This is a genomic window from Desulfovibrio sp. GTC20076 (assembly GCF_055385905.1).
Genome location: NZ_AP039366.1, coordinates 2,113,214 through 2,170,478, shown reverse-complemented (window position 1 = coordinate 2,170,478; position 57,265 = coordinate 2,113,214). Strand labels below are relative to the sequence as shown.

General features: G+C 52.6%; 54 protein-coding genes, 2 tRNA genes and 1 pseudogene (2 of these 57 cut by a window edge). 9 read left to right on the top strand and 48 right to left on the bottom strand.

Going from position 1 to position 57,265, the window contains the following annotated elements; genetic code table 11:
- The 4 genes from flgG to ACZ495_RS09650 all read left to right on the top strand — a co-directional run.
- On the top strand, window positions 1–525 hold the 3' portion of the coding sequence (flgG, locus tag ACZ495_RS09665) for a flagellar basal-body rod protein FlgG (RefSeq protein ID WP_012624035.1). Its footprint begins 261 nt before the window's first position; only the last 525 of its 786 coding nucleotides appear in the window; its start codon lies off the left edge, out of view; it ends in the stop codon at window positions 523–525.
- An 18-nt stretch (window positions 526–543) separates the two neighbouring features.
- Complete coding sequence (flgA, locus tag ACZ495_RS09660; RefSeq protein ID WP_072312377.1) at window positions 544–1,794, top strand: flagellar basal body P-ring formation chaperone FlgA; 1,251 nt, start codon at window positions 544–546, stop codon at window positions 1,792–1,794.
- 48 nt (window positions 1,795–1,842) lie between these two features.
- Window positions 1,843–2,562, top strand: a complete 720-nt coding sequence (locus tag ACZ495_RS09655) for a flagellar basal body L-ring protein FlgH (RefSeq protein WP_012624037.1) — start codon at window positions 1,843–1,845, stop codon at window positions 2,560–2,562.
- A 766-nt stretch (window positions 2,563–3,328) separates the two neighbouring features.
- Window positions 3,329–3,415, top strand: a tRNA-Leu gene (locus tag ACZ495_RS09650).
- Window positions 3,416–3,525: 110 nt separating this feature from the next.
- On the opposite strand, the gene ACZ495_RS09645 is transcribed toward ACZ495_RS09650, so the two are convergent.
- Window positions 3,526–4,637 (bottom strand): IS3 family transposase gene (locus tag ACZ495_RS09645; RefSeq protein WP_464262161.1). Its coding sequence is split into 2 segments (ribosomal slippage): window positions 3,526–4,385 and window positions 4,385–4,637, totalling 1,113 coding nucleotides; the frame shifts between segments, so codons are not numbered across the junction.
- A 73-nt stretch (window positions 4,638–4,710) separates the two neighbouring features.
- Here ACZ495_RS09645 and ACZ495_RS09640 point away from each other — a divergent pair.
- Window positions 4,711–5,112, top strand: a pseudogene (locus ACZ495_RS09640) (integrase core domain-containing protein); the annotation flags it as partial.
- A 28-nt stretch (window positions 5,113–5,140) separates the two neighbouring features.
- Here the strand turns inward: ACZ495_RS09640 and ACZ495_RS09635 are convergent.
- From ACZ495_RS09635 to ACZ495_RS09485, 31 genes are all read right to left on the bottom strand, one after another.
- On the bottom strand, window positions 5,141–6,844 hold the full coding sequence (locus tag ACZ495_RS09635) for a glycosyltransferase family 2 protein (RefSeq protein ID WP_464262160.1): 1,704 nt from the start codon (window positions 6,842–6,844) through the stop codon (window positions 5,141–5,143).
- Window positions 6,845–6,885: 41 nt separating this feature from the next.
- Window positions 6,886–7,695, bottom strand: a complete 810-nt coding sequence (locus ACZ495_RS09630; RefSeq protein ID WP_464262159.1) for a DUF5672 family protein — start codon at window positions 7,693–7,695, stop codon at window positions 6,886–6,888.
- Between the two features lie 2 nt (window positions 7,696–7,697).
- On the bottom strand, window positions 7,698–8,531 hold the full coding sequence (locus ACZ495_RS09625) for a glycosyltransferase family 2 protein (protein WP_464262158.1): 834 nt from the start codon (window positions 8,529–8,531) through the stop codon (window positions 7,698–7,700).
- A complete protein-coding gene (locus ACZ495_RS09620; protein WP_464262157.1) occupies window positions 8,528–9,517 on the bottom strand; it encodes a glycosyl transferase in 990 nt (329 codons plus the stop codon). Before ACZ495_RS09620 ends, ACZ495_RS09625 begins: the two co-directional genes overlap by 4 nt.
- A complete protein-coding gene (locus ACZ495_RS09615; RefSeq protein WP_464262156.1) occupies window positions 9,514–10,491 on the bottom strand; it encodes an NAD-dependent epimerase/dehydratase family protein in 978 nt (325 codons plus the stop codon). Before ACZ495_RS09615 ends, ACZ495_RS09620 begins: the two co-directional genes overlap by 4 nt.
- A gap of 20 nt (window positions 10,492–10,511) precedes the next feature.
- Window positions 10,512–11,657, bottom strand: a complete 1,146-nt coding sequence (locus ACZ495_RS09610; protein WP_464262155.1) for a DegT/DnrJ/EryC1/StrS family aminotransferase — start codon at window positions 11,655–11,657, stop codon at window positions 10,512–10,514.
- A gap of 29 nt (window positions 11,658–11,686) precedes the next feature.
- Window positions 11,687–12,484: a TIGR04325 family methyltransferase gene (locus ACZ495_RS09605; protein WP_464262154.1), complete on the bottom strand. Its 798-nt coding sequence runs from the start codon at window positions 12,482–12,484 to the stop codon at window positions 11,687–11,689.
- Window positions 12,475–13,416: a glycosyltransferase family protein gene (locus ACZ495_RS09600; RefSeq protein WP_464262153.1), complete on the bottom strand. Its 942-nt coding sequence runs from the start codon at window positions 13,414–13,416 to the stop codon at window positions 12,475–12,477. Before ACZ495_RS09600 ends, ACZ495_RS09605 begins: the two co-directional genes overlap by 10 nt.
- Before the next feature lie 44 nt (window positions 13,417–13,460).
- Window positions 13,461–15,509 (bottom strand): hypothetical protein, encoded by a 2,049-nt coding sequence (locus tag ACZ495_RS09595; RefSeq protein ID WP_464262152.1) that lies wholly within the window; start codon window positions 15,507–15,509, stop codon window positions 13,461–13,463.
- Between the two features lie 15 nt (window positions 15,510–15,524).
- Window positions 15,525–16,673, bottom strand: a complete 1,149-nt coding sequence (locus ACZ495_RS09590) for a radical SAM protein (protein ID WP_464262151.1) — start codon at window positions 16,671–16,673, stop codon at window positions 15,525–15,527.
- Between the two features lie 25 nt (window positions 16,674–16,698).
- Window positions 16,699–17,769 (bottom strand): N-acetylneuraminate synthase family protein, encoded by a 1,071-nt coding sequence (locus ACZ495_RS09585; RefSeq protein WP_464262150.1) that lies wholly within the window; start codon window positions 17,767–17,769, stop codon window positions 16,699–16,701.
- Window positions 17,757–18,488, bottom strand: coding sequence for a WbqC family protein (locus tag ACZ495_RS09580; RefSeq protein ID WP_464262149.1), 732 nt, complete (start codon window positions 18,486–18,488; stop codon window positions 17,757–17,759). The genes ACZ495_RS09585 and ACZ495_RS09580 overlap by 13 nt, the downstream gene beginning before the upstream one ends.
- Window positions 18,485–19,336, bottom strand: coding sequence for an amidohydrolase family protein (locus tag ACZ495_RS09575; RefSeq protein ID WP_464262148.1), 852 nt, complete (start codon window positions 19,334–19,336; stop codon window positions 18,485–18,487). Before ACZ495_RS09575 ends, ACZ495_RS09580 begins: the two co-directional genes overlap by 4 nt.
- A gap of 34 nt (window positions 19,337–19,370) precedes the next feature.
- Window positions 19,371–20,039: a class I SAM-dependent methyltransferase gene (locus tag ACZ495_RS09570; RefSeq protein ID WP_464262147.1), complete on the bottom strand. Its 669-nt coding sequence runs from the start codon at window positions 20,037–20,039 to the stop codon at window positions 19,371–19,373.
- 9 nt (window positions 20,040–20,048) lie between these two features.
- Window positions 20,049–20,735 carry a PIG-L deacetylase family protein gene (locus tag ACZ495_RS09565; protein WP_464262146.1) on the bottom strand — a complete coding sequence of 229 codons (687 nt, stop codon included), beginning with the start codon at window positions 20,733–20,735 and terminating at the stop codon, window positions 20,049–20,051.
- A gap of 27 nt (window positions 20,736–20,762) precedes the next feature.
- Window positions 20,763–22,235: a UDP-2,4-diacetamido-2,4,6-trideoxy-beta-L-altropyranose hydrolase gene (pseG, locus tag ACZ495_RS09560; protein WP_464262145.1), complete on the bottom strand. Its 1,473-nt coding sequence runs from the start codon at window positions 22,233–22,235 to the stop codon at window positions 20,763–20,765.
- Between the two features lie 2 nt (window positions 22,236–22,237).
- Window positions 22,238–22,954 (bottom strand): pseudaminic acid cytidylyltransferase, encoded by a 717-nt coding sequence (pseF, locus tag ACZ495_RS09555; RefSeq protein WP_464262144.1) that lies wholly within the window; start codon window positions 22,952–22,954, stop codon window positions 22,238–22,240.
- Window positions 22,955–22,973: 19 nt separating this feature from the next.
- Window positions 22,974–24,098, bottom strand: a complete 1,125-nt coding sequence (gene pseC, locus ACZ495_RS09550; protein ID WP_464262143.1) for a UDP-4-amino-4,6-dideoxy-N-acetyl-beta-L-altrosamine transaminase — start codon at window positions 24,096–24,098, stop codon at window positions 22,974–22,976.
- Window positions 24,099–24,333: 235 nt separating this feature from the next.
- A complete protein-coding gene (locus ACZ495_RS09545) occupies window positions 24,334–25,611 on the bottom strand; it encodes a hypothetical protein (protein WP_464262142.1) in 1,278 nt (425 codons plus the stop codon).
- Between the two features lie 29 nt (window positions 25,612–25,640).
- Complete coding sequence (locus tag ACZ495_RS09540) at window positions 25,641–26,240, bottom strand: acyltransferase (protein WP_464262141.1); 600 nt, start codon at window positions 26,238–26,240, stop codon at window positions 25,641–25,643.
- Window positions 26,225–27,019: an FkbM family methyltransferase gene (locus ACZ495_RS09535; RefSeq protein WP_464262140.1), complete on the bottom strand. Its 795-nt coding sequence runs from the start codon at window positions 27,017–27,019 to the stop codon at window positions 26,225–26,227. Before ACZ495_RS09535 ends, ACZ495_RS09540 begins: the two co-directional genes overlap by 16 nt.
- A gap of 171 nt (window positions 27,020–27,190) precedes the next feature.
- Complete coding sequence (locus tag ACZ495_RS09530; RefSeq protein WP_464262139.1) at window positions 27,191–28,060, bottom strand: GDP-mannose 4,6-dehydratase; 870 nt, start codon at window positions 28,058–28,060, stop codon at window positions 27,191–27,193.
- A 52-nt stretch (window positions 28,061–28,112) separates the two neighbouring features.
- Window positions 28,113–29,108, bottom strand: a complete 996-nt coding sequence (locus tag ACZ495_RS09525) for a class I SAM-dependent methyltransferase (RefSeq protein ID WP_464262138.1) — start codon at window positions 29,106–29,108, stop codon at window positions 28,113–28,115.
- A gap of 2 nt (window positions 29,109–29,110) precedes the next feature.
- Window positions 29,111–29,338 carry a class I SAM-dependent methyltransferase gene (locus ACZ495_RS09520; RefSeq protein ID WP_464262137.1) on the bottom strand — a complete coding sequence of 76 codons (228 nt, stop codon included), beginning with the start codon at window positions 29,336–29,338 and terminating at the stop codon, window positions 29,111–29,113.
- Between the two features lie 182 nt (window positions 29,339–29,520).
- Window positions 29,521–30,504 (bottom strand): UDP-N-acetylglucosamine 4,6-dehydratase (inverting), encoded by a 984-nt coding sequence (pseB, locus tag ACZ495_RS09515; RefSeq protein ID WP_464262136.1) that lies wholly within the window; start codon window positions 30,502–30,504, stop codon window positions 29,521–29,523.
- Between the two features lies 1 nt (window position 30,505).
- Window positions 30,506–32,365, bottom strand: coding sequence for an ABC transporter ATP-binding protein (locus tag ACZ495_RS09510; protein WP_464262135.1), 1,860 nt, complete (start codon window positions 32,363–32,365; stop codon window positions 30,506–30,508).
- A complete protein-coding gene (locus ACZ495_RS09505; protein WP_464262134.1) occupies window positions 32,362–33,300 on the bottom strand; it encodes a GDP-L-fucose synthase family protein in 939 nt (312 codons plus the stop codon). Before ACZ495_RS09505 ends, ACZ495_RS09510 begins: the two co-directional genes overlap by 4 nt.
- 3 nt (window positions 33,301–33,303) lie before the next feature.
- Window positions 33,304–34,452: a GDP-mannose 4,6-dehydratase gene (gmd, locus tag ACZ495_RS09500; RefSeq protein WP_464262133.1), complete on the bottom strand. Its 1,149-nt coding sequence runs from the start codon at window positions 34,450–34,452 to the stop codon at window positions 33,304–33,306.
- Window positions 34,453–34,562: 110 nt separating this feature from the next.
- Window positions 34,563–36,005: a mannose-1-phosphate guanylyltransferase/mannose-6-phosphate isomerase gene (locus tag ACZ495_RS09495; protein ID WP_464262132.1), complete on the bottom strand. Its 1,443-nt coding sequence runs from the start codon at window positions 36,003–36,005 to the stop codon at window positions 34,563–34,565.
- A gap of 137 nt (window positions 36,006–36,142) precedes the next feature.
- The gene (locus ACZ495_RS09490; RefSeq protein WP_464262131.1) at window positions 36,143–37,564 is read right to left on the bottom strand and encodes a phosphohexomutase domain-containing protein; all 1,422 of its coding nucleotides are present in this window, start codon (window positions 37,562–37,564) and stop codon (window positions 36,143–36,145) included.
- A gap of 214 nt (window positions 37,565–37,778) precedes the next feature.
- Window positions 37,779–38,588 (bottom strand): AraC family transcriptional regulator, encoded by an 810-nt coding sequence (locus ACZ495_RS09485; protein WP_012624057.1) that lies wholly within the window; start codon window positions 38,586–38,588, stop codon window positions 37,779–37,781.
- Between the two features lie 123 nt (window positions 38,589–38,711).
- Here ACZ495_RS09485 and ACZ495_RS09480 point away from each other — a divergent pair, with 123 nt between their 5' ends.
- Window positions 38,712–39,908 (top strand): MFS transporter, encoded by a 1,197-nt coding sequence (locus tag ACZ495_RS09480; RefSeq protein ID WP_464262130.1) that lies wholly within the window; start codon window positions 38,712–38,714, stop codon window positions 39,906–39,908.
- A 103-nt stretch (window positions 39,909–40,011) separates the two neighbouring features.
- On the opposite strand, the gene ACZ495_RS09475 is transcribed toward ACZ495_RS09480, so the two are convergent.
- The gene (locus tag ACZ495_RS09475; RefSeq protein ID WP_464262129.1) at window positions 40,012–40,893 is read right to left on the bottom strand and encodes a hypothetical protein; all 882 of its coding nucleotides are present in this window, start codon (window positions 40,891–40,893) and stop codon (window positions 40,012–40,014) included.
- 64 nt (window positions 40,894–40,957) lie between these two features.
- Window positions 40,958–41,503, bottom strand: a complete 546-nt coding sequence (locus ACZ495_RS09470) for a V4R domain-containing protein (protein ID WP_012624061.1) — start codon at window positions 41,501–41,503, stop codon at window positions 40,958–40,960.
- A gap of 943 nt (window positions 41,504–42,446) precedes the next feature.
- On the opposite strand from ACZ495_RS09470, the gene ACZ495_RS09465 reads away from it, so the two are divergent.
- On the top strand, window positions 42,447–42,800 hold the full coding sequence (locus ACZ495_RS09465; RefSeq protein ID WP_081428268.1) for a helix-turn-helix domain-containing protein: 354 nt from the start codon (window positions 42,447–42,449) through the stop codon (window positions 42,798–42,800).
- Between the two features lie 140 nt (window positions 42,801–42,940).
- Here the strand turns inward: ACZ495_RS09465 and ACZ495_RS09460 are convergent, their stop codons facing one another.
- Entirely contained in the window at window positions 42,941–44,668 is a 1,728-nt protein-coding gene (locus ACZ495_RS09460) for a putative bifunctional diguanylate cyclase/phosphodiesterase (protein ID WP_464262128.1), read from the bottom strand.
- Window positions 44,669–45,187: 519 nt separating this feature from the next.
- Between ACZ495_RS09460 and ACZ495_RS09455 the strand changes: the two genes are divergently transcribed.
- A complete protein-coding gene (locus ACZ495_RS09455) occupies window positions 45,188–46,141 on the top strand; it encodes a GGDEF domain-containing protein (RefSeq protein ID WP_012624064.1) in 954 nt (317 codons plus the stop codon).
- A 72-nt stretch (window positions 46,142–46,213) separates the two neighbouring features.
- Here ACZ495_RS09455 and bioF read toward each other — a convergent pair whose 3' ends face one another.
- The 9 genes from bioF to ACZ495_RS09410 form a co-directional block, all read right to left on the bottom strand.
- Window positions 46,214–47,368: an 8-amino-7-oxononanoate synthase gene (gene bioF, locus ACZ495_RS09450; protein WP_464262127.1), complete on the bottom strand. Its 1,155-nt coding sequence runs from the start codon at window positions 47,366–47,368 to the stop codon at window positions 46,214–46,216.
- Entirely contained in the window at window positions 47,365–48,072 is a 708-nt protein-coding gene (locus tag ACZ495_RS09445; protein ID WP_394026397.1) for a 6-carboxyhexanoate--CoA ligase, read from the bottom strand. Before ACZ495_RS09445 ends, bioF begins: the two co-directional genes overlap by 4 nt.
- 133 nt (window positions 48,073–48,205) lie before the next feature.
- Window positions 48,206–48,844: an ABC transporter ATP-binding protein gene (locus ACZ495_RS09440; protein ID WP_464262126.1), complete on the bottom strand. Its 639-nt coding sequence runs from the start codon at window positions 48,842–48,844 to the stop codon at window positions 48,206–48,208.
- Window positions 48,841–49,194, bottom strand: a complete 354-nt coding sequence (locus tag ACZ495_RS09435; protein ID WP_464262125.1) for an ABC transporter permease — start codon at window positions 49,192–49,194, stop codon at window positions 48,841–48,843. The genes ACZ495_RS09440 and ACZ495_RS09435 overlap by 4 nt, the downstream gene beginning before the upstream one ends.
- A complete protein-coding gene (locus ACZ495_RS09430; RefSeq protein ID WP_464262124.1) occupies window positions 49,163–49,618 on the bottom strand; it encodes a hypothetical protein in 456 nt (151 codons plus the stop codon). The genes ACZ495_RS09435 and ACZ495_RS09430 overlap by 32 nt, the downstream gene beginning before the upstream one ends.
- Window positions 49,611–50,153: a hypothetical protein gene (locus ACZ495_RS09425; RefSeq protein WP_464262123.1), complete on the bottom strand. Its 543-nt coding sequence runs from the start codon at window positions 50,151–50,153 to the stop codon at window positions 49,611–49,613. The genes ACZ495_RS09430 and ACZ495_RS09425 overlap by 8 nt, the downstream gene beginning before the upstream one ends.
- A 63-nt stretch (window positions 50,154–50,216) precedes the next feature.
- Complete coding sequence (locus ACZ495_RS09420) at window positions 50,217–50,624, bottom strand: hypothetical protein (RefSeq protein WP_464262122.1); 408 nt, start codon at window positions 50,622–50,624, stop codon at window positions 50,217–50,219.
- Window positions 50,621–51,706, bottom strand: coding sequence for a class I SAM-dependent methyltransferase (locus tag ACZ495_RS09415; protein ID WP_464262121.1), 1,086 nt, complete (start codon window positions 51,704–51,706; stop codon window positions 50,621–50,623). Before ACZ495_RS09415 ends, ACZ495_RS09420 begins: the two co-directional genes overlap by 4 nt.
- A gap of 2 nt (window positions 51,707–51,708) precedes the next feature.
- On the bottom strand, window positions 51,709–53,772 hold the full coding sequence (locus ACZ495_RS09410) for a TonB-dependent receptor (RefSeq protein WP_464262120.1): 2,064 nt from the start codon (window positions 53,770–53,772) through the stop codon (window positions 51,709–51,711).
- Window positions 53,773–53,987: 215 nt separating this feature from the next.
- On the opposite strand from ACZ495_RS09410, the gene ACZ495_RS09405 reads away from it, so the two are divergent.
- A complete protein-coding gene (locus ACZ495_RS09405; RefSeq protein ID WP_394026387.1) occupies window positions 53,988–54,917 on the top strand; it encodes a helix-turn-helix transcriptional regulator in 930 nt (309 codons plus the stop codon).
- A gap of 306 nt (window positions 54,918–55,223) precedes the next feature.
- Here the strand turns inward: ACZ495_RS09405 and ACZ495_RS09400 are convergent.
- From ACZ495_RS09400 to ACZ495_RS09385, 4 genes are all read right to left on the bottom strand, one after another.
- Window positions 55,224–55,317 (bottom strand) — tRNA-Ser (locus tag ACZ495_RS09400).
- Between the two features lie 208 nt (window positions 55,318–55,525).
- Complete coding sequence (locus ACZ495_RS09395) at window positions 55,526–56,344, bottom strand: tetratricopeptide repeat protein (RefSeq protein ID WP_072311558.1); 819 nt, start codon at window positions 56,342–56,344, stop codon at window positions 55,526–55,528.
- Entirely contained in the window at window positions 56,338–57,078 is a 741-nt protein-coding gene (locus ACZ495_RS09390; protein ID WP_012624080.1) for a nicotinate-nicotinamide nucleotide adenylyltransferase, read from the bottom strand. The genes ACZ495_RS09395 and ACZ495_RS09390 overlap by 7 nt, the downstream gene beginning before the upstream one ends.
- Window positions 57,078–57,265, bottom strand: the 3' portion of a protein-coding gene (locus tag ACZ495_RS09385) for a glutamate-5-semialdehyde dehydrogenase (RefSeq protein WP_012624081.1). It continues 1,084 nt past the right edge of the window; the window shows 188 of its 1,272 coding nt (coding positions 1,085–1,272); the start codon falls outside the window, past its right edge; the stop codon is at window positions 57,078–57,080. Before ACZ495_RS09385 ends, ACZ495_RS09390 begins: the two co-directional genes overlap by 1 nt.

Sequence of the window (57,265 nt, the reverse complement as noted above, 5' to 3'; positions counted from 1 at the left end):
AATACCGGCAATACGCTGGACGTGGCTATTGAAGGCGACGGCTTTTTTCAGGTCGATGTGAACGGCGAACTTATGTACACCCGCGCCGGTTCATTCAAGCTGAATCAGGACGGTGTGGTCGTCACGGCCAACGGCTATATCCTGCAGCCGGAATTTGCCGTACCGCCGGAAACGAAGAATATTTCCATATCGTCTTCCGGCCACATTGCCGCGCTTGACGCCCAGGGGCAGGAAATCGCCGGGGCGGAAATTCCCCTGTATACCTTCATCAACTACGCCGGTCTGGATGCGCGCGGCCGCAACCTGTTCACGCCTACCGAAGCTTCGGGCGAAGCTGTGGAGGGCATCCCCGGAACCGATAACGTCGGTACCCTGGCGCAGGGTTTTCTGGAAATGTCCAACGTGGAAGTGGTGGACGAAATGGTCAACATGATCGTCGGCCAGCGTGCGTATGAGGTGAACTCCAAGTCCATCCAGACGTCGGACTCCATGCTGGGTATTGCTGTACAGCTCAAGCGCAGCTAGCGGCGAGGGAGGCACGGCATGATTTCGCAGGCGGCATATATCTCTTTGGCGGCAATCGGTGCGGGGCGCAAGGCGCCTTCGGCCCTGGTCGCCTTGTGGGGCATATTGCTTGCTCTGGCTCTTGCCTGCCTGTGGCCGGCCGGAACCGCGCAGGCCGCGGGTGGGGTGCCGCAGGCCGTGTGGCAGGACAATGATCGAAATCACCGGCGTTCACCGCCGCAGGTAAAAAATCAGCTCCGTCCGCCGCAGGTGCGCGCGGGGCAGTTGCCGCTGGCTCCGGAGGCGCACGACGCCCGCACCGCCCGTACCGGAACGCAACTGGCAGCTGGTGATGCGCCCGTGGCGCAGGAAGGGCAGTTGAGCCTGCTGGGACAGGGCGACTGGCGCCTCAAGATCGTTCCCGCTGCCGTCAGCAACGGCAGCATGGTGCTTTTGGGGGACATTGCGGTTCTTCTCGGCCAGATGGACCCGGCCCAGTGGGAAGGCCTGCGCGCTACGCCGTTATGGGAAGCGCCGCCGGAAGAAGGCAAACCTTTACAGATCAACCGCTCGCGCCTGTCACAGGCCTTGCGGCAGGCTCTGGGACCGGACATGGCCGGGCGCTGTATCCTGCCAACATCGCTCGTCATTCAGCGCGGCGGTCTGGTTTTTCGTGAGGATGACCTGCGCAATTACGTTGTCAAAAGCCTGACTCCACAACTGGCGGCCATGCCGGGTGAGGCGGAACTTACCGATTTCAGGCTGCCGGAATACATTTTTCTTGCCCACAGCCAGCAGCAGGTTCAGCTTGAGCCGGGCAAGCTTGCTCCCGGGCGCGTACCCCTGCGCTTTGCCGTACAGGAGGCTGACGGTACGGTGCTGCGCCGGGTGGCGGGCACGGCCACGCTGTCATTATGGCTCACGGTACCTACGGCGGCCCAGTCAATGAACAAGGGCGACGCCCTCTCAGCGCAAAGCGTGACCTTTATGCGCGTCAACGCGGGCCAGTTGCGCGATCTGCCCTGGGACGGGCGCGGAGGCCCGTGGCAGCTTGTGCGCGCCATCAATGCGGGCGATCCCATATTGCAGAGCGATCTTGCAAGTCAGCTTATGGTCAAGCGCGGCGATGTGGTGTCCCTCATATTTTCCAGAGGCAATCTGCGTATAACCACGCAGGCGCAGGCGCTGGCTGACGGCGAACCAGGGGCCACCATTCCGGTGCGGAACTTGCAAACTAAAAAACAGGTCTTCGGCATTGTCAAAAACGGCAATACCGTTGAGATAAACTAGACGTTACGCCGAACGCGGCCGGACGCGGTTATTGAAGGAGAGGAGCATATGCAGGCACGTCACATCATCCCCGTCATGGCGCTGGCTTTTGCGCTGTGTGCCGCTTGCGGCGGCGGACCGCGCAAACATCCGGCCCTGCAGCAACCGGTTGTCGATCCGCAGGAATACAGGCAGGAGGCCAACGGGCCTGACAATCCCGGCTCTCTTTTTGCGGCCAGTGAGCAGGATACGCTTTTCTCCGACAGCCGCGCCCGCAGGGTAGGCGATATTGTCGTGGTTAAACTGGTGGAAAACACCAAGGCGCAGAACAAGGCCGAAACCACCGCCAATAAAAAGGGCGCCAACGATTACCAGGTGGGCGCGCTTATGGGGCAGGGATCGCACGGATTTATTCCCTTCCTGGGGTTAGGCCCGACCAACAGGGTGGGAACACCGGCCCTGACTACGTCTTCTACCAGTGATCTGTCCGGCACAGGCAAGACCAAGCGTGAAAATTACGTGACAACCTCTCTGGCGGCGCGTGTCATCCGTGTGCTGCCCGGCGGCCTGTTACAGATCGAGGGTGCGAGGGAAATTCGCGTCAACGAGGAAACAGAGTATATGGTGGTACGCGGCATGGTGCGCGCCAAGGATGTAAGCGCCGACAACAGCGTGCTTTCCACACAGATCGCGGATGCGAGTATCGAATATTACGGCCGCGGTGTGCTGGCGGACAAGCAGAAGCCCGGCTGGTTCACGCGGCTTATGGACAATATCTGGCCTTTCTAGGCGTGTGCGGCTGAGTGTCGTATATTAGGGCAGTGCCGTCGGAGAGCTGTTTTCCGGCGGCACTGGCATTGTTGTACCGACTGTACGTCTGCTCGCGTTCGTTCTGTAACGGGGGGGCAGAATTGCGGCGAACATCACAGGTTTGTCCGTGCGGATGTGTTGCCGCTGCTGCGTTGTGGGGCACACGCCGAGAGCGCGGGGTGCAACTCCAAAAATTTCTCTCCTTATCAGCCGAAAGCCCCAAGGAGCGCTCACGTTCAGTTTTCAAGGCTGTAGGTTGGCGTTTTACCACTTTTTCCGGCGGATCTGGCATAGGTTACTTTCTTGTGCCGAACCTTGCAGTAGCAAATGAAAATCAGCGTGCTTCAGTTGAAGATAGGTTGCTGCCCAAGGGGAAAATGACAGTTTTTTGCGCGAAAGCGGAAGCTGTGGGGCGCGACAGTTTTTGCGTGGAGACGCCGCTGGTTGTAGGACCGCGTGAGGGTGGGAGGTCCGGGCATCAAGCTTTTGCGGGTTTACTCGCTCAAGGTTGCCCGGCCTGCGCTGTTGACTGCGTAGATTGTCCTGTGCATGCCATCAAGACAGAGGCGGAGAGGGCGTACGCAGGCATGCCGGGCAGACCTCCCGAAGAAAACAGATAAAATAACGCTGACCAAGGGAAAATCACGACTTGTTTTTTATAGAAAACCGCAAAAACATACTTTTTTTATGCCATAGCGAAAAAAAGCTTGCCAAGCATGCCCTGTTCGGGTAAATCAATCTTCGCGCCGAAGTGGTGGAATTGGTAGACACGCTAGGTTCAGGGTCTAGTGTTCGCAAGGACATGGGAGTTCGAGTCTCCCCTTCGGCACCATTTTTCAAGAGTCGTTACAGGCAACAGCTTGTAACGACTTATTTTTTTGTCTTGTGTCCAGTATAGGCACCAGACGAAAACCCGCACTTGGGAGTGTAAACCTCCCCAAGTTAGTGCCACCCGAAGGTAGAGACTTTCTGGGGTGAATTGATTTCCAAATACTCAGCCGGAGGAATGTTGCCCAAGGACTCATGGGGCCGTTCTTCGTTGTACTGCTTCAGCCAGTTCGCTGTGATTTCCTTAACTTCCGCGAGGCTGCTGAACAGGTAGAAGTCAAGAACCTCCGTCCGATACGTCCTGTTAAATCGTTCCACATACGAGTTTTGGGTAGGCTTGCCCGGTTGGATGAACTCCAGCTCCACTCCATGCGCCTCAGCCCACTCAGCCATCTGGATCAAGATCAGTTCCGGCCCGTTGTCCATTCTCAGCTTTTCCGGATACCCTCGCCATGCCGCCACCCTGTCCAGAACCCGTAATATCCGGGCTGCGGGGAGGCTGGTGTCTACCTCAATGGCGAGGCATTCTCGGCTGTAATCATCCACCACGTTGAACGTACGGAACCGCTGTCCGCTGGAGAGCGAGTCATGCATGAAGTCCACTGACCAGCAGCAGTTGGCCTGTGGTGGAACGGCCAAGGGCTGTGGGTTACGTGTTGGCAGTCGCTTCTTCCCTTTACGCCGTAGATGCAGCTTCAGTTGACGGTAGATGCGATGAACCCGCTTGTGGTTCCACCGGTATCCCTGTCGCCGCAGCAGGCTGAACAGCTTGCCAAATCCGTATCTGGGATAGCTGTCGGCCAACCGGATAAGCGTCTCGATAACGTCGGTGTCGTCGCGCGGTGTCAGTGCATAGGCATACAGCGTCCGACTGATGAGCACTATGGCGCATGCCTTACGCACGCTCAGCCCGAACTCATCGCGAGCGTAGTCGACGATCTCCCGCTTCTCGGTTGGCCTCAGAGCTTTTTTGCTATGATGTCCTTCAAGACCTCGTGCTCAAGGCTGAGGTTGGCAAACATGCGCTTGAGCTTGCGGTTCTCCTCCTCAAGCTCCTTGAGGCGTTTGATGTCCGCAGCCTCCATGCCCCCATACTTGGATTTCCATTTGTAGTACGTGGCCTGGCTTACACCGTATTCTCGGCAGACATCGGCTACCGTGCGCCCACCTTCAGCTTCCTTCAGAATCCGAATGATCTGACTTTCCGTGAATCGAGATTTCTGCATTGCCGTCTCCTTGAGGGCAGTTTGCCAGAAATCTCTACCATGCGCTGGTCCTATTTTAGGGGAAGGTTACACCACCACGGGCGGGTATAGTGCTGACATGGCGCAAAGCGTCATGCTGGCATGCGTTGAAAAACGGTTTGGAGATGTCAAAACATTGCGACCAGTTGAATGGCTCTCTGACAACGGATCCTGCTACACGGCAAGAGAAACAATAATTGTTGCCGCCGCGCTGGGAATCGTCAGTAAAGTTACTTCGGTTCGCAGCCCCCAAAGCAACGGTATGGCTGAAGCTCTCGTCAAAACCTTCAAACGAGATTACGTCTTCTGCAATGATCGACCAAATGCCGAAACCGTGGTGGCGCTGCTTCCTGGCTGTTTTGAAGGCTATAATGAAAATGCCCCGCACAAGGCTCTACGGATGCTCTCGCCTCGTGAGTTTCTCCGTTCATTGCAAAACTTGGAGTGTCCGGTTTAGCGGGGGCAACTCCAAGGAGATCCAAAAATTACAAATACCAGTTACGAAGCCTCTCCCTAAACATGCGCCACCGATACAGCGCGTGTGCCTTTCCGTATCGCAGGGCATCAACAGGAACAAGACAAAGTGGATACAGCACGTTGAAAAGAACAAACAACTTGGAAAAGTTGTGTTTTTTCAGAAGATACATGCGGCCGGCAGCATAGTTTGCCACCTTTTGCGCCAAGGGCAACGCATCTTTGGGCGAAGGATGAAAAACACGTATTTTCCTGTATCTGCGCACTATCGTCCGGGCATGCACATAGAGCAGAAAGTCGGTATCTTCGCCGCAGCCGTAGGGCAGGTCGGTTCCTGGCCCAAGCAGGGGATCAAAGCGAATGCCATCTATAGTTTCTCTGCGGAAGAACTGTACGCAGGTTCCTGCGAGCAAAAACAGCCCAGCCCGACCAACAATGCCGTCGGGCACACCATGAACATGTATGTCAGGCGGCGAGCTCCAGACCCCAAGCAAGGCCCCGCATGAGGTATGCCTACCAAAAGATTCACGCACGCGATCAAGAGTATCTGGTGCATACCAGCAGTCATCGTCGGGAAAAACAATAATGTCTCCGTCCGCTTTTTCCAGCAAGATATTGCGGGCGATGGACACGCCTCTGGAGGGTAACATTATGCGATTTATGGATAAACCTGGATGGCGCGCCAGCATTTCGTCCAGAAAACCTGGGGGATTCTGATCGGCCAGAAGTACCCGAAAATTTTTGTAGGTTTGCCCTTCAAGAGATGTAAGCAAGCGGTCAAGTTCACTGACCCGCCCCAGCGTTGCCACAAGCAAATCTATGGATGGGATATCTGGCAATTGAGGTAATGCCACATGCTCCATTGAATCGGGGAGACTCCACAGTCTTGATTTACCTTGGGCCAAACGCGGAAGGTCGGCATAGTACCCCGCAATGCGCGATCCCAAAATTCTCCGCACGGCCAAATAACCACCGCTGCGTGCAAGCCTTAACAGAGGCTTATACGGCAATACTTGCGGAAAATACTTTCTTGAGACGCGCAGTAATTCTATCTCGCTGCGGTACATGGAATCCATACTGCCGCTTACACCACCAGCCAACATGGATGCAAAGGCAGTGTCACCCCAAACAACGTTGTCCACGCGCAAGGTGCGGCACAAAAAATCATAATCTCCGGCGATGCGACAGGCAGCATCAAACTTCTGCTTCGCAAGAAGTGTACTGCGGTGAAAAAGCCCGGGGTGCGGCAAACACATGCCCTGAGGCAGATCACGCAAAGGCGTGACTGAAGGCTTTAGCAAATCAACAACACCACCAGAGGGATTAACCAGCTTTACCGGTGTGGTATAATATTCAACATGACCGGGCAATTGTTGCAGCGCAGTCACACAGCGCGTCAGTGCTGCCCAATCAAGATGATCGCCTGCGCCTATAAAAATGGTCCATGTGCCTTGCACCCGCGCAAGCGCCTTATTCCATGCGTCATAGATGCCGCTATCTGGCGCACGTTCTATTGAAATAGGAAGCTGAGCAAAGCTCTGCGCAACCGCACAGGTTTCGTCAGACGACATCCCGTCTTGAATAACAAGCTGATAATGAAACGAGGACTGCTGGGGAATGCACGACAATGTACTGTGCAGATTTTCCGCAACATTACGTGTGGCAATGATGATTGAAAGAATCAGCGAGTCTCCAATTTCTCCACGATGTTCCATGCGCCGCACCCCTCTGCCACATGCTGTCATTACAAAACATGTTAGTGCGTTATCCACTGATTCCAAAAATTTTGCCCGTATTTTTTGTAGGCATGACACCCGAAGGGGAGCTTTCCTCCTGTCCAAGTTAGCAGCAATTCTGGGCGGCGCTCAAAGGCAAATTGTGCAGCCTCGCGCGGCAAAGGAACATGCTTTTTCCCAAGAAATGAAAAAGCCTTTGCGAAAATAAAATCCTCATGCTCCCACATTAAACGGCAATACCACTTGGTGGACAGCCTGCAAAGGCACATTTCGCCCCAATGCAAAATGCGCTTCAATTGCGCACTCAGATCCGTTTTGGCAGGAAGACGAATGGTCAGGAAATCATGATCATAATCCCGCGTATTTGCTGCCCCACTTAGCAGAGCAAGAAAGTCAGACACTTTTCGTAATGAAAAGCCCCCATTGCCTGCAAACGGGAACAACTCCCCACGGTCATTAAAAAAAGGAGCACCTATATAACTGTAGCCTCGTGCACACCAATTGTCCAACTCATCAGAGAACACCCATGCGTCAAGCTGATACACAAGTAGGTATTCATACGCGGAAAAGCGTTCATAAAAATCAAAACTCAACATCAGCTTGTTATACGTACTTACACTGCGAAACCAGTGATCCGAAAACCGCACAAGGCTCAACTGCACACCACTTCGTGCCGCCTCACGCATGTAAACATCTTCTTGCAAAGACTCCGGGCAAATCAATAATAGAGGATGGTTCCCCAGCGTAACAAAGCATTGTCGTAGTGAGGCCAATTCATCATTATCTGGATCTGGTCTGTATGCTATAATGGCAATGGCATGTGAGTTCATAATTACTTGATATACGCTGCTTTCAATTTTCGCAATGTACGAATTTTATTGTATATAAAAACTGCCCGCTGCGGCGAAAACATTCTGGAAAGCGCATAAGGCAACAGCCCTTTTACCAGGCCCAGCAGATGTGGCAAGGTCGCCTCAAAGCCGTAATACCTATTCATAACGCGAACTTTTTCATAACGATAGCGCAGCATGGTTCTCAGATTACTTGTAGCGCCGCCAATACTCATGCGCGTTACCGGAATATCAAGATAGTGCCCATCTTCATTGTTTCGCCAAAGACGGGCCACAAAATTATAATCGCCAACCACCTTGAATGTCTCGTCAAATGGCACTCCGGCAAACAGGCACGCACGCTGAAAAAGGGCCGAATGCACTGCAGGTTCCCCCGCACGCAATTTTTTAGCGACATTGCCGTCAAGCCCTCGCATCAGAAACAACTCATTATCATCGTCACAAATAAAGACATCGCCCGCACCAAAGACAACTGAAGCAGGCAGGGGCAACAATTTTTGCCGCACAGTCTCCAATGAATCAGGCGATACGAGGCAATCATCCGCACCAAGAAAGATTACCCATTGCCCTTGAATGCGCTGCACAGCCTTATTCCACGCATTATAAATGCCGCTGTCTGGTTCAGAGGCAATTGAAACAGAAGGGAGACGTGAAGCGTATGACTGAAGAACATCCAGGGTATTATCCTTGGATGCGCCGTCCTGAATGATAAGCTCAAAATCACGACACGTCTGGTTTGCTAGCGATTCCAGCAAACGGGGCAACGTGGAGCCTGCATTATACGTGGAGGTAATAATCGTAAAAAATTTTGTCATGACCAGCACACCACTAAGGACTGATTTTTCCATTCTTGAAAAATATTTTTACAATCACGCAAGAACTTGCGCGTTTTCTTTTGCTCTTTCCGTATACCAGCAAAAGAATTTATCCCCACAACACTTTTCGACTGCTGCACAGCAGCAACATACGATTGAGCATATGGCTCTACAATATATTCTTTTGCCGCGCCGCTTAGTTTACTGTGAAAATTACGTAACCCCGATGAATAAAATGGCCCGCGAATATTCTTAAAACCTTGCGCGTGATAAAAAATCAACAAATCGCTGTTAACTGTCACCCAAGTACTTTTCTGCTCCACTTTTGCATCGGCCAAATTCCACGGAGCGACACCACAACCGTTATGTTCTATTGAGTGAACTCCATCGAATAATTGAGAAAAAGAGTCCAGGTATTTTTGATCCGCAAAACGATCCGCTTCCAATTCATCCTTGCACCACTCAAGGCAAGCATCGCGATACCATGAAAGACACTTTAGCCCCTCAATAGTCAAACGAAAAGTCATCCAGCTTACATTATAGAAGCCGTATTTCACCAAGTCTGTCAGGTGCGTAGCAAACTTGTGCGGCGTTATAATGACCGACGCATCTTGCGCTTCTTCAAAAATTGGTTCAGGCGATGAAAAAAACATCATATCTGCATCAAGATAGGTAATCTCTTTGATGCCGGTATGTTTCGCCAAAAGGTACCACGGAAGACAGGGGGTGATGGTGAAGTAGTATTCAATAAGACTGCGCGTTGGGCGCGTGGCAGCCAGATTTGGGTCTGCCGCCTCCAATTCATCCAGACTGATCAGCGATACATACGGGTAGGCAAAAGCTGTTAACGCATCATAGCACTGATCAGAAAGGCAGAGGACATGCACATGCGCATGGGGGCAGTGTTCATGCAAGCTCTCAAGCATGACCACGGCACGCGGCAAATAATTATGATCAAAATATGTGCAAAAATGACGAACACTCACAAATACTGCTCCAGACGAGGCGCAAAATAGGCCAGGCTGCGCTTAAGCCCTTCCGCCAAAGGCGTTGAGGGCTGCCAGCCCAATTCTTCACGAATGCGCGTATCCTTGGAATAGTAGTCGCCAATATCTATCTTTTTCCGTTCTGCCGGAAATTCGCGCAGCACGTAGCTTCCGCCTTCGTGGGCAGCAATGAGCGTTTCAGCCAACTCGCGCAAACTGACAACAGAATCCCCGCCCAGATTGTACACACGGCCATCCGCCTTGGAATCGGCAGCAGCCATAAGCAGCGCCGACACGCAGTCATCCACATATGTAAAATCGCGCAGCTGCTCGCCCCCCCAAACCTCAAAGGGTTTGCCTTCCAAAATCAAACGAATCCAAATGCCCACAAAAGTTTGACGAGCATCTTTGATGCGCATGCAAGGCCCATAGGTATTGGTCAGCCGCAAAACGCTCGACCTCAGGCCATATACCTGATGGTACAGCAGGTGGTAGCATTCGCCAGCAACCTTGTGAATGCCGTTGATATCCACTGGGCGCACGGGATGCTCTTCATCCACTGGCAGATAATCTGGGCGGCCGTATATTTGGCGGGTTCCGGCAAAAACGATCTTCACACCCTGGTTGTGGGCACGGCATGCTTCCAAAATGGAGAGCTGCGCCTTCGCATTGATCTCAAGGTCCGTGAAGGGATCAGCCATGGAATCCATATGGCTGGTCTGACCCGCAAGATTGAAAAGAAAGTCCTGCCCCTGAATCAGGTGATTCATGGCATGAGGGTCACGCACATCGGTAATATTCAGAAATACCTTGTGTCGAAAGCCTTCCAGATTGGCCAGGTTGCCGCCATATTCAGGAATAAGACTGTCTGCAATAGTAACCTTGGCTCCAACATCTACAAGATGTCGAGCAAGGTTAGCGCCGATAAACCCAGCACCGCCAGTAATAAGAACATTGGCTCCTGAAAAATCCACAAACACTCCCTACTGCGATTTTACGCACCCAATCGGCACCATTCAAGCACAGCCGAAGAAACCCGCTCAACATCACCCGCGCCAAGCTGCGGAAACATTGGCAGGCTAACCAGTTCATCCATAACGCTTTCGGTTACGGCAAGCCCCGTGGGAGCAAGGATACGGGTTCTGTAAGCAGGCTGCAAGTGCACTGGTTGCGGGTAATGGATGGCAGTGCCAATGCCTTTTTGGCGTAAAAAATTCATGAAACTTTCTCTGTCGCTCTGGCAACGCATAACATAGAGATGGAACACGGGGACTGCCCATGAAGCAATTTGGGGAAGAATCAGGCCACAGGCATTAAGTTTGTCGGTATATACTGCGGCCAAACGCCTCCGGGTGGCGTTGTCCGCGTCCAGATATCGTAACTGCACGCGTAGAATGGCAGCCTGCACAGGGTCAAGGCGGCTATTGATGCCAGGAACAGCACTTATGTAGCGTTGTTTCCACCCATATTGACGCAAGGCAGCCAACTCTTCGGCCAGAGCAGCATTATTGGTGGCCACAGCGCCGCCATCGCCCAGTGCTCCCAAATTTTTTGTAGGATAAAAGCTGAAAGTTGCGGCAGAACCGATGGTCCCGACCATGCGCCCATTGTAATGAGCGCCGTGGGCCTGTGCGCAATCCTCAAGCACGGCTAGACCGTGGCGGTTTGCTATGGCTGTAATGGCATCCATGTCGCAAGGATGCCCATAAATATGCACAGGAATAACCACCGCCGGAATCAAATCAGGGCAGTGTGTTTGCACGTACAAAACAGCTTCTTCCAGCGATGCAGGGTCCATGGTATATGTGGCGGCATCAATATCCACAAGAACAGGCACCCCACCTGCCCGCTCTATTGCCGCCACAGTAGCAACTGCCGTGTGCGATACCGTAAACACAGCCTTGCCCGGCCCAACGCCCAATGCGCGCAGGGCCAATTCGATGGCGTCAGTGCCACTTGCGCACCCTGCGGCGTGCTCAAGGCCAAGCCAAGCAGCAAAATCCTTTTCAAATGCCTCTACTTCTGGCCCCAAAATGTATTGTCCTGAATCGAAACTGCGGGCAACAGAGTCCATAATTTCCTCTTTGCGCAATGCAAAGGCAGCATGAGGATTGGCGAATGGTATGAAAGATGTTGTCATTGAAATGCCCTTTGATGTTGTCCTGTCGGCTAGTGGTATCCCATAATCCCCAGAAAACCAAGCTGATCGACTTGACTTTGCCACCACGGGCTTACGCAATATTTGCCTTCAAGGATCTTTTTTACTCTTAGTTTGTCCAGCCATCTACAGGCATAACTGGCAGGATATATCGTCGGAGGCACATGTTGGACTGTTATCCGTTCACCATTGTCAGCAAAAGGCGTACGATCAAGAATAACTGCTTTCGGAGATAACGCTATGGCCTGTTCAAGAAGTTCATAGGGGGTTTCCATGTATTGCAGGACGCTGGAAAACAGTACTATGTCCACTGACCCGACGGCTGCACAAGATTGCATGTCAGGCCAGAACTGCAACTCGTCGGTCTGAAATTCTTTTTGCCCGCAAGATACAATTTGAGACTGTTCAACAACATTCCAGGAGAGAACTTCTAGCTTTTGCAACAAACACCTTTGTTGCCAGTAGGTACTACCGAATGCACCGCCGAAATCCAGCACCCGCAACTTCCCCTTATTCCAGGCCGCCACACTCATGAGCGCAGAAAGCAAGGGGAAATTGTATTCCTCGTGGTTAAAAGGAACAGAATCCCTTTCCCACAGAGCTTCGCCATTTTTTACCTTGCGTGCAGCATCAAGCACTCGGCCAAAAATGGCGTCTGAATCATATCCGGTAGACGCAGCCTGTGCGCTTTGCCAATCAGGGTAATTGCCACTGAATGAAACAGGGACGGCATGAGAAACCAACGTGCGCTGCGCAAGCCGCCACAACAGAGGGGGGACAAAATCTTTACAAAGCTGCTTCAAACCCATGATAAACACCTCGATACACATGCTCTCAGCGACCGCTTTAACCTACGTTTTAGCAAGTTCCATCGCCCACCAGAATCGCGCAATAAAAAATTTTTGAACGCGTCATACATAATTGCATCTGTGGCAACAGGCTGCGGCTTAACGGGCACAGGCGCAAAGGCCAGCGTAGAATCCCATCCGCTGGTTGTTCCGCAATGCGTACCGGAACTGTCATTTCCAATATTAAACACCAGCGAACGGGCCGGATGCAGAGTCCATTTATGAGCCAAAAAAGTGGCCGCATACCACCTCACTGCCCACGAGGACACCCTGCCATCACGCGTGTCTTCCAACATTTCGTAGTAACGATAGCATCCATCAACATTAAATATATTACGTAGACGCTGTGCATCAATACGCTCTATCAGGGCCGCAGCATCATCCTCAAAAAGGTTCCAGGCGCGACGCCATGTGCCCCATCCCCAACAGTCAGCCCCGGGCAAAAAAAAGGTCTCTGGCGGATCAGACACAGCATGTGGGAAGCCATAACCATGAATAGACGCTACAGCATCTTCATGAGCGTAGACCTCAAGACCGTCATTCATATAGCGCAAAAAAAATGGAGAGGTCAGCATATCATCCTCTAGGACAATAAGCCGCTCGTGAATATTAAGGATACTTGTCACGCCTGCAATGATGGATGGAGCCAACCCCTTGTTGTGCTCCTGCATGACAGTGTTCACCGATGCAAAGCGCCCCGCATCAATTTCTGCGCACGCTACGGCCCGAGCGGCATCAGTTTTTGCACGCTCCGCATCGTTGCGGGGACCATCACAAAAGATTGTCACATGACTTTGATCTGCCAGCGAGTTTGCCGCAAGGGCATCCAGCGTACGCTGAAGATGCTCTGGGCGGTTAAATGCAAAAATTGCTATCGGTGCATTTTTTTTCAAGTTCTTCCTCATGGCGGAATCACTCAACTACACATGCTAACAAGTTAAACACGATCCTTTTCAGAAATTGGCTCAAAAAACGTTAAGCAATTTTGCTCAAGCAGATGAACGAGCCTTAATATTGCTAACGAATGACGTTTTTTGACGATCCCGTTTTTAATATAATAGACGATATTATTCTCATAGCCGATCAAACAAAGTAAAGGATCTTTACTAGTGCGTTCTTGGCACTGCTCCAGAGAATAGCTCTCTGGAATGAATCTAAATTTTAGAACAGATCGAAAAAAAATTTCCTTCCTTTCTACAGCTAGGGGAGTGATCGAACGCGCTTTATAAGCCCAAATGCAATTGCGGATAGTGCTCACAAGAGATTGCGGTAATAGCTTCTTTATGTATGACTTGCATACACCTGCGCGCCCATTGGCTATGGCAGGGTTGTCTCTCTCTGGCGGAAAAAAAGAGCAATCTATATAATTTGCAACTTCTTTACATATTTCTTGTATTTCTTCACCAGGGAGAGCCCTGGCAGTAGCCTTGAACTGCTGAAGGTTATCATCTAACAGTTCAGATTTTTCTAAAAACAAACCGCAAAGACGTTGAGACACATCATCATTCAAGGAAACTGTGGCATCGAACAAAATATCCGGGATTTCACTCCCCATACTCTCCCTTAAGTCAAGGGCGGGCAATTCCGAAGTAAAATAATGAAATCGAATGGCCCTTGCCAACATGTCGACAGTGGTCTTTTTATTAAGTGCATCAGCAATACTCGAAAAATATTCATCCTTTGAGGCAGGAACCCTAATAAATTCTTCGCCATCAGGGTAGTGAAAATGTCGCACAGTAGCGATAACAGGCACACCGATTCGAGCGAGTTCCTTACCCATAGTCGACCAGCTTACAAGTACGACATCAGCCAGTTCAGCAAGATCATAACTGGAGACCGGGTCCTGCGGCCACGCAATATGGCAACGAGCGGGTAAATCCGAAAAAACCGACTCCAAGGCTTGCAGATGCGCGTGAGCTATGCCAGACCTATTGTCCTTCCCTAAGCGAGGATGGATTCTGACCACGAGCTGGAGATTTTCGTTGGCAGCCACATAGCTGCACACACTCTGAATCCATGCTATTTGGTCTTCAAATATATCTGTCATCTCAAGCTTGACGCCATCAACGTCTGCTGAGACTTGCAAAGCATCTCTTTCATCAGGACTGCTAGTATAGATAATGAGAGTCTTACGCATTGGATCTAAGTCGAACCTACCACAAATTGCTTCAAGATCGCCATTTTTTCTAGGAGAATATATATGAGAATTTCCGCTAAGGTAGTTTCTGCAGAAGACATCATCCCAACAATTGCGAACTTTATCTGGACTGAGGGGAATGTCTCGATATTCTCGCCATTGACGAGGTAGATCCTTCAATATCTGCGAAAATGGCTTGGAATGAATGATTATACGTCCGAAGTCATGACCATTGAGAGTGGTTCCCATGTGGTGCGAAATTTTAATGCCATTTTTCCGGCACACAACGCGGCTAGCAATTTCCGGGCAGTAGTTTTGACCAAAAGCAAAGGCCGCAGGCCTTACCTCACCTATTATTTTCTGGGTTATGCTAGCCGACTGAATAGCGGTGTACGCTTCTTGAAAAAACAAATCCTCACGTTCCCCTGTAAAAACAGGAGAATTATCTTTTGTGGCGAGCACAATACTCCTGAAGGCAATTTTCCCTACAGGAACTCCCTGCCACATTATATCCAAAGGATGGCTTCTGTTCTCATCAAACAAAGCATAAGCTGCCGCATCATCGTCATGCGTCCAAAAGTCACGAAATGGAAGAAGAGGTACTGAATAGCGAGAAGAAAGTAACCTTGCGTATCGGTTACACTCGGCGCAAAGCAATTTCTTTTTTCTAGCCGACTCAGCAGGCGGTAATTTCAGTGCAGCCATAAATGAGCAGCGCCTAAACTGCCCAGTGCAATGTGTTAAAAAAGCGCTTTGACCTGCATTCTTCATGGCCCCGGCAAAAATCGCCATACTACGTGAAAACGCGTAAATACCCATTTCAGCTAGGAAAAAGACAATTGGACGCATAATAATTACCGATTTTTATCTCTGCGAGTTTTTCTGAAGTTCTTCTTCCGCAAACGCCAGTCTTTGCGAGGAATCATCTGAACTGTCGAAGGTTGATTCTCCACCTGCAAGTTGCTCACTATATACGTGGGCTTGTCGAACTATCTTTTTTATGACCAAGTCTCGAGAATTGAACAGGTCATACTCAGGGTCATCCAGACGGGCATTGCAACCAGAACAGAGCGTTCCCTGCTCTTCAATCCACTCAAAATCTCTGTCTATATGGCATTGCCGGAATTTTTGCATTCGCTCGCCGTTCCAAATAGCTTCAAGACTTTCCGTCGCCACATTGCCAATAATGTGCGTTTCCGTATGGTCAACGGGGCAGGCGCTAACGGAACCGTCCCAGCAGACTGTCATCAGTTCCCAAGGCAGACGGCAGGCCGGTTGCTCATGAAAGGGCGAATGGATTTTTTGTGATACCGGCACCTCTCGGCCAAACTGCGTTGTGCCCGAAAAGTTAAGAGCCTTATTCAAAAAAACCGTATTGACTGGCAGCTTGCTGAAGTAATCTTTATATGCCTGGCTGTCTTCATGAGTATACATGCTGTCCACCATAGACATACAAATGAATGTTGGTGGAGTTCCATGCCGCTGGTTATGAATCATGAAATACAGAATATTGCCCAATGTCCTTTTAAACTTACTACCATACCTGACTTTTTCGTGGATTTCACGGCACGACCCTTCAAAGGAAAAGACAATTCGATCAAGTCGAGCTTCGACCAGAGCATGAGTCACCTCTGGCTTCAGCATAGTTGCATTCGTCAGAAGTGAAACAGAGAGCCCACCCTCCTTGGCGTAGCAAACCATATCCACAATATTTTTGTGCAGCAGTGGCTCGCCATGTACGTTCAGGGTGATATGACTCGCCCAGTGCCGTATCTCGTCAATGATCTTACGGTACACGGCCATATCCATAAAACCACTTTTTTGCCTGCTTGGATGTGCAGGATCAGCATGGTGGCAGTGAAGACACCGCAAATTGCACCGATTAGTCGGTTCAATTGATATGGTACTGGGCAGATACCCCACCTCTGGTTGAGGAGATCGGGACGCGTCGTAGAATTGCAAAATGGTATCAACAATGTTCGTAAATTTTTTTTCTGCGCCTTGCGTACTCATATTTTACCCACTACTATTCCAGTTTTCATTTAACCAGCATATCCCAAAGGATCTGGTCATTCCTTTTTACAGGTCTGTTCAGCACTTTACCAATTAGTTCTGACATCTTGCCAGGGTGAATTCCGCCTCCCGGCCATTTAAGGCACAGATGCTTTTCAGCTAAAATAGTTCCTTCCGGAAGATTTTCCGCAGCAGTCACAGAGGGCCGATATGCGCTTCGAGAAACACTTTCTTTATCTCCTGGTGAAATTTCGCCCGAGCCCTTCAAAAGTTCTATATGTCTGACACGCTCGACTAGACGCTGCAAGTCTTCAGGATCAGCAGAAAATGCATGGTCAGGCCCAGGCAACATTTTGTCGAGAGTAAAATGCTTTTCCAACACGCAAGCGCCCATAGCAACAGCAAGGACGCAGGCATCTTCACCGCGAGTATGATCAGAATACCCTACAAGGCTTCCCGTCAGCCCCTTAAGGCTTATCATTCGTGCAATATTGGCCTCAGAGGCTGGTGTGGGATAAAGCGAGACACAGTGCAAAAAGATGCAATCCGACAGACCTGCCTCCTTTAGGACAGAGCAAACCTCGGCAACCTCATCTTCTGTGGTCATGCCTGTGGAAATGAGCACTGGCTTTTTTTCTTTTCCCAATGCCCTAAGCAAAGGGTAATTGGTCAGATCTGCCGAGGCAATTTTAAAGGCTCCTGCACCTGCATTCACTGCCACATCGATACTATGCACCTCTGAAACAGAAGTAAGAGGAATTATGCCTTTACTCCGAGCATAATCGAAGAGAACTTCATGCTCCGCTTCTGGAAGTTCGAGACGCTTAAGCATCGCGTATGTGGATTCGCTGACAGTTTGGTCCCCTTCTTTATATTCATAAAGTTGGCCTTCATCCACCATAAAACTATCGACGCGGAATGTCTGAAATTTTACAGCATCAACTCCCGCAGAGACTGCTGCATCAATCATCTTTCTAGCTAAAGCCATGTCGCCGTTATGATTCACACCGATTTCGGCAATGATAAATACAGGCTCACCAGCACCTACGGGGCGCCCTGATATAGAAAACCGTTGCGAAAACATCACATTTTGCATAAATCTTCTCTCGTTATATTATTCGTGAATGTAATTTCTTTGGCTTCTTCGCCATAGCGGAACAAAAGATCGACGAACGAGAGATGGGTTATACCGTGAACCCTTCCTTGATCATACTCTGGATGATTATACTTTTGATGTACCACTGCAATGCCATATTTTTCAAAATCACTATAAACAACGTAATTTGCGCCTTGCTCTCCAGTAAGCAAAATGTTTCCATTAAATCGCAAAGCGTGTTCCAATACTAAGTCAGATTTTTTCTCGGTAAATCCCTGTTCACTGCCGATAATAATTTTAGCCGTTAAGCTAAACCATTCCATAATCTGTTTCAGTATCGTCAAATTCAGTATACTGAGGTATTCCCACTGATTATCCTCATAGAGCCATTCAAAAAACGGCAAATACTGTTTAAAATATTTGGTCTTACCATAGCAGCTGCGCAAGGTCATCAAGTGGCTCTTTTGCCAACCATTGCTCTGCCCGCCCTGCGCGATGCGAATATCGCATATCCTCAGCGAAGTAGATTCCTTGCGCGCCAACGGCACACTCAACCACAATACTTTGCCATCTGGAGCAATGACTCTGTTGCGCTGATTAAAATCCCTGTCAAGAAGTTGCACATCATCCATGAATACAAACGTATCACTAAGACTTAACTTGTGGATAAATCCCAACCATGGCAAATATAAAGGTTGATGCCCGCTAACAATGTTCATGAAGATTGTCCTGACGCACAGAGCGCTTGGAAGTTTTTTGCACAGAGGTTGGCAAGGGTCTCATTGTCATATCCTCGAGCACGCAGGCCTTCAAGTACTTGCCTTTGGCTGTGACTATGATTGAAAGGGAAATCCGATCCGAAGACAACTTTTTGCCCAAGGCCTACTTGCAAATAGAAATCGACGAATTGCAGAGTGCTGGAAACAGCTGTGTCAAACCACACGTTGCGCAATAAGGCAGCAATGGGTGGATGTAGAAAGTAAAGACCAAGCAGCCCACCCAAATGTGTGGCAAGTATTTTTGTCGCCGGGCAACTCTTAAGTAACGAGCATAGCGCAGCTGCTGACGTTGATGACTTCTTAAATGCATGATCAATATGAATTTCCAAAAAAATTTTAGCTTCTGCGCAGAATGAACATAGCTGGATTACCTCCGGATCTTCTAATGAAAATCCCTGCCATTCCGGATTGATTTTAAGCCCGATGGCTCCTCGATCAACACATTCCTGAACGTCACGGAGCCAGCTGATATTTTTAGGTTGAACTGCACATACTGGGAGGAAATGCAACCGATCATTCGCAGCGCGATCAAGAATATACTCGTTGTTTTCAACGCATAAGCTCGGTGAGTTCCATGGCAAGGCAGTCAAAACAGAAACATCAACACCTGCAACACTCATAGAGGCCAAAATCTCTTCAGCCGATGAAAGTCGAAGTGCCCGCTTGGCCACTGACACCGGAGAGCTGTGGTGGATTGCGCGTGGTGCTCCATGCTCTTCTGCGGGGAAGGAACAATCTACTTGTTGCAAACGGGGAGGGAGAGAATATACATGAGCATCAATAACCATGCATGGCTTCCTTGCGCATAATAAAAATCAGGGGTTAATCTTGTTTCTGCTCAGCCACGAGAAATATTGTTGCAGATCTTGCTTCTGGTACAATTTCCCCATGATGAGGGTCAAAACCCAGAGCCCGGATAGGATGAAGGCCTGCGTTTATTGCAGCTTGAGTCAACGAATCCAGAGTGAACCACTGCAAATGGGGATCGGGAATTAACCTCCCTGAAGTGAATTCTTCCCAATTTGCATTCTTGGTGTCCAAAAAGAGGCGACCACCAGGGCGAAGTAAGCCACTAACCTTTATAAAAAATTCTTTGGCGGAAAAATTGGTGCGCTGTAGCACCCCTATGCAAGTAATCAAATCAAACATTGGAAGGGAACAATCCAGAAAATCTCCAGCCATGAACACACAACCCTGAGTGTCAGTCCGGCCGCTCGCATGGGCAATAAGCGTAGGTGAAATATCTAGACCAACGCAGGCTATCTGTGGGAATCGGTTGCGCACTATCGCTTGAAAAGAGCCAGGGCCGCACCCAACATCAAGCCATGTCTTGGCAGTCGAAAAAGGAAGGGCCTCTGCCGCGAGCTCAAATCGTGACAGCATACTCTTTTCAGAAGCCCATTTTACCTTTTGGTGTTCATCTGGCAAAACAGCTGACTCTTCATACTCTGCCCGTATCGCAGCAGCAGGCAACACATTTTTCCTCTGCATATAATTCCCTTAGAACGTAGCACGCAAAAGTACAAATGCTTCTGCCGCTTCGCATCCGCATTGGCTACCGCGCAAACGAGCCAGATGCTCTACCGTTTTGTAGCTTCTTGGGTGAGGCCAAGGGCGCATTTCCGTTGCATATGCTTCAAGAGCTTGCAGCTTTCGTTCAAGATACGTTGCAATATTTACGTAGAGTGTTGGCTGAAATGGAGCTCCCAGCCCAGGAGGGGAATACTCTGTGCTTGAAAGGACTTCAAATCCAAGTACGGTACGCGAAGGCTCTCCCGGTAATGGCCTGAAGGCCGTCATAACAGCCCTGTTTGCAACAGAGTGATCAATATTTAAGTCACCAGCATGGTGAGTAAAAATCAGGTCAGGTTGAACCTCTTGCCCCACAGCCTCAATTCTTTTTATGATCTCAAGCAGAGGAAGCGAATCAAAACGGTTATCTGGCAAGCTTGCGAAGCGTATATCCTCAATATCAAGAGCTGCAGCAGCCGCTTTTGCAGAAAAGGAAGCCCCATTTCGAGCTTCATCGTTATCAGTTGAGACTCGCGAGGTAGGGCCCTCGCCTAACAGCAACACGCAAACGCGAGCGCCAGCGCTACGCAACCGGGCGAGTGTCCCCCCACACCCAAGCATTTCATCGTCTGGATGGGCTGCCACAACTAAAACATTTTTAGCCTGCAAAAACATCACGGCCTCATTATATATTGGTATTGTTCAAGATATTCCAGTGCGAGTCAACGAGACCTGATAAATGCCAGATGCAGCTCCCTCATGCCTTGTGAAACCAGCAGAACAAAATGCAGCAATTGAGAATTCATTCTCTTGCCGAATAAAGGCCACAATCTTGCGCCCACCTGACGAAAAAAAATTTCTGCTGGCCTCAGCAATTAATGCTGGCCCAATACCGCAGCCTCGCCACTGCTTGGCTACAACAATGCTTATTTTATGGGATTCCGAGTCTTCTTCCAAAGGTTCGAAACGGACATAACCCAAAAAAATTTTCCCAATAAAAGCCAAAAAAAACGGGGCATTGTTCAACAAAACACGCCTTTCAAACCACCCTTTGTGTTCGTCCAGCGAAATAGTATGAGGGTGAGCCGACAGGCGGTTAATATCCGGATCATTGATTAGATCATATATGCGCACACAGTCATCTGGCTCCACTGGTCGCAAAAAGAAATTTTTTGCAGCAATAGCGCCGAGCACCTTTCGTGTTCCTGCCCCATTGGTCAACCCTTTTACGGTTTCTGCTAGACGGCGACGTTGTTCACCCGACCCAATCAATGAAACAAGCAATTCTCTTGATGCAAGCTCTTTTATCCCCAACCGTCCCAACCGATCGACAATATTATGTTGGTTCTCAGCGACTTTGACAGTGACAAACGGCACGCCCAGACAACACAATTCCCAACATGTGCTACCTCCAGCGGTGATGCAGAGATCGGCCCAATAGAATTGTTCCGACATATTGTCGATTTGTCCGAGCACCGAAATATCCGCAGGACAATCACGCAGCACATAACGGACATCTGATTCGGCCATTGCCCCTGAAATCACCCGCAGACAACACTCCTTCATCTCTGGCTGTGCCAGATATGAGGCTATATCCCGCAGGTGGGAAATAACATCCCCCCCCCCCAAAGTTAATAAAATATTTCTGGCATGCTCGGGAAAGCACCGGGAATTAATGGAATGCCGGGCTTCCATAAATTCAGGCCTAAGCAAAGCGTACTTAGGCCCAAGAAGTTTGGAGCCAGCATCACCTTTATATACAAGATCTTCTGCCCCGATATTTTGGTTAACTAAAATGTCAGAGTGATATTCAGGCAAGTGCGCGTAATCATCAATCACAACAAGGCGGTATCCAGCTTCACGAACCACACAATGAGATTCTGGGCCAAAGTGATATCCGTCGAGCACCACCCAAGCACCATCATCAGCATGCGCAAGCCGAGACAGCATAGAACCCAAACTTTCTTTTTCCGGTATTTCATCACCAAAAACAGGAATGAACCGCACATTTTCCCTACCCAAGCGCTCTTGAACCCACGGGACCGACACCCTCCCACAGATTGACACAGGTATTCCCATAGCCTTTGCGGCCTGCGCCAGCGCCATACAGCGCATTACATGCCCGGTGCCAATAACAGGGCTGGCATCTGCACAAATGAATAGAGAGAAAGACATACTCACTCTTCTCCAAGCAGCATGCCACCAAGCTTTTCTGCGTTAAGCCAGTCTTCTTCAGTGTCTATATCAAGAGCTGCAAAACGCGATACCACGACGCCTCGCTTGGTTAATGAAGTAAAGTCGTTTCCCCCGTTCCGTAAAAAAGCCTTCGGCGAAACCCAATAAAAAAGGCCAATATCATGGAAGCTTATTGGCAAATCCTGCGTCCTCTTCTCAACAAATTCAGGATAACGATAGTACAGTTCTCCCTGCTCGTTCATGCATAATGATCTCTCAATAGGATGTGCATAGCTGCTAACGGCCATAACAAGCTCACACCCCATAATGCCAAAGTTCTCGTATCCTGTTGCGAGCGAGGCAGGAAGAGCCAGAGCGGAAGTGCCATATAAACAACAGCAAGCTTCTGGCAAATACCCCTCTCGGCTCTTAAACATTTGCAATTCATACGCCAACACCTCAGGAGTGCCAGCAAAATCGTCGCTCAGCGAGGCAGGCCGAAGACAATGCACTTCTCCGCCTGCTGCCGTTGCAGCATCAGCAATTTCATTATCATCTGTTGACACGATCACATGAGAAAAAAGATCGCATGCAAGTGCATGTGCAACTGGCCATGCAATCATAGGCCGACCAAGAAAACTGCGAACATTCTTTCGTGGAACGCGTTTGGACCCTCCCCGGGCCATGATAATTGCGATCGCACCATTTTTATCAGCCATAAACGTACCATATCCAGCACTATGACAGTGCAGCTAAAAGAGTCTTAACAACCCAGTTTACGTCGCTTTGTGTCATCGCTGGCCAGAGTGGGAGCGTCAGTATTTGCTCATAAGCTTTCTCCGCAACAGGAAAACTACCAGGACGAGTCCCAAGGTTTTCCCGGTAATACGGATGTAAATGAACCGGAATATAATGGATGTTTACGCCAATGCCAGCCTCACGAAGTTGTTTGAAAACATTGTCCCTGTCAGGTATGCGCACCACATACAGATGGTATGCGTGTGAAACGTGCAACTGCTTTACGAGGGGCTTAACAATAGTCCCCTTAAAAGCCTCTTCATAAGCCTGAGCCAGGGCATGCCTTCTTGCAATCCAACCATCCAGCTTCTTCAATTGGCTACTGCCAAGGGCACATTGAAAATCCGTGATTCGATAATTATACCCCAACGATGTCATTTCATAAAACCACGCACCAGATTTTTCACGCTGGCTGGCGGTGGTGGTTATCCCGTGCCCACGAAATGCACGCATTGCTGCAGCAAGGCGGGGATCATTGGTCACTGCCATCCCCCCCTCACCGGTAGTAATGTGTTTTACCGGATGGAAGCTAAAAACTGTTATATCTGCCAACGTACCAACTTTACAATCTTTGTAGATTCCACCTAAAGCATGACAGCTATCTGCCACCAAAGCCAGCTTATGTTTATCAGCGATAACACGCAAGGAGTCCCAATCGCAGGGTTGACCAGCATAGTCTACGGCTATAATGGCTCTGGTATGTGATGTGATAGCCGCTTCGACAGCAGCGGGATCAAGAAGAAGCGTATCGGGATCCACATCGGCAAATACAGGGGTTCCCCCCTGGTAAAGAATACAGTTGGCAGAAGCCGCAAAGGTCATAGGAGTAACTATAACCTCATCACCTTTACCGATGGCAAGGGCACTCATGGCCGCGTGCAGTGCCGCCGTGCCGTTTGCAACCGCAACCCCATAAGCCGCACCGGTGTAAGCACAAACGTCATCTTCAAAATGCTCAACGGCAGGGCCTGTCGTAAGCCAGTCAGAACGAAGCACATCAACGACCGATGTGATATCATAATCATCAATTATCTGCCGACCGTACGGCATGAGCGTTTTGCCCATACTTCCCCCATTCGTTGTCACCAACAGCGCAGTGCTGTCGTTTTATAAATCAGCAGCCTCAGGATAGTTGCTTAAAAGCAAACCCATTCCATTAAGAGTGCTCAAAGACCCAAGTGCAGTCATACTTGCCGACCATAAAACTAATCATAACCCTGAGAATCCTCAAAACAATTGAAGACTCCGCAATTTTTCACAGATGCTACCCAAAGAAAAAAACTGACAAAATTGCTGTTTTTCAGAATGTTAGAATACTTCTGAGGCGCTCGGCATTGTTGGCAATATCGATCTTCTCTCTGTGGAAAATCATATTGCGCCTATAGCATTTAAGTTGCGCTTTGAAAGAGTCATAATTTTCAATGATATGAGCCAGAGCGTTGGCAAAAGCATCAACGTCCGGGCAACGTATGCCAATAGGCGCAGAATCAGAATCAAAAGAAGAAAAACATTTGTTTTCAAGATAAACTAGCGGCTTGCAATAAATAAAGGCTTCCACAATGGACGCACTGCAACAAGCACGATAGCGAAAATCCTCGTATAGTCCTAAAAACATATCGATATCGCTTGCCAACGACTCCATCTCCTTCCGAGAAAGAATTCCCGAAGCCGGGCAAGTAACGCAATCAAGCTCTTGCAATCCAAGAGTGTTCCTTCCGATGATGCGGATCTCATAGTTCTTTTGCAGTGTTTTCGAGGTAAGCGCCGCATGGATCTGCTGCAGAACTTGTGGATTTCCACCGCCGAATACAGCAAATTTAGCATACGAATTATCGGGTTCCGGCGGAGGTGGTAAAAAAATACAAGGCATCGGAATCGCGACGAAATTGTATTGGCTCGTGTCTAACACCATTTTAAGGCTGGGGATAATATGATCTGACAGGACTAGATAGCGAAACATGCTCGAATGCTTATATGGCAGCATTGCGCAATTTTCTAAACCCAGCTCAAACCACTTGTGCACCGTACGTTGTATGTTGATCAGCTTGTCACTCAAGAACATCTTAAGCCTTGAGCAAAACTCACGGAAAGAATAGGCTTTCAGCTTGGCAACAATACTTTTGGGCTCTTGAGCAGGAAGTCTGACACTAGAGCTGAGATCTGCACCGAGAAGTTTCTCCATTTCACCATGGAGAGTAAACACAAATCCCATGTGTCTAAAGCAAGAAAGCTGTGCTAGGTTCTTAACAATAAAATTTTGGCCACCCCAGATACTCAAAAAAAGGACAGAGCGAACATTCTTGCGTGAAAAGTAAAAAAAAAGACGAAGCAGGATAATAAAATTAGGAATAAATTCTAGTAATGTTGACCCTGCTTTACCTCCTATCACTCTAAATTCTACATTGTTTAGAATGACATTACGCTCTCGAAATATCCTTTGTATGTTTGCAATATATTCTGCATGGGCACAAAAAAGAACTGTTTCGTCAGGATAAGCTTTGCTGACACCGTACACGAACCCACTGTTCGGAGTCTCATGCTCAAACTCTCTGCAGTTCATCTCAACTATTGCAATCATGGATGTTTTCCTGTTAACATAGCAGCATATTAGACAAAGTAGGGCTTGTAATCTGAGAAATCATACTCAAGTTGCGAAGAACGCTTAGCAACAACACGTGCCGGTGCCCCAACAGCGACTGAAAACGGAGGTAAATCTTTAGTTGCGACAGAAGCCGCGCCTAAAACAGCCCCCTCACCGATGTGGCACCCAGGCAGTACCATTGATCTTGCCCCAAGCCATGCATGGCTATCAATGATCACCGTTCGTTCAAAAGGCTCAAATGTTGGGCTATCTTTATAATGACTGGTACCGAAAATGTAGGTATGCGCTATGATGGCGACATTATCACCAACAACCAGTGGCCCCACAATGTGGCAGCGAGTTCCAACAACACAACCACGCCCAAGCGAGATCTCACCAAGCATATATGTTCCCAAACCAATATGACAGCCTTGCCCAATTCTAATATTTAAAAAATTGCGCAAGTAAAAAATCCGTAATGCCAGGATTGGGACAAATGTTAGCACATAGTTATACAGATACACCAGGAAAGATTTTAGAATACTCCTCCCTTTATAGACGCAGATTTTCGCCGTATCATAAATCTGCAATATTTTTAAAATCTCAACAATTACTTTCCTGTGCATGACTCTCTCGGTAACACCACGTAGTTATTGTCTGGAGCACGATAGAAAACGTAATTTATACTATCAACGAAATCGACATAATCCTGAAAACGTAATCCCAATGTCTTTTCCAGCCTGAATTCATATTCAAACACTATTGGCATTCTGAACTTGTTTATAGTGTTTCGAGCTCCCTTTAAAGCCATCAAGTCTCCACCCTGAATATCAACTTTCATGAAACTCACAGGCAAGGGATAATCTAAATCGTCAAGAGCAAGCGATTTAACAGGAGTACCCAAACCATGCACATAATCAATACCAAAAGATCCATACGTACCGTAAGTTGCGATGTCAGGCTCAGGAAAATAGAGAGTTTCCCCAGAAACAGTGTGCACTGCTCCTTCAAAAGCTTTAACGTGAGCCTTGTTGACTTCAATATTTTTTTCCAGCACCCTAAAGACATAGTGGTTTGCTTCAAAAGCATAAACCATACCCTTCTGCCCAACATGCTTCGCAAACTGAATAGCCATTTGGCCAAAGTTGGAGCCCACATCTAGAACTATGGAATCTTCTTTAATATACTCAACTGCAATATCGAGAATATGCTGATCAAATACTTTGTTCCAGCGTATCTCTTTGGCAATTGCATCGTTGGTGGCATCAGGCGGAAGATAGTATTTGCCGGTTTCTGTTTCCACATAGTCGAACTCACCTCTGTTCTCTAGGTGAGTTGGATAGGGATGATAGCGATATACTTCATAACCAAACTTACGCAAAATTAGTTTAAGCATTTCTTTCATAATTTCCTCGCGATAATAATATAAACAGTGCAATTGTTCGACATCAAAAAATCCTTAATGTAATTCTAGGATTGTGTTAATGTTATTTTTAAACATCTGCACGTGTTATAAAAAGTTTTGAAATTTTTTACCGTTGACTCTGCAAATAAAATTTAAAAAAGATACTGAGAACTACACCTCCAACATCATATCGGCGAGTTGAAAAAAAGACGTCTTCGGTTCCCAGCCTAGTTGTTGTATCAGACTAGGATCGCTGACCAACACATTATACTCCGCAACGTACCCTTCTCTCAGAATTGTATGTTCTTCCCAGGACAAGCCTACTTTTTGAAAGCAATAAGACACCCACTCTCTAATCGAATAAGCGGTGCCACACCCTATCACCGCTTCAAAAACCATGTCCTGGTTCACAAGCTGCCACATTGCTGCAACAATGTCGCCAGCAAAGTTAAATTCTTTTCGCACGTCAAGATTCCCAATTTCCAAGGACGTTTCCTTGCCCCCCCGAATATCCAAAACAGCCTGCACAATCTTTTGATTGACATGGTTAACCATACGCAATGGGCTGTCATGATTAAATAAATACCCAACATAAACCATCTGGCCAAAAGTTTCTCTGTAATAGCGAGCCATGTAGACAGAATATATTCTTGCTGCCGCATAGGGGCTATAGGAGTGAAAGGGGGTAGACTCGTTTATGGGCGTTCCATCGTTAAAAAACTGCACTGCACTACCGGCAAGAAATATACGAGCTTGTGGAGCATGGAGCCTTGCAGCCTCTAGAAGGTTCACCGTTCCAGTTCCAATCGCCTGATGGTTTGCGAATATTGCTTGATGTCGTGTTGTAGAATCTGCTGCTAAATGAAATACATAATCAGGCTGATGTGCTTCAATCAGCGAGGCGACAGATTCATAATCTCTTATATCGCAACTTGGATCTGTGCTACGCGAAACCCCTATGACCTCAATTTGTTGCGCTGTCAAAAGCTGTTCAAGATAATAACCATCCTGACCAGAAATGCCAAAAATAACAGCCTTCATTCCACATATCCAAGAAAAAAATTAAATTTCAGCAGGGCGAAGTAACTCACTCTCATATGATTTCGATCTCTGGCAACGGAAAAATAAACTTGCCACCATCCTGAATAAACTTCCATTCGCGCTCCAAAATGCCCGCCCTGAAGTGCCACGGCAGAACCAAGAAGTAATCAGGTTTTCTATTTCGCGCATCCTCTTCTGAAATAATCGGAATATTCGTTCCCGGAGTAAATGAACCAAATTTATCTTCGTTAACTTCAGCGATGAAGGGTATGTGCTCAACCCCAAGCCCACAAAATTGCAACAAAACATTGCCTTTTGTGCTCGCCCCATACCCTGCAATAGTCTTTCCCGATGCAACTAAAGATTCGATGAGCCCCTTAAGGCTTTTTCTATGTCGAAAAACACGCTCCTCGAAGTTCCGATAAGGCGTTGGTGTGTCGAGCCCCATATCAGCCTCTTGCTGCAAGAGCCACTGTATGACAGGTTCATTCGATATATATTGAGCAGATTTTTTACATGCCGTCACAGCAAAGCTGCCACCGTTAACTGCATTAGTTTGCACATCAATTATTCTCAAACCACAACTGTCAAGAATGTCTTTAACGACCTTGAACGAGTAAAATTCTATATGTTCATGACAGATTGTATCATAAGCGTTTGTTCGCAACATGGATGGCATATAACTCTGCTCAAAATGCCAAACGCCTTCGGGGGCTAAGACCTTCTCAATATCATGCACAAATTGCAATGGATCTTCTAGGTCGTAAAACATCGCAATCGAAGTAATTATCTTGGCATTCTTGCCTGGGCAAGCACGATCAAATGCCTCGGCTGAAAAAAAGTCAACCACCAGCTGGATCTCATCCGTGTAGTACTTTCTAAATTTTCCGCCTGTGGGGTCTATCCCAACCTTGCGACAGGGAGAGATGTAAGACTTAAGAGATGTTGCATCATTGCTGCCAATATCCAGCACAATTTCATCTGCATTCAAAGAGTACAGAGTTTCCAACGTATGTATCTTTTGTTGCAGATGCCGCACCATCGACATATTTAAGCCAGACCTGTATCCATAATTTCACCGTACATTTCATCTGGCGAATATGAGTGCTTTAACTGTAAAAGGCCACAAGAAGAGCACCAAGCAAGCTCCAAAGGCCCCTTGGCAATCTTTGCTTCAGCAATTCTAGGAAATACTCCTGTCAAGGCTTGCTCACCAAGCGACAAGACTGACATCATGTTAGCGCTTTTACACACACGGCAATGAATTGCTTCTACCATCACTTATTACCTACGGTTAAACATTTTATGCTACATCTGTGAAGCAATTACATTGACGACACAATATTCGGCATGCAGTAGCATAAGCATAGATAATTCCTTTCTCCAGACTGCAAAGGAAATTTATCGCATTTTTAAAAAACATGAACAACATGCTGGCTAAGCCCTGCACAAAGCAATCATTATTTCACAGAGAACCCTTGCTGCCGCAATACATCTCTCAGAGTACTAACTTCAAGCCATTGATCATTCGTACCAGAATTATACTCGAAACCTTCTGGCACTGGCTTACCTTCCGGCCCTCTATAGGGAAAAGTCTCCGGTCTTATTACATAATAGTTGCCAATATCAATAGTATGCCGACTATCCTCTACGGTAATCATGGTTTCGTGCAGCTTCTCTCCTGGCCGTATTCCCACGTCCACTGTGGGCGTACCAGGTGCGATGGCTTCAGCGAGATCTGTGATCTTCATGCTTGGAATTTTGGGAACAAGCACCTCGCCGCCGCCAGCAATCTCAAATGAACGTAACACCATGTGCACGCTTTCTTCTAATGTAATCCAGAAGCGCGTCATCCGCGTATCTGTGATGGGCAGCGGGCCACCCTCTTCGCGCTTTTTGATAAAAAACGGAATGACAGAACCCCGCGAGCCCATAACATTGCCGTAGCGCACCACTGAATACACGGTGTCACAGGCGGTAAAGGCATTGGCTGCAACAAAAAGCTTGTCTGAGCAAAGCTTGGTGGCCCCATACAGGTTCACTGGGGCTACGGCTTTGTCTGTAGACAGTGCTACAACTTTTTTAACACCACAGTCGGCGGCAACATTAACAATATTTTCTGCGCCGGTAATATTTGTCCTGATGCATTCTGTGGGATTATACTCTGCTGCGGGAACCTGCTTGAGTGCTGCGGCATGAATAACATAGTCCACACTTCTAAAGGCCCTGTGCAAGCGTTCTTTATCGCGCACATCACCAATAAAATAACGCATACACGGATACTTTTCTGGAGAAAAATGCTGCGCCATTTCGAACTGTTTCAGCTCGTCGCGTGAAAAAACAATAATGCGTTTCGGCTTGTACTTTTTGAGCAAAACTTCAATGCATTTTTTTCCGAAAGAGCCAGTTCCACCCGTAATAAGAATAGATTTTTCACTAAACATGTTATTCCACTTCTGCTCCGGCAACATTGCCGGGTAATACTTGCTCGGTATTTCCGGATAATGCCGTTTTATAGTCCGGCAACACCTCATCCACACAACCAGTCATGCGCACGCGTCCTTTATCGAGCCAAATAACGGCATCGCAAGTTTCAACTGTACTTAGCCGGTGAGCAACAATTACCATGGTCACTTTCTCTCGCAGAGACAGGATAGTTTCATGAATGGATTTTTCATTCTTCATATCGAGAGAACTTGTAGCTTCATCAAAGATGATCAATTCCGGTTCACTATACAAGGCTCTGGCAATGGCTACGCGCTGTGCCTGCCCACCAGAAAGACGTACACCACGCTCTCCAAGTACCGTATCAATCCCATCATCCAGCTCTTCTACGAAATCAAGGGCAGCCATGCTGCAGCATTCAAGCACGCGCTCACGGTCAATGGATTCTCCCCAACGTGAAAGCGCCACATTTTCCGCCAGAGACGCGTCCAAAAGATACGGAGATTGGGCCACATAGCCAATACGCTGTAGCCAAGAACGATGATTATCCTTAGTTATGGGCACCCCATCCACTAAAATTTGTCCTGCACCCGGCGGGATAAGCCCAGTAATAATATTTACCAGTGTACTTTTACCTGCACCGGACAACCCAATCAACCCGAGCATCTTTCCAGCTTGAATGCTAAAATCCACGTCATGCAAAGCGGCAACGGTTGCCCCTGGGTACTGAAAGCTGACCTTGTCAAGTTTTATGAACTTTTTAAAATCAACACGTGGTGAATTGACAGCAAAATCAGGGGTCAAGCTTCCTTCTAGCTGATTTTCCAGCGAAATTAGATCTGCTACTTTTGTCAAATACGGCAATGAAGACCGTAATTGAGTCAGACTATCTACAAGTCTGTTGGCAGTTGGCAGTGTGCGCCAAGCAGCTGCGGCCATAAAACCCATTACTCCAGACACGGTGGCCATACTCGCGTCTTGCACAAAAATTAAAAACAACAATACACCGACTAGAGATGCAAACCCCAAAATCTCCAAACTACCAACTGGCAGACGAGATAGAGCCTGAAGTCTCTTCCTAGCCGTAAGCACATCGTTCAGCTTCTCAGAATAGGTACTAAAAATTGCTGATTCCCGCCCGTATAAACGCATTTCCTTCAACCCATGAACAACGGTCTGCTGAATGGTGTGAGTGGCTAAATCTGCTTGAAAGACAGTATCCGCACGATCATTCAACACTTTGCGCGTCACACGGACAATCAGGTATCCACCAAAACCGAGAACACCCAAAAAAGCCAGAGAAGGAATCGGGGACACCACCACTAGCCCCAAAAAAATCGTGATTATCATTAGCGCATTGCTAAATATTTGCAAAACCATCAGCAATGTTTGTCCCAGCATTGATCCCGCGCCAAAGCCGAACAGCATTTCAGATGTGCCTACGCGTAGAACCCACAAAAAAGGCGCACGTAAAAAGAAACGGAGCAGGTGCTTACGAGCGACATTACCGATTGCCTCGGAAAACGCCGTCATGTGCCATTGATGCACGGTGGTCAAAATATTTTTACACACAATAGCTAACAATATTGCGCAGAGAACGCAAAACCCTAACCACCTAGCGTCATCAATCAATGGTGAATCAAAGTTAGTTCGCACCCAGAGCAAAGGTTGATGATTAAGTGCGGTATCCAGTGATCCGAAAACTACAGCCAGCAAGGCCACAAGGCCTGTTATTACCAGTTCGGACAGAGCAATGCACACAGACAGGGCCAATAACCCCCAAAATCTCCGTTTTTCAGAGAGGGGGGTCAACGGCATCAGTGCACGTAGCGATTGAACTATTGAACGCGCCTCGCTCATGCCTGCGCCTCGAACTGCCGTACAAACCACTGATAGCTGTCTGCCAGCCCATCAACGAAGCTTCTTTGCGGCCTCCAGCCCATGCCAAACAGCTTGCCAGAATCCATAAGCTTGCGCGGGGTTCCGTCCGGCTTTGTGGTGTCCGTGACAATCTCGCCCTCAAAACCCACCACGCGGGCCACAATACGGGCAGTGTCCATAATGGTGTGCTCCACCCCGCTGCCCACGTTCACATGCTCAAAATCAGAATAGTTCTCGAGCAGAAACACGCAGGCATCCGCCATGTCGTCCACATGCAAAAACTCGCGCAGGGCATTGCCAGTACCCCAGATGGTTACTGTTTTTGCGCCAGATATCTTTGCTTCATGAAAGCGGCGAATAAAGGCAGGAATCACATGGCTGTTTTCCGGATGATAATTGTCGCCAGGGCCGTACAAATTGGTTGGCATGACACTGATGGCGTCAAAGCCATACTGCTGGCGGTAGGCCTGACACATCTTGATGCCCGAAATTTTTGCCAGCGCGTAGGCATCGTTGGTTGGCTCCAGCGGACCGGTGAGCAGGTATTTTTCCTTGATGGGCTGGGGGCACAGCTTGGGATAAATGCACGACGAGCCAAGAAACAGCAGTTTTTTGCAGCCATTACGGTAGGCGCTGTCGATAACATTATTCTGAATCTGAAGATTCTGATAGATGAACTCTGCGGGATAGGTGGCGTTGGCGTGGATGCCCCCCACCTTGGCGGCGGCCAGAATCACCACCTCAGGCCGATGCTGGGCAAAAAAAGCCCGCACCCCGGCCTGATCGCACAAATCCAGCTCCGCATGGGTACGCGTGAACAGCCGCTCATACCCGGAACGCGTCAGGGCGCGACACAGGGCGCTGCCCACAAGCCCCCTGTGGCCAGCCACATAAACCAGAGAATCCTTGCGCATGCCCTACTCGTTGTGGCTGAAAGTTTTAAAGCCTGCCACCTTGCACACGGCATCGCGCATGCTTAAGGCAAGATCTTCGCGCGCCATCTCGGCAACCATGTCTTCAAAGGAGGTCTTCGGTTCCCAGCCCAGCTTTTCCTTGGCCTTGGCCGGATGCCCCAGCAGGGTTTCCACCTCGGTGGGGCGGAAGTAACGCGGATCAACGCGCACAATGACATCGCCGGGCTTGAGATGGCATTCCAGCCCATGTCGGTTGCCCGCAACCTGCTGCAACCTGCTCACGTCCACAGCGGCAACTGTGCCTATTTCGTCCACGCCCTGGCCCTGCCAGATCAGGCTGACACCCAGCTCTGCGGCTGCCGCATTGACAAAATCGCGCACAGAAAACTGACGGCCGGTGGCGATAACAAAGTCGTCTGCCTGCTCTTGCTGCAGCATAAGCCACTGCATTTCAACGTAATCCTTGGCATGACCCCAGTCACGCTTGGCATCCATATTGCCAAGGAACAGACAATCCTGAAGGCCAAGCACCATACGCGACATGGCGCGTGTAATTTTGCGCGTCACAAAGGTTTCACCACGGATGGGCGATTCGTGGTTAAACAGAATACCGTTACAGGCATACATGCCGTAGGCTTCGCGGTAATTAACCGTAATCCAGTAGGCATAGAGCTTGGCGCAGGCATAGGGAGAACGCGGGTAAAACGGCGTTTTTTCTGTCTGCGGCACTTCCTGCACCAGACCAAAAAGTTCTGAGGTAGACGCCTGATAAAAACGGGTAGTCTGGGCAAGTCCGGCAATACGAATAGCTTCAAGCAGGCGCAGGGTTCCCAGGGCGTCCACATCTGCCGTGTATTCCGGCGATTCAAAAGAAACCTGCACATGACTTTGCGCGGCCAGGTTGTACACCTCGTCGGGCTTCACTTCCTGCATGATGCGCACCAGATTACTGGAATCGCTCAGATCGCCGTAATGCAGAATAAAATGCCGTCCATTGGCGTGCGGGTCTTCATACAAATGATCGATGCGGTCGGTATTGAACAGCGAGGCACGCCGCTTGATGCCGTGAACCTCATAGCCCTTCCGCAATAGAAATTCTGCGAGATAAGCCCCGTCCTGACCGGTGATACCCGTTATGAGCGCTTTCTTCATGATCCTTATTTCCTGACCTGACAAATTGTCATAGTATTTTTTACGTTCAGACTGCTCAAGGTGAACTTATAATTCTATATTGCATGGTGGACGATGTCCACCTGGTGGTTTCATCTGTTTTCGTCGCCGTACGCCGGTAAATCTTCGCGTCCGTACACATCGGCAAAACGCACAATGTCGTCTTCGCCCAGATATGCGCCGGACTGGATTTCAATAAGCACCAAGGGGATGATGCCGGGGTTTTTCAGCCTGTGCCGCGTTCCCACGGGAATGTAGGTGGACTGGTTTTCTGTATACAGGCGGGTTTCATTGCCGTTGGTCACCTCGGCCGTGCCGCTGACAACTACCCAGTGCTCGGCGCGGTGGTGGTGCATCTGGAGGGAAAGCTCCGCACCTGGATTGACTATGATACGTTTGACCTGAAAACGGCCGTCCATAACTAGCGTTTCGTAGCTGCCCCAGGGGCGGTAGACCAGCGGATGCTGTCTGCATTCGGTTCGCCGGGCTGATTGCAGGCGGCCGACCATGGCCTTGACCTCCTGCACCCGCTCGCGCGGGGCCACCAGCACGGCATCGCGTGTTTCCACAACCACAAGGTCGCGCACGCCAATGGCCGTCACCAGGCGATGCTGGGCGTTGAAATAACAGTTCTCCGCGTCTTGGGTCATGATGTCGCCGTGGCAGACGTTGCCGCTGTCGTCCCCCGCTTCCGCCTGATAGAACGCCTCCCATGAGCCAAGGTCGCTCCAGCCTGTGGACAGGGGAACTACCGCCGCACGGTCCGTCTGCTCCATGACTACATAGTCGATGGAGTCGGACGGCGAGGCCAGAAATGCGTCCGCGTCCGGGCGACAGAACGCGCCGTCGGCTGCGCGTCTTTGCCAGGCGGTGCAGCAGGCGGCGTGTATTTCGGGGGCGAAGCGTTCAAGCTCTTTCAGGTACACGGAGGCACGCAACAGAAACATGCCGCTGTTCCACAAAAAGCCGCCCTGATCCAGCATGGATTGGGCCGCCGCTGTATCGGGTTTTTCCACAAAGCGGGCCACGCGGAAGCCGCCGTAGCCCAAAGTTTCACCCTGTTCAATATAGCCAAAGCCTGTTTCCGGGCTTGCGGGTGTGATGCCGAAAGTGACGATATGCCCTTGTTCCGCCAGGGCTGCGGCAGACCCCACTCCCTTGAAGAAAGCGGCTTCATTACCGATGGCATGATCGGACGGCAACACCAGCATGAGCGGGTCCGCTCCGTCGCGGGCAAGGGTGAGAGCCGCGAGAGCAATGGCCGGCGCGGTATTGCGCGGTGCGGGTTCTAAAAGAATGGTGGCGCGAACGTCACATTCGTACAATGCGGCCGTTACATAAAAACGGTGGGCCTCATTGCAGACAATGACCGGTTCCAGGCTTTCCGGAGTACGTTGCGCCCGCAAGAGCGTGTCTTTGAACAGGGTACGCCCCTCGCCCAGGTCCACAAACTGCTTGGGATAGGTCTCGCGTGAGAGCGGCCACAGGCGTGTACCGCTGCCGCCGCAGAGTATGACAGGAGCAATGCTTGGCATGGAATTACTCACAGGTGTTCAAATAAGCGCTTTATACCGCACAGGGCCTGTACGTCCGCTGTGGCGCACGGCCCGGAAGATACACTAATCGCAGGTGCAGAACAAGGCCGCCGCCCGGGTGCGCCCCGGTCCGCAGCTTACGCCGGCATAGCGCCGCCCCGCGTCTCCAGCAGGTTCAGGAGTCCGGCGGTCCTGTCTTCCAGCAGGGCGCGGTTGCCGCGGGTTTCCACATTGAGGCGCAGCAGCGGTTCGGTATTGGACATGCGCAGGTTGAAGCGCCAGTCCGCAAATTCCAGGTTCACGCCATCCATGCTGTCTTCGTAGAGGGCGTGGGGGGCGTACTGCTCCCGCACAAGCTGCATAAGGGCAGGCGCGTCCTGCACACGGCGGTTGATTTCGCCGCTGCACGGATAGGCGGCCATGCGCTCGGCCACAAGCTCGGCCAGGGAACGGCCCGTGCGGTGCAGTAAAGCCGCCACCAGCAGCCAGGGCAGCATGCCTGAATCGCAGTAGGCAAAATCTCGGAAATAGTGGTGGGCGCTCATTTCGCCGCCGTACACGGCGTCCTCGGCCCGCATGCGTTCCTTCATGAAGGCATGGCCCGTTTTACCCATAACAGGCTGGCCGCCTGCGGCCAGCACCATTTCGCGGGTGTTCCAGTAGACGCGCGTATCATGCACCACCTTGCCACCGGGAGCGCGGCGCAGCAGTTCCTGGGCCAGCAGCCCGATGCAGTAGTAGCCCTCAATGAAATTGCCGTCGCTGTCATAAAAAAAGCAGCGGTCAAAATCGCCGTCCCAGGCAATGCCCATATCCGCCCCAGCCTCGCGCACGGCAGTGGCAGTTGCAGCGCGGCGTTCCGGCAAAAGCGGATTGGGAACGCCATTGGGAAACGAGCCGTCAGGCTCCATATGCAGGCAGGTGAAATCAAAGGGCAGGTTTTTCGCCAGGTCGCGCAGCACAAAGCCTGCGCAGCCGTTGCCCGCATCGGCTACAATCTTGAGCGGCTTGCGCCCCGGAGCCGTGACAAGCTGCTCCGCACCGCTGTAGCGGAGAAGCCAGCTCACGTACTCAGCCCGGAAGGAAGCCTCATGCAGCGCCGGAGATGCTGTGCCCGCAGCGTGAGGATGGCCGCCGTCCGCCAGCAGTTCAGCCACCCTGTCGCGCAGGGCAAACAGGCCGGAATCGCCGCTCACGGGGATGGCCCCGCCACGTACCAGCTTGAATCCGTTTTCATCAGCCGGGTTATGGCTGCCGGTGATCATGATGCCTGCGTCAAAAGGCTCGCCGGCTGTGTGATTGGCGGCGGCATAATACATTTCTTCCGTGCCGCAGAGGCCGATATCCGTAACACTGGCCCCGGCCTCGCGCAGGCCGTTTGCCAGGGCGTCACGCAGAAGCGGCCCGGAAAGGCGGGCATCGCGCCCCAGCACAACACGGTTTGCGCCCAGTACTTCTGCCACAGCCCGTCCAAGGGCATGCGCCAGAGGGGCATTCAGAACATCAGGCACGCGGCCACGGATATCGTAGGCTTTGAAGCAGGGGAGGAGAGTGCTCATGCGGTTCCTTGGCTTTGGCGCGCTGGGCGCGCGACTGTCGTAAATCAGATATGGTGGGCATTGTTGTAGCCAACTTGAGCGGCTTTTGCCAAGCCTGTTTTATGCTGCAATGCGCAGGAATGGGGCAGACGCAGTGCCGGGGGAGTGCTTTTTCCGGGCAGTCTGGCGGTAGTGTCCAGGCATTGCCGCAGCGCGGGATAGCGTCTGAATATTTTCAGCTTCCGGATTCAGTCCCGGTGGCGAAGTACCTTTGAACATACTTGGCCGGCGAGGCGCCCAACGCTTTTTTGAACATGGTGATAAAGGCCGTGACGGATTCATAGCCAAGGTCCCAGGCGGTCTGCTGTACGCTGATGCCGTCCGACAACATCTGGATGGCCATAACCAGAAGAAGTTGCTGCCGCCAGCGCCCGAAAGACAGGCCCGTCTCCCTGACCACCAGCCGCGCCAGAGAGCGGCGGCTCATGCCGATGTGTCTGGCCCAGGCGGAAAGGTCTTTCCGTTCCGCCGGGGCCTCGGTGATGCTTTCTGCAATGGACTGCAAACGTATGTCTGACGATACCGGCAGGCGCAGGCCGGTTGCAGGCATGCGTGACAGTTCGTCAAGCAGCACCTGGATAAGGCGTTCGCCACGCTCTGCGAGCATGTCCTCGGGCGGCAGTGCGGCAACATGCCTGATTAGTTCACGCACCAGCGGTGATATGGACAGGGTGCAGCATGTGGCAGGAAGCAGCCGGATGTGCTCCTGGCGAATAAAAAGCAGGCATACGCTGGATCGCGCTGTTATCCGGTTGCAGTGGGGAGTGTTGGGCGGAACCCATACAGCGCACTGCGGCGGAACCAGCCAAAGGTCCTCAAAAACCCTGCATGCCGTGCTGCCGCGCAGCGTGAGCAGCAACTGTCCGGCCGTGTGCTGGTGCGTGGGCATTTCGTATTCATTCCGGACGACATCCACTTTTCTGGCTGTAACCGGAATATCCCACTGGTCGGGCGAAAAAGCTGCCAATAATTCTTTTAGTGACATTTATGGCCTCATTTAGATATTGTTTGGCATAATCGCTAAATTAAATCAAAAAGAAAAATGGCATAGTGGCCCTCTGATCCTGAGTATCAAGGTCAGTAATTCAGCTACAGTATTGAGGGTTTCATGAGTGTCAAAAAAACGCCCGAAACAAGACGGCAGGTCATGCTTGCTGTGGGCATCCTGTGTATTGCGACGTGTTTGCGGGCTCCTTTTACGAGTATGGGGCCGCTGCTGGAAATTGTGCAGAAAGCGCTTCATCTGAGCACCACGGCAACGGGTCTTGTCAATGCGCTGCCCCTGCTGGCATTCGCAACAGTATCACCACTGGCCCCGGCCATAAGCAGAAAAGTCGGGCTTGAGCGGGCGCTGGGTCTGGCTCTTTTCCTGATAGGCGGCGGGATTGTGCTGCGCTCTCTGGGGCATGGCTGGAGCCTGTATGCGGGAACGGTTTTTATCGGCTGCGGCATAGCAGTGGGCAATGTTCTGTTGCCAAGCCTTGTGAAACGGGACTTTCCCGGCTCCATTGCCAGGCTTACGGCACTATACGCATTAACTATGGGTATAAGCGCGGCGCTGGGGTCCGCCCTGGTGGTCCCGCTGGCGCAATCCTTCGGCTGGGGGTGGGAATTCGCCGCCGGTTCCCTGCTTCTGCTGCCTCTGGGGGCCGGGGTGGTGTGGTTGCCGCAACTGGCTGCGCGCAACAGCAGCACGGGTAAAGTACAGGAAGAGCCGCGCGGTGCCCCCTTGTGGAAATCCGCCCTGGCGTGGCAGGTTACGCTGTTTTTCGGCCTGACTTCATTGACGTACTATATCTGCGTAAGCTGGTTGCCTGCCTTGCTCATCAGCGCGGGATTCACCAACGCTGAGGCCGGAAACATTCATGGCGTGATGCAACTGGCCTCAGCGGCCCCGGGGCTGCTGCTTATTCCGGTTGTCGGCCGGATGAAAGACCAGCGATTCATCGCGGCGGCCGTTGCGGGAATCGCCGCTTTGGGGGCAGCCGGGCTGGCGGCGTTGCCGGGCCTGGCGCTCATCTGGGGAAGCTGCATCGGCTTTGGTGCAGGAGCGGCGATTATTCTCGGGCTGATGTTTATCGGTTTGCGGACCAACAACACCTTTCAGGCGGCAGCCTTGTCGGGCATGGCACAAAGTATGGGCTATCTGCTTGCCTCTTGTGGCCCCATAGGTGCCGGAGCGGTGTATGACATGGCGCAAAGCTGGTCGGCAGTGTTTTATGGTTGCGCCGGTCTTTGCATGCTTTTGGGGCTGATCGGGCTGGGCGCTGGACGCGATATGCGTATCGGCGAAAAAAAGCAGTAGGGCAGGCAGAAACACGGGATCGTACCCGGGCGGCGGCAAGCCGCCCGGAAAAAGTCCGGTTCATGCGGCAGTAGTTGTGGGGCTGCAGTTCCGGCGGCAGCGTTCAGATGTCGAACCACTGTTCGTTTTCAGCGCTGTCCTGGTAGTGGTTGAGATGCTCGCGCAGGCGTGAGGAGCCGCAGGGGGATATGTCTCTCCATCTGAGCCGTTGCTCGGGGTTGCTCCAGTCAAGCTCATAGGCAAAGTGCATGCGCACCGCCAGATGTTCTGTATGCGCTGCAGGCAGAAAACCCACCTTTTTGCCGAGAAAGATATAGGGAACATCGGCAGGGGGCGGGCTGTCGGGGATCATGTAGAGCAGCAGGTCAGGCTTGCCGGAAAAGCTTTTCAGCTCCGGCTCCAGCGGCATGAGGGCGCACGCGCCGCGCGCGGAGAGATTCAGTATTTGCGTGTCTGCTATGGGCATATGGTTGTGCCGGTGCAGCAGGGTTTTAAGATCACACACAAGCTGGGGCAGATGTACCAGGCGCATCACGCCCGAAGCACGGCAGTACCGGCTGCGCCACATGATTCTTTTATCGCGCCGCATACGGCGTACAAAACACCTGTTGCACAGGCGCAGGTGCACCTGGCTGATTTCTTCCCGGGCGTTTTTTTTGACCCCCATTATCCGTCCTGCGCCCCTGTAGCCGAGGCGTTCCACGACCGCGGCCCCTTTTCTGGTATCCAGGCAGAAAAAGAATTCGCACGTATTTACCTGCATTCTGCACCGGCGGGGCAATACTTCCCTGTCAAGGACCACAAAGACGGCTTCGCGCCCGGTGACGGAGCGTAGACGACCGTACAGGATCATGTCTTTCGGGCGTCCTTTCCAGGAAAGGCAGCAGGCCACTTTTACGAGGGTTTTTTGCCGTTGGGCCGCAGCGAAGGCTTCATGGTTGTGCGCATTCCAGATGCAGCTTGTATCATCAGAGGGCATGCTCATTGGGAGGGCTGATAGCTGTTTTGCGGTGCCGGGCGCGTGCCGCGCGCTAGTGGCGTCGCCGCGTCTAATCATCCCGCAGGGGGGCCGCATGCTCTTCAGTCAGCTGGACAACAAAGCGGCATGTCCTGTCGCCGGTGCACCAGCAGTCCACCTCTTTTGCGGTAAATCGCCGCCCCGTGAAGGAGCTGAAAAGACCCGCCACGAAGCCTTCGTCGTAGGTGCAGATAACATGATCGCATTCAGGCAGGCCGGAGCAGTCCACATCTTCCGAAACGGTGATGCAAAAGGTGTTTGTGGAAAGGTCGCTGGATTCTATGCGCAGTATGCCGATCTTTTTTTCAAGCAGAAGGTCATGCAGGGCAGCCACAAAATCATCAAACAGCGTATACCCGGGCAGGTAGTTTTCTACAACGTTTTCACCGGCAAGAAAGCCGGCACGGTAGAGAATTTTTTCTGACTCTTCAGTACCGTAACTTTCTTCCAGCACGTCACGCATGGTATACAGGAAAAGCCTGTATGCTTCGATGCTGACGGAGTTGCCGAGGTTAGGCCGTCCTTTCTGGATATCGCCGATAAAGTCCCAACTGAAAACATAGCGACGTGATTTCATGCGGTTTCCAACTTTGTTCGGAGTTGATGTATGAGTTCAGCGCTTCGGATTTCCGGCTCTGATAATATGGTTTCAATTTATCCAGATGTCGGCGAAATTTGTCAATTTAATCATATATCAGAATATGCGTGTACGGCGTATGGGCATTTGCGGGGGGGGGTGAAGGATTGCTGATGCGCACTGCTGCAGGAATGCATGAGGGAGTTATTGTTTGCTGACACAGTGCATAACGAGGTTTGCCACGCCGGGGGCATTGATGTCATGGTTTTTTAAAAAACAGTGAAGATGTCATATGAGCAAAGGCATAACCTGTGAAACTGCTGTGTTCGTGAGCGGATCGTATTTTTACCCATCTTGACAGTAATAATTTGATCTATGGTATGACAGGTTCTATTTCGGCACAGGTCAGCAGTATGAAGATGTGGTTTTATATGTCTGTACTGCTTTATTATAGATATTTTTATTCCAATATCGAATGACAAAATTTATTGACGCGCTCCAGTGCGGGACAGTAGTCTGGCCCCCAGAGGCACAGGCAGGCATCTTGTTTTTGTATAGCATGATCTATTTAATGTGCCTGATAGCAGTTTTAGTGCCTGTTTTGCGTGACTCGTTAACACAAGTATGAATATTTATAATGTTGTATATGTCATTTTGTTTATCGCAGTCCACCAATGACATGCTGACATCTGCTTTGACGTAACCTCCTTCCTCTTGGAGATGTTCCACTTTTTTGATGACGGTCCCTAGTGGGACTCCAGGTTTGTTGCGGTGGCAGGGCCGCTCCCTGGAGTATGACGCCCTGCTGACTTTCATTCTTTGAATGTAATCATACGAATACAAGCGGCCCCGCCTAATGGGGGAGGTGCTTATGCACGTCTGGCGGAAGCCCTGGAAGAAGCAATTATTCATGTTATGCCGAAGGCATAAGATCAGGAGCAAGATGATGGATAATAATTTTTTTGATTACTCCCTCGCTATGGAACGAATAAAGTCGGTTACCGGCTGCAAGACGCAGCAGGAGCTGGCAAAATTTTTGGGTGTTTCACAATCCTGCATTTCAGACGCCAAAAAGCGCATGGCCATTCCCGCGGAATGGCTGTTGAAACTGTTGAAAAAAGAAAACATCAATCCGGACTGGGTGCGCAGCGGCATGGGATCGCAATACCTGTATCCCAGTGAAGCCGGTGGCGATATTTTGCAGGGCAGGGTTGAGGGGCTGTCTTCCGGCTGTCTTATGCAGGAGTTTTTTTACGCTCTGGTCAGAAGGGCTATTGACGGCAACAAGCTTACCTAGCTGATGTTCTGATTTTATTCGGCTTGCCTGAGCTGCGCCCGGGGCAACGGCGCACAACGGGGCTGCCAAACGGTCCCCGGCCAGAGAACATCTGGCCGGGGCGTTTTTGTCTGCGTACGCTACAGCATGAGTGTTTTGGGTCATGCCGTACTGCCGGCTCTTTCGGGCGAAATCCGCCCCACGCGCAGCAGTTTTTTAAACTGGTCTGCGGGCATGGGCCGCGCGTAGTAGAAGCCCTGGGCATTATAGCAGCCGTGCTGCATGAGGATACTGGCCTGCTCCTTCGTTTCGACACCTTCGCAGATGGCGCTCATACCAAGCTGGCGCGTCAGCTCTATCATGCTGCCAAGCACGATCTGCGCCCTTTTGCCAGCGATATTCCGTTTTACAAAACTTCTGTCAAACTTGATGACGTCGGCAGCGAAAAGCTGCAGCAGGCCAAGCGAGGAATAGCCGGAGCCAAAGTCGTCAATGGTTGTCCTGAAGCCCAGACCCCGAAGGCGTTTTATCTGTATATTGGCCGCATCTGGGTTTTGCAGCATGGTGCTTTCCGTGATTTCCACTTCAAGAAGCTCATGGGGTACGGAGTGCCGTGAGGCGATTTCTACCAGCCGGCGGCAGAATTCCGGGCGCTCGAAGTGCTGGCTTGAAAAATTGCACGATACGGTGCTTGCCATGATGCCGTCGCGTTCCCATTGATGTATGGTTTTGCAGACCTGTTCAAAAATGTAAAAATCCACACGCAGTACATCGCCGCTGTGCTCAAAAAGAGGCATGAATTTCCCCGGCAGCAGAAGGCCGTGCACCGGATGGTACCAGCGCGCGAGGGCTTCGCTGCCGATCACGGAATTGGAGAGCATGTTCACCTTGGGCTGAAACCATACTTTCAGCTCCTCCCGCTCCAGAGCCGTGGTGATGCTGTCCTTGAGGTCCTGATGGAGCAGCGATGTCTTGCGCATGCTTTCATCATAGAGCACCATCTTGCTTTTTCCGCGTTTTTTCGATTCCTGCAACGCATAGCCCGCCAGATCCATGGCCTGCTGGATGTCATCGAGGGTGTGGCTGTGCCTGTCGAGGATATATACCCCGCAGCGCAGTTCTATCCTGGTGGGCATGCCGCTCCCGGCACGCCACTGCTCAATGGTATTGATGATGCTGTAAATGCGTTCTTTCAGGGAGTGCAGGTCGTCATAGCGAAGAAAGGCGGTAAACTGGTCTGCAAAGCTTCGGGCGCAAAACTCTGTGTCCGCCAGGGCGGAGTGGAGCGCCTCGCCGCACACGCACAGCAGGCTGTCTCCTTCTGTAAAGCCGAATTTGTCATTGATGAGTTTGAACCTGCTGATATCGAACTGTACAATGGCGTGTGAGTGTCCGTCTTTTTGTCTGAGGTGCGCGATACATTCGTTTTTAAAGCTGTGCAGATTATGCAGACCGGTAAGGGCGTCACAGTTCTGCAATTTTGAAAGCTTCTTTTTTTTATGCGATGCAAGGCCCTGATAGCCGAAGGCTGCAAGTATCGTCACCGCAAGAAAGATAACAGGTTTGTTCTGATGAAATAACGACGGTTCATCCTGATCCGCTGCTCCGGCTGCCTCGTCTGCCGGATCGGCGTCAGGCCTTGCCGCGGTTTCTTCTGTTGTGCCTGAAGAAGTAGTGGTGCTGTTGCCAGCCATGTGCAGATTGAAGGTGGACGGCCCGGTGCTTTGCAGTGTGCGGAGGGAGCCGGCAGGGAAAAATGGGGCAACCTGCCGCCGCATGGGGAGCGACAGGTCCGCCTGACGGGCAAAGGCTTTGTCGGCAAACGGCTGTGCTGACGGCAGCGCGAAGATGATGCCCAAAAAGAATATGGTTGGTGCGATCCGGTTCATGAAGCGCCTCGTGCTGTCCTGAGGTCAATTACTGTGTGCCCGTCAGCCGGGCTTGCGGCTTGGGCGGAGGGGACTTTCCATAAACTGGAAGCGTTCGGGCAAGGATGCTTTGCGCCGGCAGAAGGCACAGTATGGCATTGAGTTTGCGGAGCATGTAGTCAAGTTCTTGTTTTTCTTCTTCCAAAGTAAAGCCAAAAATAATTTAAATGTAAATTGTTTTCACTGCTCGATAAAATTCTTCAGAAATATCGAATGTAATAAATCGTTGTTTGCTGGGGGGAGTGTATTTATATAATACTATTACCGTTGTTTCGCGCGCACCGGCCTGCCGGATGGTTTGAGCGCCCCGGCGTGCATCCGTAGCAGGCTGCTGCCGGATATTACGGGCAACGGCCTGCTGCGCCCGAAGGTCTCTCAAGGGGCGCTGCCGCATATGTGCGGAAACCAGGCACGGCATCCGGACTGTTCTGTAATGATCTGTGCGAAATACAATAGGGCAGATCTGCAAGGTGGTGTAGCATGGCCGAAAATGGGGACAGCGCTTTTGTTGCCCGTGACGGAAAGTCGCCGGTAGAGGATGTGATAAGTTATGTGCATGCGGTTTTGAGCCGCAGAGTGATCGAGTGCGACGAGATCCCTGAAAATATCCGCCATGCGGGCGGCATGGAGCAGCTTTGTGAACTGCTTTGGGGCATACGCCACATGACGGACGCCCTGGGCAGGGGAGAACTGACTTACAACTGCAATGAAAGAGGCTATGTTATCGGCTCACTCAAGGCGCTACAGGCCAACCTGCGCCACCTGACGTGGCAGGCCCGCTGCATCGCCAAAGGAGAATACCAGCACCGGGCCAATTTTCTTGGCGATTTTTCCACGGCTTTCAACACAATGGTTGAGGAGCTGGACAAGAGCGTGTCCAAACTCACCCGCCTTTCCTCCAGATACAAGGAAATGTCCTGCCGTGATTCCCTGACAGGCCTGCTGAACCGCCGCGCCTTTATCAGCCGGGCCATGGACATGCTGAAAGATCCGCCGGACCAGGGGCAGGCCGCCGTTATCATGGCCGATATCGACTACTTTAAAAAAATCAACGACACGTGGGGGCATGCCTGTGGCGATGCGGTGCTGCGTCACATGGCCCAGATATTTCTTTCGCAGCTGCGCGAAGATGACCTGTGCTGCCGGTACGGCGGGGAGGAATTCATCCTGCTTTTGCCCGGCATGGGACTGCAGCCGGGCTACAGTGTGGCGGAACGGTTGCGGCGGCATATCTGCGCGGAGCCGCTGGCGTACGAGGGGCATGACATTGCCATTACGGCCAGCCTGGGGGTGAGTTGCATCGACCTCAACGGGCCGCTGCCGGACAGTGCTTCTGTTTTTGAGATGACGGTCAAAGAGGCCGACTCCTGCCTGTATCGGGCCAAAAAAACCGGCAGAAATCGTGTTGTTTGCAGTGAAATGCATCAGGCCTGATCTTCGGGCAAAGTGTGCCTGAAGCGCCGATGGTTCGGCGGCGCACGCCGCTGACGCCGGAAACAGGATTTTTTAAACGCCTGCCAAGGCCTTGCGCAGGCTGACCGCCGCATGATCCAGGTCGTCACGGGTGTGGGAGGCCATGACAGTCAGCCGCAGCCGCGCCTGCCCTCTCGGCACTGTGGGATAACGGATGCAGGGGGCAAATACCCCCAGAGCCAGCAGGGCTTCCGCAGCGCGCACGGCTTTTTCTTCTTCACCGGCCATGATGGGGATGATGGGGCTTTGCCCCGGTACGCGCATACCCTGTTCAGCCAGGCTGCCGGTAAAATAGGCCACGTTGTCCTGAAGGCGGCGCACCAGTCCGGGGTGCGCGGCAATATGCCCGATGCCCGCAGTGGCGGCGGCAACGGCGGCAGGTGAAGGAGCAGTGGTAAAAATAAAGGGTCGCGCCGTATTCCTGAGCAGTTCGCAAAGGATCTCACTGCCGCAGACAAAACCGCCTTCACTGGGAATGGCCTTGCTGAGCGTGCCCGTGACAACCGGAACATCCTCATGGCTGAGACCGAAGTGTTCCAGCGTACCTCGTCCCGTAGCGCCCAGCACGCCTGTGGCATGGGCATCATCCACCATAAGTGTCAGGCCGTAACTGCGGGCAATGTGGGCCAGTTCCGGCAGCCGTGCCAGATCACCGTCCATGCTGAATACGCCGTCGGTGATGATAAAGCCCTGCCTGGGGCGCAGTTGCCGGATTTTTTCCAGCAGGTCGTCCATATCGTTGTGGGCGTAAACAACGGTACGCCCCCGCGCCAGGCGGCAGCCGTCAATGATGCTGGCATGGTTGAGCGCATCGCTGAAGATGACCGTATCCTTGTGGCACAGGGCGCTGATAACGCCCATATTGGCCGTATAGCCGCTGGTAAAGGCCAGGGCGGATTCGCTGCCCTTGAATGCCGCCAGGGCAGATTCAAGCTGCATGTGCGGTGTCATGTTGCCCGTAACCAGGCGCGACCCGCCAGCCCCGGTGCCAAATTTTTCCAGTGCGCGCACCGCGCTGCGGCGGATATGCGCGTTGATGCCGAGGCCCAGATAACTGTTGGAAGAAAAGAGCAGCACGCGTCGCCCGTCGATGACGACTTTCCTGTCCTGCGGTGTGGAAAGCGTGCGCAGGCGCCGGTACAGGTGCGCGGCCCTGATGGTTTCGAGCCTGGCGGCAACGTCGCTCACAGAGACTCCATAACAACCATGACCGGCTGGTTTTCAAGGTAGTCCATACACTGTCCGATCTCGGCCTGCTGGCCCCTGAAAAGAAAAATGCGCCCGCCCAACTGTTGTCCGGCCTGTTTGATGTGATGGATGCGCACGTAGCCTCTGAGCTGTGAGGCAAAGTAGCCTGTGGTATAATCCGGATCGTCAGAGATGCACAGTTCGCCGATGATCTGGGGGCAGTGGGCCACCTTGCTGGCAAGGCAGAGGGCCTCCCTGAAATGGTTTTTGCCTTCACATCTGTTGCCCGTGTAATCCATGCACGTTGCCCGCACCCCCCGTTGCGGCTCAGGTTCCAGACGTTTCATGCCGGTCACGTCCAGAAGCACAGCTCCGCGCATGGGCTTGCGCAAACTATACAGCAGGTCGAGCACCGGGGATGGGTCCAGAGCCATGCCCCGCAGTTCTTCAGTCAGGACCTGCCGGGCCTCATGCTGGTCGCGTACGTGCGGTTCATGCACGGGCAGGGCCTGAATGTACACAAGGGGCCGCGTTATGGGGCGCACAGTAACAGTAACCGCCTCGGCCGGGCCGTTGGGATGCTCCATGCCCCGGCGGGTCAGGGCATCCATGGCCTGAGCCATGTCCCGGCGCTCCACGATGCGCTCTGCCCCTGAAATGTGCCGTGAACCGCTTTCAGCGCGCATTTTTATACTGTACAGCATGCTCTTTACCTTTTACGGATGCCATTGCGCCGTGTCGCGTCTGCCGCCGGTGCGGCGGCCCCGGAGTTTTTGCGGCCCGGTCTGCTTCGCGGTGCAGTCTAGCAGGCCCTTTGCCGGACATCCAGCGGCCGGATCAGGGCAGGCTGCGCTGCCCGGCGGCCAGCGTGCCGTGTTCCAGGCGAAAATGCGCATCGGCGTGGCGCAGGATGTCCTGTTCGTGGTGCGCCACCTGCACCACAGCCGTGGCGGCCTTGGCATGGCCGTCATGCATCAGGTCTTCAATGAGCTTTTTCATGTCGTCGCGCAGGGGGCCGTCCAGCCCCGTGAACGGTTCGTCCAGAACAAGCAGATCCGGGCGTACCGCCAGCGCGCGCGCCAGGGAAACGCGCTGGCGCATACCGCCGGACAGCTCCTGGGGGAGCAGGTCTGCGGCGGCGGACAGACCAACGGCTTCCAGCAGGTCAAGGGCGTTGCGGCGTGCTTGCGGGGTTTGTGGCTCGCAAGGCAGCAGGACATTTTGCAGGGCCGTGCGCCAGGGCAGGAGGCGCGGCTCCTGAAAGACAAAGCCCACCCGGCGGGCTGCAAGCGTTGCAGCTCCTTCCTGCGGGCGCAGCAGTCCGGTCATGATGCGGATCAGGGTGGATTTGCCCGTGCCGCTGGGTCCGGTAAGCACCGCGCAACTGCCGGGCATGAGGGTAAAATCAACGCCGCGCAGCACCGTGCGTGCCCCGAAGCAGTGTCCCACGCCGTAAAGTGTGACTACAGGATTCATGAAGAACGTGCTCCGCAATGCAGTTTTTTACGCAGGCAGCGCAAAAATGTGGCTTCGATGACGCTGACCAGCAGCATACTGACCAGGGCCACGGCGTACAGTTTGGGCGTGTCCAGGTCCGCCCTTGCCAGAGCCAGCATGTAGCCCAGCCCCTGCGAGGCCCCGAGGGTTTCACCCAGAATGGCAACGCGCATGCCGCCGCCAAGGGCTACCACGCATGCCGAAACCAGCGGTGCGGCAACCGCGGGCAGGTACAGTTCTGTAAACCGTTTGTGCAGGCTGATCTTGTAGGCACGGGCCATTTCGCACAGCGCCGGGTCAACAGCGCGCAGTCCCTCCTGAAGCGCCATTATAAATGGTTGGTATGCTGGTCAGGGCCACAATCAGGATGATCATGGCCGAACCGACGCCGCACCAGAGCATGGCCAGAATGACCAGCACCACGCCGGGTACGCTGGACAGGACCCAGCGGAAGGGCAGCAGCATAAAACCGGCCGCGGGGCAGATGCCGGCGGCCCATCCCAGTGCGCCTCCCACCACAAGCCCCAGCCCGAAGCCGGACAGCACCCGTCCCAGAGTTGGCAGCATGCCCTGTGTCCAGAAGGCCGGATGCGCGGCCATGTCCATTAGTGCCCGCCACGTCTCCACAGGTGATGCCAGGGCCAGGCTTCCGGCATGGACAGAGGCCCATTGCCACGCGCCCAGAAAGCACAGGCAGCCTGCCAGACGCCAGCGAAAGGCGGCAGATCTTTTTACCGTCCGGGTATTATCCATCGTGACCCATATCCCAGAAATCGTCCGCAGGCAGGGCGCCGCCCACTGAAGACGGCGAAAGTTCATGCAATTGCTGCAGCACGAACAACACGGCCTTTTTTCCTCTTTCACCTGTGAGCAGTGATGCGGAGCGCAGCAGGGCAGCGCCTCCGTCCGGCACACGTTCGCGGATTACATTGAATTCCATGTGGCGTTCGGCTGCTGCGGCAAGGACGCTTTCCGGCGCATCGGCCATCTGACGCATCCCCTGCGCAAAGCTTTGGCGCAGCAATGCGCGCAAGGACGGATCGTGCGCGACAGGTCCCACTGCCACAAGGCACGCTGCGGCCATGTCCGGATGCTCGGGAAAGGCGGTGGCCCATACGTCGCGCAGGTCCAGCAATTGGGCGAATTCGCCGTCGGCTGTGGCTATGGAGGCCGAAGGTTCCGGCAGGAGCGCCACGCTGCCCTGACCGAGACGCAGCAGGTTGAGGGCTTCCATAGCGCTGCCGCAGTGGCGGGGCGTGCAGTCAATGCCTGCTTGCGCGGCCAGCATGCGCAGGGCAAGCTCCGGCATGTTGCCGGGGCCGAACGGTAAAAGTACCGCGTTTTCAAGCAGTCATCGGAAGGTGTCGGCAGGCGGCTCGCCGTCATGCGCCAGATGGGTCGGACCCACCAGCCACAGGGGAGCGGCGTAGGCCGCCAGAACCCTGCACGGCACACCGCGCCGGGCCAGCACTGCCGCTGTGGGCAGAGCGGTTACTGCCGCGTCTGCCTGCCCGTTTGCCACAAGCGCGCGCAGCTGCTCCGGTGAACGCCAGAAGGTAAATGCAGCCGTCGCCCCGGCCTTGCGGAACGCTTCGCTTTCTCCGGCGTGCAGCAGAGGCAGGGCCTGCGGCACAAAGGGCGCCGCCAGCCGCAAGGGCGCCAGGCCGGCCGGGGCCGCTTCTTCTACTGAAGAGGCGGCATGGGCGGGGCACCCCAGTGCAAGGAGCAGCAGCGCGGGCAACAGCATCATGAACTTCATGCGTGATCTCCTGCGTCTTCCTTGCAAGATTTCTGAAACACTTCCATATGGGCTTCTCCAAAGAGCATGGGTACGGACTGCGCGTCAAGGCGTTCCAGTCCGGCGGCGGTGGCGGCGGCAGCCATCTGCCCGTGCGCCAGGGAAACATCCTGACCCTCCATAGCCAGAGAAAGCCGTGAAAGCACAAGCTCCGCAGGGGCGATCCCTTCCCGCACCCCCTCATGAACGCTGACGAACAGACCGCCGGGACGCAAGGCCCGGTGAATTTTTTTCATGAAGGCATGCAGGTCGCTGGCGTAATAAAGGCTTTGGCAGGCCCACACAAGGTCGTACCCAAGGCCAAGGTCACATACATTGAAATCACCGGGCTTCAGGCACACACGTCCGGACAGGCCCAGAGTTTCTGCTTCGGTCCGGGCCATGTCCAGCACAGGGGCAAAATCGCAAAGCGTCACATGCAGCCTCGGCAACATGCCTGCCACGTACAGGGCCGTGATTCCCGGTCCGCAGCCCAGATCCAGCATGGAGGCGAACTGCGCCGCACCGGGAAGAGCCGCAATCAACCGCGCCAGGCTGCTGGCCGCGCCGGCCTTCTGGTATGCGGCCAGCCCCGTCATTGAACGCTTCCAGTGGGCCTCGCCGCGCAGGTCTGTTGGGGGACTTTGCCTGCTTTCCGCCGGTGCAGGGGCCTCGTCAAAGAGGCGCTGGCGCAGGCTGGAAAGGTTGCGGTGCTGCATGCCGGTCAGCGAGGCGATCAGGTCCCCAAGGTATGCCGGAGAATTTTTGCGCAGATAGTCCCCTGCGAAATGGCTGTTGGAGTACCTGCCGCCATTTTTGTGGGCCAGCCCGGCTGCGGTCATTGCATCCATAAGACTCGTCAGCCGTGCGGCGTCCGCTGTTTTGCCGCAATGCGCCTGCAACGAGGCGGCAATGTCGGGCAGGCTGTGACTGCTGTCAAGAATATCCGGCAGTTCCAGCTCCAGGGCCAGACCGAGCAGAGCCATGCGTACCGGGGCCACAAGCCAGTCCGAAAGGGTCGCGAATGGCAGCGCTGCCATTGGAGTCATGCTGTGTGCTGTCATGGCTAGAACCTCCAGCCCACGCTGACGCCAAACGTCATGGGCGCGCCGTCTTCCACAATGGTCTGGCCTGCTGCAGCCAGTTTTTTGGTGGCATAGCGGGCGTCCAGAACGTTCTTGCCCCACACGGAAACATCCCAGTTGTCGCCGTGGTAGCCGATCTGGGCGTTTATGGTCTGGTAGCCCGGGTCGCTGAGAGTGTTTTCTGCGTCAAAATACTGTTTTCCGGCGCCGAAGAGGTCCACCTGGGCGAACAGCCCGGTTTCATGTGTATAGCCCACGCCCACATTATAGGTCAGCTCCGGAGCCCAGGGCAGGCGTTTGCCGCTGAAGTCCCTTTTAACGCCGTTAACCGTGGTGGTCCAGTCGTCCACTATCGAGCGGGCGTAGCCCACGCCTCCCCGCAGCTCCAGGCCGGGCAGCGGATAGGCCTTTATTTCCGCTTCCAGCCCCGAGGAGTGGGCCTGGGCGGAGTTGGTGAACTTCCATGTACCCACACCGCCGGAGGGGTCTTCTTCCCGCACCTGCTTGTCGCGGATGGAGGAATAAAAAGCAGTAACATTGGCCGTAAGCCGGTCGTCCAGCCAGTGGGTTTTCAGTCCTAGCTCATAGTTGGTGCTGTACTCCGGCTCATAATAAAAATTGCTGCGGTTGTTGGCTGAAAAGACGTTGAACCCGCCGGGCAGATAGCCCTGTGACCAGGAAATGTACGGGGTGATATTGTCTGTGGCGTCCCACGAAAGCGAGGCCATGGGCAGCAGTTCCGTGTAGGAGACATCCTTGGTGTAGTGCCGCCGCGAGGCCATGGTGCGGTAGGTCTGTTCGCCGTTCAGCCGCGTATGTTCGGCGCGCAGGCCCAGGGTCAGTCGCAGACCTTCAACGATGGACCACGTGCTCTGGCCGAAAAGCGCTCCCGTGTCGCTGATATAGTCCGTATGAAGGTAGGACCGGGCCACGGCGCGCTGCATGAGGCGATTCATGTCTGTTTCTGTTCTTGACGAGCCGAGGTATGTTCCGGTCACCCATGAGAGACGTGATTTGCCCACAGAAGCCAGACGCAACTCTTGCGTAAAACAGCGCTGATTGATCTGCATGTCTGAAACACCGGTAGGCAGCGGGGTTCTGTCAATGTCGCTCTTCATCTCGTAGTTGTATGCCGTATAGCTGGAAATGGACGTAAGTTTGACAGCATCACCCATATAACTGGCAATCAGTGCAGGCAAGGTAAAGTTTGCGGAAGACGAATCCGCGGCATCTGAGCGCACTTCCCACCTGTTGGAACGGTAGGGACCGGTGTCGAGGCGCATGGTTCCCACGCCATCTTCCTGGCGTGAGGCATCCAGCGAGAAACGCAGGTCCAGCCTGTCTGTTGGCGTCAGACGCAGCATGCCCCTGCCGGAGGTGGATTCGTGCCGCGCGGCGCGGGTGCTGTCTTTATACAGGTTGTCCACATAGCCATCGCTTTGATGGCGTAAGAAACTGCCGGAAAAATAAGCCCTGTCTTCAAGAAGGGGCGCGGAGGCGGCAGCCCCCAGACGGTAGGTATTGTAGGTGCCGGCATCGGTAAAAATGTGCGCCCGTACCTGGTCGTCCGGCACGCGGCGCGTCAGGTTGACCACGCCGGATTCGCTGTTCTGGCCGAAAAGAGTTCCCTGCGGGCCGCGCAGGACCTCTACTTTGTCAATATCCAGCAGGTAGAGGTTCTGCATGTAGGAAATGGGGTAGGGGATCTCGTCCACATACAGTCCGGCCGGTGATTGCAGGGCCGTATCCCAGGTGGAAAACCCACGGATGACAATTTCATTACCCGAACTGGTGCTTTTCATGTGCACGTTGGGGAAAAGCCGGGTGGCGTCCTTCAGGGTGTGGGCAGCGGCATTTTCCAGGTCAAGATCAGTGGCGGTGGATATGCTTGTGGCAATATCCTTGATTTTCTGCTCACGCTTGGTGGCGGTAACCGTTATGGCGTCCAGCGTGTAGTCCGGGGCCGCGGGGCCTGGTTTTGCTGTTGCCGTCGTGACGCTCAGGCACAGCCCGAGGGCTGCGAGGCTCAGGGAAAGGTTGCGCATGTTGGTCCTGCCTGTTGTTGAAATTGAATGTTCTTTTCAGTACACTCCATTGAACAGAAGGACTAACCCCCGGGGGGCCAAAAACTGTCCCCGCCGGGGACAGGCTTGTATTATCAGTGCGGCCCGCGAGCCGCAGGCCGGGCCGGGAGGAGGAAGCATGAGCAACAATCCCCTGTGCAGCACCCAGGGTGGGCGCCATCTTTTTACTGCATGCCATGAACCGTAATCCCGACATGGCGGCCTTTGCCGCTTCCAATGTGTACAAGATGACAGGAACCAGTCCTCTGGTGCTCAAGCCGGGGCTGGCGCTGCAGTTCGCTCGTGTGCCTGCGGCTGTTCACTGCCGGACGGAATTTGCCATTGATTCTTCGCCAGTGATCTTCGGATTTATGCTCGCCGGGCTGAATTGCTGCCGTTACGCACAGGGGGCACTCAGCCGTACCCAGTGCGTGCACACGGGCGGCAGCAACCGCATCACCTACCTTCCTGAAACAAGTGGTGTGCTGGACTGCAGGGGGGGGATGCAGCGTTTGAGCATTCTGGCCGCGCCGGAATTTCTGGAAGACTATGTGGAACTGGAGCGGTCAAAGCTGCCCAAGGGCCTGGTGGGCGCCATGTGCGGTAAAAGCACGGCTTTCCAGTGGGTCGGGCGGCAATGTCCCCTCAAGATGCGCCTTGTGGCAGACGTGCTGGGGGCCGCATACGCTGGCCCGTTGCGCAGGCTGCACCTGGAAGCCCGGGCGCTTGAGCTGATCGGCCTGCAGCTTGCGGAGTACCTGTCGCCTGAACCTGCCGCCACGACGGCCAGGCTTACGGCTTTGGACGTGAACCGCATCAGGGATGCCAGAGAGCTGTTGCTTCAGGATATGGAAAATCCGCCGTCCATAATGCAACTGGCGAAGCTGGCCGGGATAAATGAAAAAAAATTGAAATTTGGCTTCAAGCAGGTTTTCGGCATGCCGGTATTTGAATATTTTAGAAATTATCGTCTTGAAATGGCCCGTGAGTTGCTGGCATCAGGTGTAATGAACGTTACGGAGGCGGGCATGCATATCGGGTATCAGAGCCTGAGCCATTTCAGCGAGGCTTTTCGCAAGAAGTTCGGCGTTACGCCCAGAGAGTTTCAGGCCTCAGGCAAACGGTAAATTCGCATTGTCCTCCAATCAGAGGATGACTTTGGGGCGTGATGCAATGTGCGCGGGATTATGTTTAGAATATGGCAATGTATGAATAGCTCTTCGTTGTCTTGTAGCGTGTGGTGTGCATTCATGGCCAAAGTAGAACGGTTTTCTTCAGGCTCCGGCCAGACCTGCGCAAGGAGAGCAGTGACATCACCACTGCTCTGGTGCGTACGCTTTTGTGTCAGAGAACCGCAAACCGAACCACAATCTATAGATTTTAAAAAACAGGCTGTTATGCACAAATGCATAACAGCCTGTTTTATTATCATATGGCGGAGAGGGTGGGATTCGAACCCACGTGCCCCGATTAAGGGACAACTCGATTTCGAGTCGAGCGCGTTACGGCCAGCTTCGCTACCTCTCCGCAGGTCTGGGTGTAGCCCCCGTGACCGAAGGCAGTGTATAGCGCATCTTGCGCGGAATGGCAATGGGCGCGCTTGGTGCCGCACGGCAGTTTTTCATGCTGTCTGCCGATGGTGCCGGGCTGCGCCGGATGGGGCGCCGGGGGAGGGCGCTGCCAGTTGGTTCTATTCGGCGGAAAGTATCTGCCAGGCATGAGCGGCGGTATCGTGTTACCGGCGCTCCAGCGCTGCGATAACCTCCAGGGCGTCTGGTTGCCCCGGGTCTTCCTGAAGTGCTCGAAAGGCCATGTCTTCTGCGGCCTGTCGTTTGCGCCATGCCAGGTAGAGCGCAGCCATCTTGCCGAAGGTCGAGGGGTGCCCGCCAAAGGTGCGCAGCACGGCCTTATAGATGTTTTCGGCTTTTTCGTACTCGCGCAGTTCCATCCACGCAGCTACGGCCCCTGTGTAGGCGGCAGGCTCTCTTGGTTGGATTGTAATGGCTTCTTCATACATTTCCGCAGCTTCTTGATACAGCCCCGCTGCGGAAAAAATTTGTCCAACCTGTACGCGTATGCCATCTTCCCGGCTGAATTCTTCCACAACGCGCTTTAAAAAGGCCCGTCCTTTGGCGGTCTGGCCTTCGCGCACGAACTGCAGGCCTGTTTCAATGAGGTGCTTTTTACGCTCCATCCGTGCGGCAAGTTCAGCCTGTACACAGTTTTCTGCCTCTTTTTGCAAAATTCGCCCCAGCCCGTCCAGCACAGTAGCCAGGGCGGCTTCTTTGCCCTGCTGAAAGGGAATGCTTCTGGGCTTGCCCGTATGCTCCGGATCCAACAGGGGCTGCATGGTCTGATGATGGATAAGGGAGGCCAGAAATTCGCTGATCTGGATATCCAGTTCAGCCCTGGCGGAGCGCAACATTCTGACCTCGGCCATGCGCCGCAGGGCTTCGCTCATGGCCAGCAGGGAACGTTCCACTTCATCCCGCCGCAAGTAGCCTACAGCGCGGGCAATGTTTTCACGTATATCCTTGGGGGCAGTTGTCAGCATGGGCTTCCTGCCTGTTGCCAGTGTGTTCGCACGGTTTCTTCGCTTTCACGCAGGATTTCAAAAGCCGCCCGGGGCAGCAGAAAATCCACTCTCCGGTGTGCCAGCCACAAGGCGCGCAGGCGCGATGCGCTCACATCAAGCCACGGTAAGGGCAAAAAATGCGCCATGCCTCCACCAGGCAAGACCATACAGGGACCTTCGCCCACCAGCGGTTCACACTCTTCGGCCTCGGGCCACAGGCGAGTGGCGGTGGTTGCCATGTCACGGCCGTCCTGCCCGTCTCGCGGCACGACAACGAAGTGGCACAGGCCGGGCAGTTCCAGACCCCTGTGCCAGGTGGGCAGCAGGGCAAAGTCCGGGCTGCCGAGTATGAAGTAAAGCTCTGTATCCGGAGCGGCCTCGCGGTAGGCAAGCAGGGTATCCCAGGTATAGGACGGTCCCCGGCGTTGGCCTTCAAGCCTGTTACAGCGCAGAAAAGGCAGATCCGCTATGCTGGCTTCCAGCATCCGGGCGCGCAGGTCAAAGGGCAGCATGCCGATCATGGCCTTGTGCGGCGGCACCGCACAGGGAATCAGGTCAACACCGTCGGTCAGGGATGCCAGGGCTTCGGCGGCCTCAATGGCCAGCCGCAGATGTCCCACGTGGGGCGGATTAAAACTGCCCCCCAGGATGGCCCGTCCCGTGGGCGGGCTTGCAGAGTCTGCTGTGGGCCGCAGAGTGCGCCGTATGGTCACTACTGCCGCACCTGCCCCTGCCCCAACACCACAAATTTGGTGGTGGTCAGTTCTTCAACGCCCATGGCCCCGTAAGCATGCAGCTTGGAGGTGGATATGCCGATCTCCGCGCCCAGGCCGAGCTGCCCGCCGTCGTTGAAGCGGCTGGATGCATTGACCGCCACCATGGAGGCATCGGCTTCGCGCA

What these genes read in the sequence shown, in the direction of transcription:
- gmd (WP_464262133.1), bottom strand. Translation starts at nt 34,452, where the DNA reads ATGAAGAAAGCGCTCATAACGGGTATCACCGGTCAGGACGGGGCTTAT.
- ACZ495_RS09635 (WP_464262160.1), bottom strand. Translation starts at nt 6,844, where the DNA reads ATGGAACATCGTGGAGAAATTGGAGACTCGCTGATTCTTTCAATCATC.
- ACZ495_RS09540 (WP_464262141.1), bottom strand. Translation starts at nt 26,240, where the DNA reads ATGCACAGGAAAGTAATTGTTGAGATTTTAAAAATATTGCAGATTTAT.
- ACZ495_RS09530 (WP_464262139.1), bottom strand. Translation starts at nt 28,060, where the DNA reads ATGAAGGCTGTTATTTTTGGCATTTCTGGTCAGGATGGTTATTATCTT.
- ACZ495_RS09610 (WP_464262155.1), bottom strand. Translation starts at nt 11,657, where the DNA reads ATGACAACATCTTTCATACCATTCGCCAATCCTCATGCTGCCTTTGCA.
- ACZ495_RS09585 (WP_464262150.1), bottom strand. Translation starts at nt 17,769, where the DNA reads ATGCAAAATGTGATGTTTTCGCAACGGTTTTCTATATCAGGGCGCCCC.
- ACZ495_RS09655 (WP_012624037.1), top strand. Translation starts at nt 1,843, where the DNA reads ATGCAGGCACGTCACATCATCCCCGTCATGGCGCTGGCTTTTGCGCTG.
- ACZ495_RS09545 (WP_464262142.1), bottom strand. Translation starts at nt 25,611, where the DNA reads ATGATTGCAATAGTTGAGATGAACTGCAGAGAGTTTGAGCATGAGACT.
- ACZ495_RS09410 (WP_464262120.1), bottom strand. Translation starts at nt 53,772, where the DNA reads ATGCGCAACCTTTCCCTGAGCCTCGCAGCCCTCGGGCTGTGCCTGAGC.
- ACZ495_RS09590 (WP_464262151.1), bottom strand. Translation starts at nt 16,673, where the DNA reads ATGAGTACGCAAGGCGCAGAAAAAAAATTTACGAACATTGTTGATACC.
- ACZ495_RS09570 (WP_464262147.1), bottom strand. Translation starts at nt 20,039, where the DNA reads ATGCAGAGGAAAAATGTGTTGCCTGCTGCTGCGATACGGGCAGAGTAT.
- ACZ495_RS09420 (WP_464262122.1), bottom strand. Translation starts at nt 50,624, where the DNA reads ATGAAGTTCATGATGCTGTTGCCCGCGCTGCTGCTCCTTGCACTGGGG.
- ACZ495_RS09480 (WP_464262130.1), top strand. Translation starts at nt 38,712, where the DNA reads ATGAGTGTCAAAAAAACGCCCGAAACAAGACGGCAGGTCATGCTTGCT.
- ACZ495_RS09535 (WP_464262140.1), bottom strand. Translation starts at nt 27,019, where the DNA reads ATGAAAGAAATGCTTAAACTAATTTTGCGTAAGTTTGGTTATGAAGTA.
- ACZ495_RS09520 (WP_464262137.1), bottom strand. Translation starts at nt 29,338, where the DNA reads ATGGTAGAAGCAATTCATTGCCGTGTGTGTAAAAGCGCTAACATGATG.
- pseG (WP_464262145.1), bottom strand. Translation starts at nt 22,235, where the DNA reads ATGTCTTTCTCTCTATTCATTTGTGCAGATGCCAGCCCTGTTATTGGC.
- ACZ495_RS09435 (WP_464262125.1), bottom strand. Translation starts at nt 49,194, where the DNA reads ATGGCGCTTCAGGAGGGACTGCGCGCTGTTGACCCGGCGCTGTGCGAA.
- ACZ495_RS09605 (WP_464262154.1), bottom strand. Translation starts at nt 12,484, where the DNA reads ATGGGTTTGAAGCAGCTTTGTAAAGATTTTGTCCCCCCTCTGTTGTGG.
- ACZ495_RS09495 (WP_464262132.1), bottom strand. Translation starts at nt 36,005, where the DNA reads ATGCCAAGCATTGCTCCTGTCATACTCTGCGGCGGCAGCGGTACACGC.
- flgA (WP_072312377.1), top strand. Translation starts at nt 544, where the DNA reads ATGATTTCGCAGGCGGCATATATCTCTTTGGCGGCAATCGGTGCGGGG.
- ACZ495_RS09430 (WP_464262124.1), bottom strand. Translation starts at nt 49,618, where the DNA reads ATGGATAATACCCGGACGGTAAAAAGATCTGCCGCCTTTCGCTGGCGT.
- ACZ495_RS09405 (WP_394026387.1), top strand. Translation starts at nt 53,988, where the DNA reads ATGAACCGTAATCCCGACATGGCGGCCTTTGCCGCTTCCAATGTGTAC.
- ACZ495_RS09580 (WP_464262149.1), bottom strand. Translation starts at nt 18,488, where the DNA reads ATGAACATTGTTAGCGGGCATCAACCTTTATATTTGCCATGGTTGGGA.
- ACZ495_RS09505 (WP_464262134.1), bottom strand. Translation starts at nt 33,300, where the DNA reads ATGCGCAAGGATTCTCTGGTTTATGTGGCTGGCCACAGGGGGCTTGTG.
- ACZ495_RS09510 (WP_464262135.1), bottom strand. Translation starts at nt 32,365, where the DNA reads ATGAGCGAGGCGCGTTCAATAGTTCAATCGCTACGTGCACTGATGCCG.
- ACZ495_RS09595 (WP_464262152.1), bottom strand. Translation starts at nt 15,509, where the DNA reads ATGCGTCCAATTGTCTTTTTCCTAGCTGAAATGGGTATTTACGCGTTT.
- ACZ495_RS09470 (WP_012624061.1), bottom strand. Translation starts at nt 41,503, where the DNA reads ATGAAATCACGTCGCTATGTTTTCAGTTGGGACTTTATCGGCGATATC.
- ACZ495_RS09525 (WP_464262138.1), bottom strand. Translation starts at nt 29,108, where the DNA reads ATGTCGATGGTGCGGCATCTGCAACAAAAGATACATACGTTGGAAACT.
- ACZ495_RS09575 (WP_464262148.1), bottom strand. Translation starts at nt 19,336, where the DNA reads ATGGTTATTGATGCTCATGTATATTCTCTCCCTCCCCGTTTGCAACAA.
- ACZ495_RS09465 (WP_081428268.1), top strand. Translation starts at nt 42,447, where the DNA reads ATGATGGATAATAATTTTTTTGATTACTCCCTCGCTATGGAACGAATA.
- ACZ495_RS09445 (WP_394026397.1), bottom strand. Translation starts at nt 48,072, where the DNA reads ATGCTGTACAGTATAAAAATGCGCGCTGAAAGCGGTTCACGGCACATT.
- pseF (WP_464262144.1), bottom strand. Translation starts at nt 22,954, where the DNA reads ATGGCTGATAAAAATGGTGCGATCGCAATTATCATGGCCCGGGGAGGG.
- pseC (WP_464262143.1), bottom strand. Translation starts at nt 24,098, where the DNA reads ATGGGCAAAACGCTCATGCCGTACGGTCGGCAGATAATTGATGATTAT.
- pseB (WP_464262136.1), bottom strand. Translation starts at nt 30,504, where the DNA reads ATGTTTAGTGAAAAATCTATTCTTATTACGGGTGGAACTGGCTCTTTC.
- ACZ495_RS09490 (WP_464262131.1), bottom strand. Translation starts at nt 37,564, where the DNA reads ATGAGCACTCTCCTCCCCTGCTTCAAAGCCTACGATATCCGTGGCCGC.
- ACZ495_RS09565 (WP_464262146.1), bottom strand. Translation starts at nt 20,735, where the DNA reads ATGTTTTTGCAGGCTAAAAATGTTTTAGTTGTGGCAGCCCATCCAGAC.
- ACZ495_RS09395 (WP_072311558.1), bottom strand. Translation starts at nt 56,344, where the DNA reads ATGCTGACAACTGCCCCCAAGGATATACGTGAAAACATTGCCCGCGCT.
- ACZ495_RS09475 (WP_464262129.1), bottom strand. Translation starts at nt 40,893, where the DNA reads ATGAGCATGCCCTCTGATGATACAAGCTGCATCTGGAATGCGCACAAC.
- ACZ495_RS09415 (WP_464262121.1), bottom strand. Translation starts at nt 51,706, where the DNA reads ATGACAGCACACAGCATGACTCCAATGGCAGCGCTGCCATTCGCGACC.
- ACZ495_RS09455 (WP_012624064.1), top strand. Translation starts at nt 45,188, where the DNA reads ATGGCCGAAAATGGGGACAGCGCTTTTGTTGCCCGTGACGGAAAGTCG.
- ACZ495_RS09440 (WP_464262126.1), bottom strand. Translation starts at nt 48,844, where the DNA reads ATGAATCCTGTAGTCACACTTTACGGCGTGGGACACTGCTTCGGGGCA.
- ACZ495_RS09630 (WP_464262159.1), bottom strand. Translation starts at nt 7,695, where the DNA reads ATGAACTCACATGCCATTGCCATTATAGCATACAGACCAGATCCAGAT.
- ACZ495_RS09425 (WP_464262123.1), bottom strand. Translation starts at nt 50,153, where the DNA reads ATGCTGGCCGCGCAAGCAGGCATTGACTGCACGCCCCGCCACTGCGGC.
- ACZ495_RS09460 (WP_464262128.1), bottom strand. Translation starts at nt 44,668, where the DNA reads ATGAACCGGATCGCACCAACCATATTCTTTTTGGGCATCATCTTCGCG.
- ACZ495_RS09485 (WP_012624057.1), bottom strand. Translation starts at nt 38,588, where the DNA reads ATGTCACTAAAAGAATTATTGGCAGCTTTTTCGCCCGACCAGTGGGAT.
- ACZ495_RS09625 (WP_464262158.1), bottom strand. Translation starts at nt 8,531, where the DNA reads ATGACAAAATTTTTTACGATTATTACCTCCACGTATAATGCAGGCTCC.